Annotated in this window: 53 protein-coding genes (1 of these 53 running past the window's edge); 20 read left to right on the top strand and 33 right to left on the bottom strand. The window is 68.1% G+C overall.

Annotated features, from left to right (window positions below; translation table 11 throughout):
* Together NA4_RS05895 and NA4_RS05890 are read right to left on the bottom strand one after the other, a co-directional pair.
* Positions 1–731 carry the 5' portion of an alpha/beta fold hydrolase gene (locus NA4_RS05895; protein WP_067465059.1) on the bottom strand. It extends 109 nt beyond the left edge of the window, so only the first 731 of its 840 coding nucleotides appear in the window; the start codon lies at positions 729–731; its stop codon lies beyond the left edge, outside the window.
* Complete coding sequence (locus NA4_RS05890; RefSeq protein ID WP_307188573.1) at positions 728–1,315, bottom strand: TetR/AcrR family transcriptional regulator; 588 nt, start codon at positions 1,313–1,315, stop codon at positions 728–730. Before NA4_RS05890 ends, NA4_RS05895 begins: the two co-directional genes overlap by 4 nt.
* Positions 1,316–1,593: 278 nt before the next feature.
* Here NA4_RS05890 and NA4_RS05885 point away from each other — a divergent pair, with 278 nt between their 5' ends.
* Positions 1,594–2,424 carry an alpha/beta fold hydrolase gene (locus NA4_RS05885; RefSeq protein ID WP_067465056.1) on the top strand — a complete coding sequence of 277 codons (831 nt, stop codon included), beginning with the start codon at positions 1,594–1,596 and terminating at the stop codon, positions 2,422–2,424.
* Between the two features lie 58 nt (positions 2,425–2,482).
* Here the strand turns inward: NA4_RS05885 and NA4_RS05880 are convergent, their stop codons facing one another.
* On the bottom strand, positions 2,483–2,725 hold the full coding sequence (locus tag NA4_RS05880; RefSeq protein WP_067465053.1) for a MarR family transcriptional regulator: 243 nt from the start codon (positions 2,723–2,725) through the stop codon (positions 2,483–2,485).
* Between the two features lie 198 nt (positions 2,726–2,923).
* Between NA4_RS05880 and NA4_RS05875 the strand changes: the two genes are divergently transcribed.
* Genes NA4_RS05875 through NA4_RS05865 form a run of 3 tightly spaced genes read left to right on the top strand, consistent with a single transcriptional unit; the run spans position 2,924 to position 4,589 of the window.
* Positions 2,924–3,208: a hypothetical protein gene (locus NA4_RS05875; RefSeq protein ID WP_157128832.1), complete on the top strand. Its 285-nt coding sequence runs from the start codon at positions 2,924–2,926 to the stop codon at positions 3,206–3,208.
* Positions 3,208–3,756: a DUF6879 family protein gene (locus NA4_RS05870; protein WP_067465049.1), complete on the top strand. Its 549-nt coding sequence runs from the start codon at positions 3,208–3,210 to the stop codon at positions 3,754–3,756. Before NA4_RS05875 ends, NA4_RS05870 begins: the two co-directional genes overlap by 1 nt.
* On the top strand, positions 3,753–4,589 hold the full coding sequence (locus NA4_RS05865) for a helix-turn-helix domain-containing protein (RefSeq protein WP_067465045.1): 837 nt from the start codon (positions 3,753–3,755) through the stop codon (positions 4,587–4,589). Before NA4_RS05870 ends, NA4_RS05865 begins: the two co-directional genes overlap by 4 nt.
* A gap of 53 nt (positions 4,590–4,642) precedes the next feature.
* On the opposite strand, the gene nuoN is transcribed toward NA4_RS05865, so the two are convergent.
* The 14 genes from nuoN to NA4_RS05795 form a co-directional block, all read right to left on the bottom strand.
* The gene (gene nuoN / locus NA4_RS05860; protein ID WP_067465041.1) at positions 4,643–6,277 is read right to left on the bottom strand and encodes an NADH-quinone oxidoreductase subunit NuoN; all 1,635 of its coding nucleotides are present in this window, start codon (positions 6,275–6,277) and stop codon (positions 4,643–4,645) included.
* A complete protein-coding gene (locus NA4_RS05855) occupies positions 6,274–7,899 on the bottom strand; it encodes an NADH-quinone oxidoreductase subunit M (protein ID WP_157128831.1) in 1,626 nt (541 codons plus the stop codon). Before NA4_RS05855 ends, nuoN begins: the two co-directional genes overlap by 4 nt.
* A complete protein-coding gene (gene nuoL, locus NA4_RS05850; protein WP_067465034.1) occupies positions 7,896–9,782 on the bottom strand; it encodes an NADH-quinone oxidoreductase subunit L in 1,887 nt (628 codons plus the stop codon). Before nuoL ends, NA4_RS05855 begins: the two co-directional genes overlap by 4 nt.
* Position 9,783: 1 nt before the next feature.
* Positions 9,784–10,083, bottom strand: a complete 300-nt coding sequence (gene nuoK / locus NA4_RS05845; protein ID WP_040778694.1) for an NADH-quinone oxidoreductase subunit NuoK — start codon at positions 10,081–10,083, stop codon at positions 9,784–9,786.
* Positions 10,080–10,910 (bottom strand): NADH-quinone oxidoreductase subunit J, encoded by an 831-nt coding sequence (locus NA4_RS05840; RefSeq protein ID WP_067465031.1) that lies wholly within the window; start codon positions 10,908–10,910, stop codon positions 10,080–10,082. The genes nuoK and NA4_RS05840 overlap by 4 nt, the downstream gene beginning before the upstream one ends.
* Complete coding sequence (nuoH, locus tag NA4_RS05835; RefSeq protein ID WP_084496844.1) at positions 10,907–12,805, bottom strand: NADH-quinone oxidoreductase subunit NuoH; 1,899 nt, start codon at positions 12,803–12,805, stop codon at positions 10,907–10,909. The genes NA4_RS05840 and nuoH overlap by 4 nt, the downstream gene beginning before the upstream one ends.
* Positions 12,798–15,299: an NADH-quinone oxidoreductase subunit G gene (locus NA4_RS05830; RefSeq protein ID WP_084496843.1), complete on the bottom strand. Its 2,502-nt coding sequence runs from the start codon at positions 15,297–15,299 to the stop codon at positions 12,798–12,800. The genes nuoH and NA4_RS05830 overlap by 8 nt, the downstream gene beginning before the upstream one ends.
* A gap of 23 nt (positions 15,300–15,322) precedes the next feature.
* Positions 15,323–16,645, bottom strand: a complete 1,323-nt coding sequence (gene nuoF, locus NA4_RS05825; RefSeq protein WP_067465028.1) for an NADH-quinone oxidoreductase subunit NuoF — start codon at positions 16,643–16,645, stop codon at positions 15,323–15,325.
* Positions 16,642–17,364 carry an NADH-quinone oxidoreductase subunit NuoE gene (gene nuoE / locus NA4_RS05820; protein WP_067465024.1) on the bottom strand — a complete coding sequence of 241 codons (723 nt, stop codon included), beginning with the start codon at positions 17,362–17,364 and terminating at the stop codon, positions 16,642–16,644. Before nuoE ends, nuoF begins: the two co-directional genes overlap by 4 nt.
* Before the next feature lie 95 nt (positions 17,365–17,459).
* A complete protein-coding gene (locus NA4_RS05815; protein ID WP_245671127.1) occupies positions 17,460–18,836 on the bottom strand; it encodes an NADH-quinone oxidoreductase subunit D in 1,377 nt (458 codons plus the stop codon).
* On the bottom strand, positions 18,836–19,612 hold the full coding sequence (locus tag NA4_RS05810; protein WP_174552909.1) for an NADH-quinone oxidoreductase subunit C: 777 nt from the start codon (positions 19,610–19,612) through the stop codon (positions 18,836–18,838). The genes NA4_RS05815 and NA4_RS05810 overlap by 1 nt, the downstream gene beginning before the upstream one ends.
* Entirely contained in the window at positions 19,609–20,163 is a 555-nt protein-coding gene (locus NA4_RS05805; protein ID WP_067465114.1) for a NuoB/complex I 20 kDa subunit family protein, read from the bottom strand. The genes NA4_RS05810 and NA4_RS05805 overlap by 4 nt, the downstream gene beginning before the upstream one ends.
* Before the next feature lie 51 nt (positions 20,164–20,214).
* Positions 20,215–20,595 carry an NADH-quinone oxidoreductase subunit A gene (locus NA4_RS05800; protein WP_067465020.1) on the bottom strand — a complete coding sequence of 127 codons (381 nt, stop codon included), beginning with the start codon at positions 20,593–20,595 and terminating at the stop codon, positions 20,215–20,217.
* A gap of 468 nt (positions 20,596–21,063) precedes the next feature.
* Positions 21,064–21,483 (bottom strand): Rv3143 family two-component system response regulator, encoded by a 420-nt coding sequence (locus tag NA4_RS05795; RefSeq protein WP_067465017.1) that lies wholly within the window; start codon positions 21,481–21,483, stop codon positions 21,064–21,066.
* Positions 21,484–21,632: 149 nt separating this feature from the next.
* Between NA4_RS05795 and NA4_RS05790 the strand changes: the two genes are divergently transcribed.
* The 3 genes from NA4_RS05790 to NA4_RS05780 are packed head-to-tail and all read left to right on the top strand — an operon-like array spanning position 21,633 to position 25,348.
* Complete coding sequence (locus NA4_RS05790; RefSeq protein ID WP_067465014.1) at positions 21,633–23,174, top strand: hypothetical protein; 1,542 nt, start codon at positions 21,633–21,635, stop codon at positions 23,172–23,174.
* Positions 23,175–23,177: 3 nt separating this feature from the next.
* A complete protein-coding gene (locus NA4_RS05785) occupies positions 23,178–23,621 on the top strand; it encodes a hypothetical protein (protein ID WP_067465010.1) in 444 nt (147 codons plus the stop codon).
* Complete coding sequence (locus NA4_RS05780) at positions 23,618–25,348, top strand: FHA domain-containing protein (RefSeq protein ID WP_067465007.1); 1,731 nt, start codon at positions 23,618–23,620, stop codon at positions 25,346–25,348. The genes NA4_RS05785 and NA4_RS05780 overlap by 4 nt, the downstream gene beginning before the upstream one ends.
* Positions 25,349–25,455: 107 nt before the next feature.
* On the opposite strand, the gene NA4_RS05775 is transcribed toward NA4_RS05780, so the two are convergent.
* On the bottom strand, positions 25,456–26,325 hold the full coding sequence (locus tag NA4_RS05775) for a LysR family transcriptional regulator (RefSeq protein ID WP_245671126.1): 870 nt from the start codon (positions 26,323–26,325) through the stop codon (positions 25,456–25,458).
* Positions 26,326–26,500: 175 nt separating this feature from the next.
* On the opposite strand from NA4_RS05775, the gene NA4_RS05770 reads away from it, so the two are divergent.
* From NA4_RS05770 to NA4_RS05750, 5 genes are read left to right on the top strand one after another with little or no spacing between them, the layout of a single operon-like run.
* Complete coding sequence (locus NA4_RS05770; protein WP_067465001.1) at positions 26,501–27,943, top strand: form I ribulose bisphosphate carboxylase large subunit; 1,443 nt, start codon at positions 26,501–26,503, stop codon at positions 27,941–27,943.
* A gap of 19 nt (positions 27,944–27,962) precedes the next feature.
* A complete protein-coding gene (locus NA4_RS05765) occupies positions 27,963–28,385 on the top strand; it encodes a ribulose bisphosphate carboxylase small subunit (protein WP_067464998.1) in 423 nt (140 codons plus the stop codon).
* On the top strand, positions 28,375–29,391 hold the full coding sequence (locus NA4_RS05760; RefSeq protein WP_067464995.1) for an AAA family ATPase: 1,017 nt from the start codon (positions 28,375–28,377) through the stop codon (positions 29,389–29,391). The genes NA4_RS05765 and NA4_RS05760 overlap by 11 nt, the downstream gene beginning before the upstream one ends.
* A gap of 15 nt (positions 29,392–29,406) precedes the next feature.
* Positions 29,407–30,528, top strand: coding sequence for a class 1 fructose-bisphosphatase (locus NA4_RS05755; protein WP_067464992.1), 1,122 nt, complete (start codon positions 29,407–29,409; stop codon positions 30,526–30,528).
* 13 nt (positions 30,529–30,541) lie between these two features.
* Complete coding sequence (locus NA4_RS05750; RefSeq protein ID WP_067464989.1) at positions 30,542–31,420, top strand: phosphoribulokinase; 879 nt, start codon at positions 30,542–30,544, stop codon at positions 31,418–31,420.
* 337 nt (positions 31,421–31,757) lie between these two features.
* On the opposite strand, the gene NA4_RS05745 is transcribed toward NA4_RS05750, so the two are convergent.
* Complete coding sequence (locus tag NA4_RS05745) at positions 31,758–31,937, bottom strand: hypothetical protein (RefSeq protein ID WP_067464986.1); 180 nt, start codon at positions 31,935–31,937, stop codon at positions 31,758–31,760.
* Positions 31,938–31,962: 25 nt separating this feature from the next.
* Here NA4_RS05745 and NA4_RS05740 point away from each other — a divergent pair, with 25 nt between their 5' ends.
* From NA4_RS05740 to NA4_RS05730, 3 genes are all read left to right on the top strand, one after another.
* Positions 31,963–32,463, top strand: coding sequence for a CGNR zinc finger domain-containing protein (locus NA4_RS05740; protein WP_067464982.1), 501 nt, complete (start codon positions 31,963–31,965; stop codon positions 32,461–32,463).
* A 257-nt stretch (positions 32,464–32,720) separates the two neighbouring features.
* Positions 32,721–33,344 (top strand): membrane protein YczE, encoded by a 624-nt coding sequence (gene yczE, locus NA4_RS05735; protein ID WP_067465111.1) that lies wholly within the window; start codon positions 32,721–32,723, stop codon positions 33,342–33,344.
* A 65-nt stretch (positions 33,345–33,409) separates the two neighbouring features.
* Positions 33,410–35,623, top strand: coding sequence for a molybdopterin oxidoreductase family protein (locus NA4_RS05730; RefSeq protein WP_067464979.1), 2,214 nt, complete (start codon positions 33,410–33,412; stop codon positions 35,621–35,623).
* 35 nt (positions 35,624–35,658) lie between these two features.
* On the opposite strand, the gene NA4_RS05725 is transcribed toward NA4_RS05730, so the two are convergent.
* The 6 genes from NA4_RS05725 to NA4_RS05700 all read right to left on the bottom strand — a co-directional run bounded on the left by NA4_RS05725 (position 35,659) and on the right by NA4_RS05700 (position 43,149).
* A complete protein-coding gene (locus NA4_RS05725; protein WP_067464976.1) occupies positions 35,659–36,045 on the bottom strand; it encodes a hypothetical protein in 387 nt (128 codons plus the stop codon).
* A gap of 240 nt (positions 36,046–36,285) precedes the next feature.
* The gene (locus tag NA4_RS05720; RefSeq protein ID WP_067464974.1) at positions 36,286–37,809 is read right to left on the bottom strand and encodes an FAD-dependent monooxygenase; all 1,524 of its coding nucleotides are present in this window, start codon (positions 37,807–37,809) and stop codon (positions 36,286–36,288) included.
* A 363-nt stretch (positions 37,810–38,172) separates the two neighbouring features.
* On the bottom strand, positions 38,173–40,422 hold the full coding sequence (locus tag NA4_RS05715) for a molybdopterin-dependent oxidoreductase (RefSeq protein WP_067464971.1): 2,250 nt from the start codon (positions 40,420–40,422) through the stop codon (positions 38,173–38,175).
* Positions 40,419–41,390, bottom strand: coding sequence for an enoyl-CoA hydratase/isomerase family protein (locus tag NA4_RS43205; RefSeq protein ID WP_067464968.1), 972 nt, complete (start codon positions 41,388–41,390; stop codon positions 40,419–40,421). The genes NA4_RS05715 and NA4_RS43205 overlap by 4 nt, the downstream gene beginning before the upstream one ends.
* Before the next feature lie 178 nt (positions 41,391–41,568).
* Positions 41,569–42,180 carry a TetR/AcrR family transcriptional regulator gene (locus tag NA4_RS05705; protein ID WP_245671124.1) on the bottom strand — a complete coding sequence of 204 codons (612 nt, stop codon included), beginning with the start codon at positions 42,178–42,180 and terminating at the stop codon, positions 41,569–41,571.
* 66 nt (positions 42,181–42,246) lie between these two features.
* The gene (locus tag NA4_RS05700; protein WP_067464962.1) at positions 42,247–43,149 is read right to left on the bottom strand and encodes an alpha/beta fold hydrolase; all 903 of its coding nucleotides are present in this window, start codon (positions 43,147–43,149) and stop codon (positions 42,247–42,249) included.
* 129 nt (positions 43,150–43,278) lie between these two features.
* On the opposite strand from NA4_RS05700, the gene NA4_RS05695 reads away from it, so the two are divergent.
* Positions 43,279–45,135 (top strand): Na+/H+ antiporter, encoded by a 1,857-nt coding sequence (locus NA4_RS05695; protein ID WP_067465108.1) that lies wholly within the window; start codon positions 43,279–43,281, stop codon positions 45,133–45,135.
* Between the two features lie 10 nt (positions 45,136–45,145).
* Here the strand turns inward: NA4_RS05695 and NA4_RS05690 are convergent, their stop codons facing one another.
* The gene (locus NA4_RS05690; RefSeq protein ID WP_067464960.1) at positions 45,146–45,694 is read right to left on the bottom strand and encodes a TetR/AcrR family transcriptional regulator; all 549 of its coding nucleotides are present in this window, start codon (positions 45,692–45,694) and stop codon (positions 45,146–45,148) included.
* 216 nt (positions 45,695–45,910) lie between these two features.
* On the opposite strand from NA4_RS05690, the gene NA4_RS05685 reads away from it, so the two are divergent.
* From NA4_RS05685 to fadD11, 3 genes are all read left to right on the top strand, one after another.
* Complete coding sequence (locus tag NA4_RS05685) at positions 45,911–46,510, top strand: TetR family transcriptional regulator (protein ID WP_067464957.1); 600 nt, start codon at positions 45,911–45,913, stop codon at positions 46,508–46,510.
* Positions 46,511–46,556: 46 nt separating this feature from the next.
* On the top strand, positions 46,557–47,207 hold the full coding sequence (locus NA4_RS05680; RefSeq protein WP_067464954.1) for an enoyl-CoA hydratase-related protein: 651 nt from the start codon (positions 46,557–46,559) through the stop codon (positions 47,205–47,207).
* Between the two features lie 164 nt (positions 47,208–47,371).
* Positions 47,372–49,183 carry a fatty acid--CoA ligase FadD11 gene (gene fadD11, locus NA4_RS05675; protein WP_067464951.1) on the top strand — a complete coding sequence of 604 codons (1,812 nt, stop codon included), beginning with the start codon at positions 47,372–47,374 and terminating at the stop codon, positions 49,181–49,183.
* A gap of 34 nt (positions 49,184–49,217) precedes the next feature.
* On the opposite strand, the gene NA4_RS05670 is transcribed toward fadD11, so the two are convergent.
* The 7 genes from NA4_RS05670 to NA4_RS05640 form a co-directional block, all read right to left on the bottom strand.
* A complete protein-coding gene (locus NA4_RS05670) occupies positions 49,218–50,297 on the bottom strand; it encodes an MBL fold metallo-hydrolase (protein WP_157128830.1) in 1,080 nt (359 codons plus the stop codon).
* Between the two features lie 71 nt (positions 50,298–50,368).
* Positions 50,369–51,607 carry a cysteine--1-D-myo-inosityl 2-amino-2-deoxy-alpha-D-glucopyranoside ligase gene (gene mshC, locus NA4_RS05665; RefSeq protein WP_067464948.1) on the bottom strand — a complete coding sequence of 413 codons (1,239 nt, stop codon included), beginning with the start codon at positions 51,605–51,607 and terminating at the stop codon, positions 50,369–50,371.
* A 137-nt stretch (positions 51,608–51,744) separates the two neighbouring features.
* Entirely contained in the window at positions 51,745–52,164 is a 420-nt protein-coding gene (locus NA4_RS05660; protein WP_157128829.1) for a hypothetical protein, read from the bottom strand.
* A gap of 96 nt (positions 52,165–52,260) precedes the next feature.
* Positions 52,261–53,061, bottom strand: a complete 801-nt coding sequence (locus tag NA4_RS05655; RefSeq protein ID WP_067464942.1) for an SCO1664 family protein — start codon at positions 53,059–53,061, stop codon at positions 52,261–52,263.
* Between the two features lie 4 nt (positions 53,062–53,065).
* The gene (locus tag NA4_RS05650) at positions 53,066–53,650 is read right to left on the bottom strand and encodes a DUF3090 domain-containing protein (RefSeq protein WP_067465102.1); all 585 of its coding nucleotides are present in this window, start codon (positions 53,648–53,650) and stop codon (positions 53,066–53,068) included.
* An 85-nt stretch (positions 53,651–53,735) separates the two neighbouring features.
* Entirely contained in the window at positions 53,736–54,482 is a 747-nt protein-coding gene (locus NA4_RS05645) for a histidine phosphatase family protein (protein ID WP_067464940.1), read from the bottom strand.
* A 16-nt stretch (positions 54,483–54,498) separates the two neighbouring features.
* Complete coding sequence (locus tag NA4_RS05640; protein WP_067464937.1) at positions 54,499–55,428, bottom strand: undecaprenyl-diphosphate phosphatase; 930 nt, start codon at positions 55,426–55,428, stop codon at positions 54,499–54,501.
* Between the two features lie 269 nt (positions 55,429–55,697).
* Here NA4_RS05640 and NA4_RS05635 point away from each other — a divergent pair, with 269 nt between their 5' ends.
* Positions 55,698–56,672: an aldo/keto reductase gene (locus NA4_RS05635; protein ID WP_067464934.1), complete on the top strand. Its 975-nt coding sequence runs from the start codon at positions 55,698–55,700 to the stop codon at positions 56,670–56,672.
* Positions 56,673–56,723 lie beyond the last annotated feature (51 nt).

Genomic DNA, 56,723 nt, shown 5'->3' with positions numbered 1-56,723 from the left:
AGGTGCGCCGCGAGTGTCTCGGCCGGACGGTAGGGGAGCTTGCCCCTGCTCTCGCGGCCCGCGCCGAGCACCAGCCGGTCGGAGACCGCGGACAGGGCCGCCACATCAGGGCGGTGCGAGGTGACAACGCGCAATTCGTGCGCCATCATGCGCGGCGCGTTGGCGTGTATGCGTTCGATCATCGCGGCCGCGCGGGGCGGGAGTTCGGCCGGATCGGGCATGGCCTTCATTCCGCCGCCGATGCCGTCGAGGAAACGCGCGCCCGCGGCGGCGAGGCCTTCGGTCACGAAAAGGTTGTACACCTCGTCGACGAACGCCTTGTGCACGGCCGCGTCGGGGAGCACCGCGAAGCACGGCGGTTCGTGTGCGACCACCAGCCGCAGGCGTTGCGGTTGCCGGGCAAGCAACTCCAGCGCCACCACCGCGCCGCCGCTGCCACCGAAGACGTAGGCGTCTTCGCCTGCGGGCGTGAGGTGTTCGAGCAGCCGATGGGCGTCGTCGCTCTGTACTTCGACCGCCACGCCGTCGGCAGCGCCGGGGTCGAGCAGGCTGCGTGAATAGCCGCGAGGATCGGGGGTGACCAGGGTGAAGTGCTCCGCGAGGGGCTCGGCGATGATGTCGAAGACGGCCCCGTCGCCGCCGCTGCCGCACAGCAGCAGCAGTACCGGTCCGGCGCCGCGCACCTCGTAATGCAACGTGGCTCCGGGCACTTTCAGGGTGTCGGATTTCACGACTTCTCCTCGTGACGGGACGGCCACTGCTCGAGTGCGACGTGCAGGGCGTCGATGATGCGTTCCCAGGACTCTGCGGTGGAGCGCGCGTGCCCGAAACCGCCGGTGGCCTCCAAAACGCTGTATCCGTGAAAGGTGCTGCGCAGCAATCGAACCGCGTCGGTGCGGTCGGGTTCTGCCAAGCCGTAGCCGCGCAGCATGCCGTAAGTCAGCTCGACGGCGCGCAGCGCGCCGGTTGCGGTCTTCGCCACGTCCGGGTTCATCGGCAGCTGGGTGGCCGCGTATCGCCCGGGATAGCGCAGCGCGTAATCGCGCCAGGCGTGGGCGTATGCGGCGAGCGCGTCGCGTCCGGCGCGTCCGGCGATCGCGGCGGCGATCAGGTCGGTCTTCTCGGTGGCCGCCATGACGGCGACTCGCGTTCGCAGGTCCTGAAGGTTCTTGACGTGGGAATACAGGCTGGCGTCCTGGACGCCGAACTTCCGGGCCACGGCCGACATGGTGACGTTGTCGAGCCCGATCTCGTCGGCGAGATCGGCCGCGACCACGGTGATCCGCTCCGCGGTCAGCCTCGCTCGCGCCATCATCTGCCACCTCCTCGAAAACTAGGGCAATATGGTTTTATCCTAACCATCCTAGGTTTGGCAATTCTGGCTGCCGGGCGATGAATTCCGTTCGCACGGAGCGTCCCTATAGGCGAACACGTAGGCGTACCTCCGCCTTCGCTCCGGCCGTGCGCGTTGTGCGTCCTCCGCTTTCGCCCGGCCGTGCGCGTTGTGCGTACTGCGCCTTTGCTCCGGCCGTGTTCGGGCTGAGGACGGACTACGTCCGACAGCACCAACTAGGACACCCACGAGGAGAACTCATGACCCAGACGCCGTCCGCGGTCACAGCGCGAACTCTCGACGTTCCCGGCGCGCATCTCTACTACGAACTGCGCGGTGCGGGACCGCTGGTCGTACTGGTCGGTGCGCCGATGGACGCCGCCGCGTTCGCGCCGCTGGCCGACCTGCTCGCCGCCGACCACACGGTGCTCACCACCGACCCGCGCGGACACCAGAACAGCACGCTGGACGATCCCGGCCAGGACTCCACCCCGGAACTGCGCGCCGACGACCTCGCCCGGTTGATCACCCACGTCGATGCCGGACCCGCCGTGGTCTTCGGCTCCAGTGGCGGTGCGGTGACCGCTCTGGCGCTGGCGCAGGCTCGCCCCGACCTCGTCACGACGGTGATCGCGCACGAGCCACCGATCAATGCGCTGATCGCCGACCGCGACGCCCACCGTGCGGCCACCGAGGAGATGGTTGCGGCCTACGCCGAGGGCGATGTGCTCGGTGCGTGGCGAAAGTTCTTCGCGGTCGCGAACATCCCGATGCCGGAGCCGATGCTGGCGCAGATATTCGGGCCCGAGCGCGACCCGCGGCAGATCGCCAGCGAACAGTACTGGTTCGCGCACGAGATCCGCGGCACCACCACCTGGGAGCCCGACATCGTCGCGCTGCTCGACACGCGCGCCCGGCTCGTCGTCGGCATCGGCGCCGACTCCGCCGGGCAGTTCTGCGACCGCACCGCACGCGCGCTCGCCTCGGCTCTGGACCTCGCGCCGACGCTGTTCCCCGGCGGGCACATCGGTTTCGCCGACGATCCCGCCACGTTCGTGGTCCGGCTGCGGGAAGTCCTGACCACACCGTGATTCGGAGTGGGATCCGCCGCAGCGGATCGAGCACCATGATGGGGGCGAGGTGATCGGGTCATAGCGTGAACCGGCGTCCCTTCGCGGCCCACTCGCCGCGGCCGCGGGGCGTGATCGCCCAGCGGCCGCGGTTGTTGGCGTCCATGATCAAGCCGCGCGACTGCAGGCGCAACAACGCACCGCGCACCGACCACGCGGTCAGTCGCGCCTGCTGAGCCAGCTGCTCGACGGTGAGTAATCCGCCTGGCGCCAGCACACCCAGCACCGCGAAATCGGCGGCAGTCCTGGGTCGTCTCATCATGTCGGAGCCCTTTCCTCTGGGAAGGGCAACTCGGGATCGAACTCGCCGCGGTGGTACCCGAGGTGCCCAATCGAAGGTAAGAGCGAACCTGTTCCGCCGCCACGGCTTTGCGCGACTTTGCGAAGTACGTTGACCCGCAAGGCTTCCGGTGGGGACGATTGCACGACATCGCCCTTCCGCTCTCGCAAAGGATCAGCTATGAACCTGCGACTCCTCGGATCCGGATCCGATCATGGAGCTTGCCCCGCCGTGTACGCGACCGACACCGGCGTGCTGGTGGTGCAGGGCGATGCCACCGAGCGCACGGGCACGGTCCTGGTGCCACACCAGTTGCTGGACTGGCTGGAGCCGGGTATGCGGCTACCGGTGGAGGCGACCGGAACCTGCGGTTCGGTGCTGGTGGCCGGTGAACCGGTCACCGACCCCGAGTTGCTCGCGCAGTTGACCCTCGCGTGCCACGAAACCGCCGTGGTGGTGCGCTGATGCTGCACGTCGGTGGTGACCGCTGTTTCGAGCCGCTGTTCCGGGCGGCTCGATTCCGCGCCTTCCACCTGGAGGTGAGGGACTTCTACGTGCTGGAGGACGAGCAAGAAGCATTGCGCCGCTTCGACGCCGGAGTAGCGTACGAGCCGGAGGAACAGCCGGAGTCGTGGAAAGCCTGGGACGCTCTGATGGTCGAGTCAGCCGGTCGCGGAGTCACACTGGAACGGCTCCGTGTCGTGACGGTCCCGCACTCCGGCTACACCCGGTGGTTGTTGTCGGCGACCGACGACAACATCGCCACCGGCGAGACCGTGCGCTGGCTGCCGCGGCACCTGGCCGACCCCGCGGACGTGCCGCGCGACGACTACTGGTTGTTCGACGCGGACACGGTCGCGTTCAACACTTTCGCCGCCGACGGGCGGTTCACGGGTCTGTCGATCACCACCGATCCGGCCCTGGTCGCCCGCTGCCTGCAGGTTCGCGAACGGCTGTGGCCCAAGGGTATTGATCATCACCGGTATTACGAGAGCGAGCACGTGGGCGAGTGAACGATGTGTCGGACGCACGCGCGGCGCTGGGTGCGCGCCTGCGCGAACTGCGGCGCGCCGCCCACCTGACCGGCCTGGAGCTGGCGGCCAGATGTGGCTGGCATTCGAGCAAGGTCTCCCGGATCGAGGGCGGTAAACAGACGCCGTCGGAAGCCGATCTCGCCGCCTGGTGCGAGGCGTGTGACAACACCGCCGTGCTGGACGACCTGGTTGCCAACGCGCGCAATCTGCAGTCGATGTATCTGGAATGGCAACGTACCGTCGCCTCCGGTCATGCGCGCCGGCAGCGGCAGTCGATCGATCTGGAGGCGCAGACCACCCAGATCCGATGGTATGCGCCCGATACGTTGCCGGGACTTCTGCAAACTGAGGGCTACGCGCGCGCAATCCTCACCGCGTGCATCGCGGTCACCGGCGGACGCGACGACCTCGAGGACGCGGTTTCCGCGCGGATGGCGCGCAAGCAGGTGCTCCACCGGGCCAAGCACCGGTTCCATTTCCTGATCAACGAGGCCGCGCTCTGGCGCATGGTCGGCGACGCGGCCACCATGGCCGAGCAGCTGGCCTACCTGCTCACGGTGATGTCCAATCCGAGGGTCCGGCTCGGCATCATCCCGGCCTGCGCCGACTATCGCGCTCCCGCAACGAACTTCGTCATCTACGACCGCTCGCAGGTGCTGACCGAGACGGTCTCGGCCGAGCTGACCATCACCCGTCCCTCCGAGATCGCCTTGCACGAGAAGACCTTCGCCATCCTGGCCGACCAGGCAGAATACGGCGAACGTGCACGTTTGCTGATCACCAACGTGCTGGACCGCAGGCGCGGTGCCTAGCAGTCGATTCGGGTGATGCCGCCGCCGGAGGTGGCCGCATCACCCGAGGCCGCTCAGCGGACGAATGCCGCCGCCTGGCCGGCCAGGTCGAGCAGCGGCTGCGGGAAGACGCCGAGTACGAACGTGACCGCCGCGGTGACCGCCACGATGGTGGTGGTCAGTGGCGGGGCGACCAGCACGGGTGCGTCGGCGGGCGGGTCGGTGAAGAACATCAGCACGATGACCCGCAGGTAGAAGAACGCCGCGATGGCACTGCAGAGCACACCGACGATCACCAGCGCTGTCGCCCCGCCCGCGGCCGCGGCCTCGAAAACGGCGAACTTGCTGACGAAGCCGCTGGTGAGCGGCAAACCGGCGAACGAAAGCAGAAACAGCGCGAAAACCGTTGCCAGCCAGGGCGAGCGGCGGCCGAGGCCGGCCCATCGGGGCAGGCCGGTGGCCTCGTCACCGCCTGGTTCGCGGACCAGGCTGACCACGGCGAAGGCACCGAGCGTACCGATGCCGTAAGCCGCCAGGTAGAACAGCACCGCGGCGACGCCACGGTCGTCGGCCGCCACCGGGCCGGTCAGCAGGAAACCGGCATGCGCCACCGAGGAATACGCGAGCATGCGCTTCACGTCGGTCTGCGTGATCGCCATGACCGCCCCGACCGCCATGGTGGCGATCGCGACGGCACCGAGGATCGGACGCCAGTCGTCGCGCAGGCCGGGCACCGCGACCTGCAGCACGCGCACCAACGCGCCGACCGCGGCGATCTTGGTGGCCGCCGCCATGAAACCGGTGATCGCGGTGGGGGCGCCCTGGTACACGTCCGGCACCCAGGACTGGAACGGTACCGCGCCGATCTTGAACAGCAGCCCGACCGCCAGCATCGCGATGCCGAGCAACGCCAGCGTCGTGTCCTGCGGATGCCGGGCGATGGCGTCCGCGATACCGCCGAGGCGCACCGTGCCCGCCTGCCCGTACAGCAGCGCGACACCGTAGAGGAAGAACGCCGAGGAGAACGCGCCGAGCAGGAAGTACTTCAACGCCGCCTCCTGGGAGAGCAGCCGCTTGCGCCGCGCCAGCCCACACAGCAGGTACAGCGGCAGCGACAGCACCTCGAGCGCGACGAACATGGTGAGCAGGTCGTTGGACGCCGGGAACAGCAGCAGGCCACCGACCGCCAGCAACGTCAGCGGGAACACCTCGGTGGTCGCGACGCCCGCGCGAACCGCGGCGGTTTCGGCCGCGCTGCCAGGCACCGCCGAAGCCTGCGGCGTGAACGCGTCCACGCCGCGGCCGAGGGTCGCGGCGGCCAGACTCCAGGTTCCCGGGCCCGAGCGCGGCTGCTCGCGCGGCTCGGCGCCGCGCTCGGCGATGAACAAGACCCCGAGGATCGACACCACCAGGATCGTTCCTTGCCCGAACAGCGTGACGCCGTCGATCGCGACGGCTCCGGCGACAGCGGTGGACTCGGTGCCTGCCAGCGCCACCACGGCGACCAGCGCCGCGGCCAACCCGGCCAGGCTCAGCACCAGGTGCGTCGCATAGCGGAAGCGGCGGGCGACGAATGCCTCGGCGAGCACACCGATGACCGCGGCGCCGAACACGATGAGCATGGGGGAGAGATAGCCGTATTCGATACTCGGCGCGGGGACGCTCGCGGCGAGTGTTGCGGCGTGCTGGCCCGCGGTAGCCGTGCTCATTTGTGGGCACCTCCGGTGTGTCGGGCCGATCCCGCCTCGGGCGGCGGGGGTGACGACGGTGCTGGGTCGCTGCGGCCGATGGTGGTGAGGGTGTGACTCACCGCGGGATTGATGAAATCGGTGAGGACCTTCGGGTAGACACCGAGGAACAGCAACGCGAGGATCAACGGGACCACCACGGTGAGTTCGCGCGGCGCCAGGTCGTAGATCCGTTCGTTGCCTTCCTTCACCGGACCGGTCATCATCCGCTGGTAGACCCACAGCACGTAGAGCGCGGCCAGCACCAGCGCGCCGGCGGCGACCACGGCCGCGAACTGGTAGCGGCTGAAGGTGCCGACCAACACGAGGAATTCACTCACGAACGGGGCGAGCCCGGGTAGCGACAGCGTCGCCAGACCAGCGATGAGGAAGGTACCGGCCAGCACGGGCGCGACCTTCTGCACGCCACCGAATTCCGCGATCAGGCGGGTACCCCGCCGTGATACCAGGAACCCGGCCACCAGGAACAGCGCGGCGGTGGAGATGCCGTGGTTGACCATGTACAGCGTCGCGCCGGTCTGGCCCTGGCTGGTCATGGCGAAGACGCCGAGGATGATGAAGCCGAAATGGGAGATCGACGTGTAGGCGATCAGGCGCATCAGGTCGGTCTGCCCGATGGCCAGCAGGGCGCCGTAGACGATGCCGATCACCGCGAGCGTGATCACCAGCGGCGCATAGGTATCCGACGCGCCGGGGAACAGTGGCAGGCAGTAGCGCAGCATGCCGAAGGTGCCCACCTTGTCCACCACGGCCATCATCAGCACCGCGCTGGAGGGGGTCGCCGCGACGGCGGCGTCGGGCAGCCAGGTGTGCAGCGGCCACAGCGGCGCTTTCACCGCGAAGGCGAACATGAACCCGAGGAACAAGGCGTTGAGCACCGCGGGACCGGCGCCGAGCTGGCCCGCGTTCGCCGCCGCGACCACGGTGCGGAAATCGAACGTCCCCGACGATCCTTCGCCCAGCCCTTCGCGGGCGGTGAGCACGTACAACCCGATGACCGCGGCCAGCATGATCAGCCCGCCGAACAGGTTGTACAGCAGGAACTTCACCGCCGCACGGGAGCGCTGCGCGCGCAGCCGCATGTCCGCGGTGCGTGGCCCGAATCCGCCGATGAGGAAGTACATCGGGATGAGCATCGCCTCGAAGAACACGTAGAACAGCAGGATGTCCAGGGAGAGGAAGGAGATCAGCACCATCGCCTCGACGAGCAGGGTCAGCGCGACGTAGGTGTGCGCCACCCGCTTACCGCTGCCCACTTCGCGTTCGTCGTGCCAGCCCGCCAGGATCAGCAGCGGCACCAGGACCGCGGTCAGCAGCACCAGCACCAGCGCGATGCCGTCCAGGCCGAGGGTGTATCCGGCGCCGAACGCCGGAATCCATTGGTGGGATTCGACGAACTGGTATTGCTCCCCGCCGGGGTCGAAGCGCACGGCGAGCACGATGCCGGTGGCCAGCACGAGCAGCGAGATGCTCAGGGCCACAACGCGTGCGAGGGTGCGCCGGGTGGCCGGTAGTGCCAGCACGATCGCCGCACCGACGACCGGAGCCAGCCACAGCGTCGTCAACCAGGGGAACTCGCTCACCACAACCTCACCGCCAGCAGGGCGGCGGCCACCAGGGCCGCGCCGGTGAACATGGACAGGGCATACGAACGCACGAACCCGGACTGCACCCGCCGGGCCCGCGCGGACAAACCGCCGATCAGCGCCGCGGTGCCGTTGACGACGCCATCGATGCCGCGGTTGTCGAGGAAGACCAGCGCCCGGGTCAGATGCCGTCCGGGACGCATGAACGCCGCTTCGTTGACCGCGTCGCCGTAGAGATCCTTGCGGGCCGCGACGGTCAGCGCGGACACGGGCGCGGGTGCGGTCTCGGGGATGTCGCGCCGCGCGTACTGGGAGTAGGCCAGGCCGACGCCGATGGCTACCACGCCGAGCGCGAGCACCGTGACCAGTGCCGCGGGGACGGCTTCGGTGCCGTGGTGGGCGCCGACCACCGGTTCGAGCCAGTTCTGCAGCGAGGAGCCGAAGACGAACACCGCCCCCGCCCCCGCCGAGCCCACCGCGAGCAGGATCATCGGACCGGTCATCACCGCGGGTGATTCGTGCGGATGGGTGTCCGGGTTCCAGCGGCGTTCACCGAAGAACGTCATCAGCATGACCCGCGTCATGTAGAACGCGGTCAGGCCGGCGCCGAGCAGTGCGGCCAGACCCAGCGCGATGCCACCGAAACCGCCCTGGTTGAACGCCGCTTCGATGATCCGGTCCTTGGAGAAGAATCCGGCGAACGGCGGGACCCCGATGATGGCGAGGTAGCCGAGCCCGAAGGTGACGTAGGTGATCGGCAGCAAGGTGCGCAGGCCGCCGTAGCGGCGCATGTCGGTCTCGTCGTTCATCGCGTGCATCACCGAACCGGCGCCGAGGAACAGGCCTGCCTTGAAGAATCCGTGGGTGAGCAGGTGCATGATGGCGACGGCGTAGCCGGCCGGGCCGAGACCGGCGGCCAGCACCATGTAGCCGATCTGGCTCATCGTGGAGGCGGCCAGCGCCTTCTTGATGTCGTCCTTGGCGCAGCCGACGATCGCGCCGAACAGTAGTGTGACCGCGCCGACGAGCACCACCCCGAGCCGAGCGTTCGGCGCGAGATCGTAGATCGGGCCCGACCGCGCGATCAGGTAGACGCCCGCGGTGACCATGGTCGCGGCGTGGATGAGCGCCGAGACGGGGGTGGGGCCTTCCATCGCGTCGCCGAGCCAGGATTGCAGCGGCACCTGCGCGGACTTGCCGCATGCGGCCAGCAGCAGCAACAGGCCGATCGCGGTGAGCGTGCCCTCGCCCGCGGCGGGCGCGGCGCCGAACACGGCGTCGAAGTCGACCGAGCCGAAGGTCGCGAACATCACCATCATGGCGATCGCCAAGCCCATGTCGCCGACCCGGTTGACCACGAACGCCTTCTTGGCCGCCGTTGCCGCCGAAGGCTTGTGGTACCAGAACCCGATCAGCAGGTAGGACGCCAGGCCGACGCCTTCCCAGCCGAGGTAGAGCACCAGGTAGTTGTTCGCCAGCACCAGCAGCAGCATGGCCGCGAGGAACAGGTTGAGGTAGCCGAAGAATCGCCGCCGTCCCGGGTCGTGGCTCATGTAGCCGATCGAGTAGATGTGGATGAGCGAGCCGACGCCGGTGATCAGCAGCGCGAAACACATCGACAGCTGGTCCAATTGGAGCGCGAAGTCGACCTGGAGTCCGGCGACCGGGACCCAGCTGAACAGATCCTCGTGGATCGGCCGTTCGGCGGTGTCGCGCCCGAGCATCGCGACGAACGCGTTCGCGGCGACCCCGAAGGAGGCCAGCGCCATCACGGTACCGAGCAGGTGACCCCACTTGTCGCCGTAGCGTCCGGCCAGCAGCAGGACGATCGCACCCGCCAGCGGGAGGGCGGGCAGCAGCCAGAGCGTTGCGGTGTCCACGTCAGAACTTCAGCAGGTTGGCGTCGTCGACCGAGGTCGAGCGGCGGGCGCGGAAGATGGTCATGATGATGGCCAAGCCGACGACCACCTCGGCCGCGGCGACCACCATCGTGAAGAACGCGAACACCTGTCCGTCCAGGTTGTCGTGCATCCTGGCGAAGGTGACGAACGCGAGGTTCACCGCGTTGAGCATGAGCTCGATGCACATGAACACCACGATGGCGTTGCGCCGCAGCAGCACGCCGGCCGCGCCGATCGTGAACAGCAGGGCGGACAGGAACAGGTAGTTCTCGGGATTCACCGGTTGCCTTCCTCGTCGCTGGTGGTGTCGGTCGCGTCCGGTGCGGGGGCGGTGCCGACCGAGATGACGGCCGCTTCGGTGAGCGCCCTGGTGCGGCGGTGCCGCAGGATGGTGCTGACCGACAGTTCTTCGAAGGAGCCGTCGGGCAGCCTTGCGGGGATGTCCACCGCGTTGTGCCTGGCGTAGACGCCGGGAGTGGGCAGCGGCGTCGCACGGTGTCCGGTCTCGCGGAACCGGCGGCGGGACAGTTCGCGCTGGCCGGTGAGAGGCCCGAACCGCTCGCGGTGGGCCAGCACCATCGCGCCGATGGTGGCGGTGATCAGCAGGGCGCCGGTGAGTTCGAAGGCCCACACGTAACGCAGGAAGATCAGCTCGGCCAGCTCGGCGATCACGTCGCGTCCCGCGAAACCGGAAGTGGGGAAGGCGATGCCGGATTCGCGTACACCGCGGGCGATGCCGCTGCTGAGCAGCAGGCCGAAGCCGATGCCGACGCCGGCGGCGGCGAGGCGCTGACCGCGGATCGTTTCTTTCAGCGATTCGGCGGAATCGACGCCGACGAGCATCAGCACGAACAGGAACAGCATCATGACCGCGCCGGTGTAGACCACGATCTGCACGACGCCGAGGAACAGCGCGTCCTGGGCGATGTAGAAGGTGGCCAGCGCGATCATCGTCGCGGCAAGGCAGATCGCGGAATGCACTGCCTTGGGGACGAAGACCATGCCGAGCGCGCCGAGCACCGCCAGCGGGGCGAGGATCCAGAACAGGACGGCTTCGCCGGTGGAGGTGCGGGTCAGCGGCTCCGCGGCCAGGATCAGATCGGTCATCGTGCTACTCCTTCCGCACCCGCGGCGGCCGGTCGCTCGGGCGGCTCGGCCGGGCCGGTGGCCGTGGCGGCGTCCTGCGGGCTGCCGGGGACCTTGCCGAGGTAGTAGTCGGCCTCGTCGGTGCCGGGGTGCATCGCGTGCGGCGGTGCGGTCATGCCGGGCTGCAGCGGGGCGAGCAACCGGTCCTTTTCGTAGATGAGGTCGGCTCGGTTGTCGTCGGCCATCTCGTAGTCGTTGGTCATGGTCAGCGCCCGGGTGGGGCAGGCCTCGATGCACAACCCGCAGCCGATGCAGCGCAGGTAGTTGATCTGGTAGACGCGGCCGTAGCGTTCGCCGGGCGAATAGCGTTCGGTGTCGGTGTTGTCCGCGCCTTCGACGTAGATCGCGTCGGCGGGACAGGCCCAGGCGCACAGCTCGCAGCCGATGCATTTCTCCAAGCCGTCGGGATGACGGTTGAGCTGGTGCCTGCCGTGATAGCGCGGCGCGGTCGGCGTTTTCTGCTCGGGGTAGAACTCGGTGTTCGGCTTCTTGAACATGGTCGCCGCGGTGACCGCGAATCCGGACAGCGGTTCCAGCAGACCGGCTTTGCCGCGGGTGGCGTCGCGGGTCTGGGCGTCGGCAGGCAGCGGTGGCACCGGGAAGCCGAGGAAGACACTGGAATCGGCGGCGGGTTCCTCGGCCGGTGGCGGTGCCGCCTTGGCCACGCCCGCGCGCAGGAACTGCAGCACCAGCAAGCCGGTGACCACCAAGCCACCGATCACCAGGACCGGGGTCTGCACGGGGTAGCCCTCGGCCTGCAACACCCGGGCTGTTGCCACCACCATGACCCAGCCCAACGAGGCCGGGATCAGCAGTTTCCACCCGAGACTCATGAACTGGTCGTAGCGCAGCCGCGGCAGCGTGCCGCGCAGCCAGATGAACACGAACAGGAACGTCCACACCTTGGCGGTGAACCACAGCACCGGCCACCAGCCGGAATTCGCGCCGTCCCACATGTTCAGCGGCCACGGCGCACGCCAGCCGCCCAGGAACAGCGTGGTGGCCAGCGCGGAAACCGTGGCCATGTTCACGTATTCGGCCAGCATGAACATGGCGAACTTGAGCGATGAGTACTCGGTGTGGAAGCCGCCGACCAGCTCGCCCTCGGCCTCCGGCAGGTCGAACGGCGCCCGGTTGGTCTCGCCGACCATCGAGACGCAGTAGATCAGGAACGACGGCAGCAGCAGGAAGACGTACCAGGTGCCTTCCTGCGCGGACACGATGCCCGAGGTCGCCATGGTGCCGCCGAGCAGGAACACCGCGGCGAAGCACAGCGCCATCGCGATCTCGTAGGAGATGACTTGCGCGGTCGAGCGCAGGCCGCCCAGCAGCGGATACGTCGAGCCCGACGACCAACCGGCCAGCACGATGCCGTACACGCCGATGGAGGTGATCGCCAGGATGTACAGCACCGCCACCGGCAGGTCGGTGAGCTGCAGGGCGGTGGTGACGCCGAAGATCGACACCTGCGGCCCGAGCGGGATGACCGCGAACGCCATGAAGGCGGGCACCACCGAGATGATCGGCGCCAGAATGTAGATCGGCTTGTCCACGATCGCCGGGACGATGTCCTCTTTGAGGGCCATCTTCACGCCGTCGGCGATGCTCTGCAGCGACCCGAACGGCCCGGTCCGGTTGGGGCCGATCCGCATCTGCATGCGCGCCACGATCTTTCGTTCCGCTAGCACCGCGACCAGCGGGATCAGCATCAGGTAGACGAAGATGGCGAGTGCTTTCGCGATCACGAGCCACAGTGGGTCGTGTCCGAAGCCGACGGGCGCGTACGGCTCCGCGGCGGTGTGCGTGACCACGGAAGACACCGCGGTCGACGCGATGAACAGAGCCGGATCACTCATGACGGTGCTCCTTCATCCTCTCGTCGGCGCGCCGCACCAAGACGATGGCGCCGGGCTGGACGGCGAGTTGCTCGGCGATGCAGCAGCCGGGCGAGTGCTGCGGCAGCCAGACCACGCGATCGGGCAGGTCGCTGATCATCAGCGGCAGTGTGACGGCGCCGTGGCCGGTGGCGACGGTGACCGGATCGTCCTCGGCCACACCGATCTCCGCGGCGGTGGCCGCCGACAGCCGCACCACCGGGGGCCGGGCGATGCCCGCCAGGTTCGGTTCGCCGTCCTGCATGCGCCCCTCGTCGAGCAGCATTCGCCAGCTGGCGAGAACCGCGGTACCCGGTTGCGGTTGAGGCAGCTCACGCGGCGGATGTGTCGGCGCGGCGACCGGTGCGCCGTCCCAGGCGCCGAGTTCGGCGAGTTCGGCGCGTGCGGACTCGGTGTCGGGCAAGCCGAGCCGCACCGACATCTCGGCGGCGACGGCGTGCAGCACCCGCTGATCCGACAGCGGTGCGCTCTGGCGGCGCACCATGTCGTCGCCGAGCGCGGCGGCGAACGGACGCGGCCTGCCCTCCCAGGTGCGGAAGGTGCCGGACTTCTCCATCGCCGAGGCCACCGGGAAGACCACGTCGGCGCGTTCGGTGACCGCGCTGTGCCGCAGCTCCAGGCTGACCACGAACCGGGCCGCGTCGATGGCGGCCAGCGCCGCGGCGGGGTTGGGCAGGTCGGTGACGTCGACGCCGCCGATCACCAGCGCGCCGAGACCGGGTGCGGCCTCCAGGATGGCCGTGGTGTCGCGGCCGGCGCCGACCGGGAGATCGGCCGCGTTCCATACCGCCCGAACTTGTTGCCTGGCACGGGGGTCCGCGACCGGGCGGCCTCCGGGCAGCAGGCCGGGAAGCGCGCCCGCTTCGACCGCGCCGCGTTCACCGGCCCGGCGCGGAACCCAGGCGAGGGCGGCTCCGGTCTCCTCGGTGAGCCGGACGAGCGCCGACAGCCCGCCAGGGACACCGCCAATCCGCTCGCCGGCCATGATCACCGCGCCGGGTTCGCGCAGCAGCCGCGCCAGCTCGGCCAGCCGGGCCGGATCCGCACCGGGCGTGGTGATCTCACCGGTGCCGATAGCATCGAGCAGCTGCGGTTCGGCGCCCGGGACCGTGCGCAGCAGGCGACCGGACATGCGGTCCAGGCCGCGGGAGGTGTAGGGCGCCAGCGAGTAGATCGGCAGGCCGCGTTTGCGGGCGGCTTTGCGCAGGCGCAGGTAGACGATCGGCGACTCCTCCTCCGGTTCGAACCCGACCAGCAGGACGACCGGCGCGGCTTCCATGCTCTCGTAGGTCACCGCGGTGGGCTGGCCCGCGACCCGGGCGGCGAGGAAGTCGGCCTCCTCGGCGGAGTGCGTGCGGGAGCGGAAGTCGATGTCGTTGGTGCCGAGGGCGATCCGCGCGAACTTGGCGTAGGCGTAGGCATCCTCTTCGGTGACCCGGCCGCCGACGAGTACGCCCGCGTTGCCGAAGGACGCGGCAAGACCCGACGCCGCCGCGGCGAGGGCTTTCGACCAGGAGGCGGGGGCGAGGGTGCCGTCCCAGCCGCGCACCAGCGGGGTGGTGATCCGGTCGGGTTCGGTGGCGTAGGCGAAGGCCCAGCGTCCCTTGTCGCAGTTCCATTCCTCGTTGACCTGCGGGTCGTCACCGGCCAGCCGGCGCAACACCTTGCCGCGCCGGTGGTCGGTACGCTGCGCGCAGCCGGAGGCACAGTGCTCGCACACGTTCGGGCTGGACACCAGGTCGAAGGGGCGTGCGCGGAACCGGTAGGTGGTGCCGGTGAGCGCGCCGACCGGGCAGATCTGCACGGTGTTGCCGGAGAAGTAGGAGTCCAGCGGCTCGGCCTGGGCGGTGCCGACCTGTTGCAGCGCTCCGCGATCCATCATCTCGATGAACGGGTCGCCGGCGATCTGCTGGGAGAAGCGTGTGCAGCGGGCGCAGAGCACACAGCGTTCCCGGTCCAGCAGCACCGCCGTGGACAGCGGAATCGGTTTGGGGTAGGTGCGTTTGTTCCCGTCGAACCGGGATTCGGCGCGGCCGGTGGACATCGCCTGGTTCTGCAGCGGGCACTCGCCGCCCTTGTCGCACACCGGGCAGTCGAGTGGATGGTTGATCAGCAGCAGCTCCATCACACCCTCCTGCGCTTTGTCGGCGACCGTCGAGGTGAGCTGGGTGCGGGCCACCATGCCGTCGGTGACGGCCATGGTGCAGGAGGCGACGGGTTTGCGCTGGCCCTCGACCTCGACCAGGCACTGGCGGCAGGCGCCGACCGGGTCGAGCAGCGGATGGTCGCAGAAGCGGGGGATCTGGATGCCGATCAGCTCTGCGGCCCGGATCAGCAGAGTGCCCGGCGGCACGCTGATGGTGGTGTCGTCGATGGTCACGGTCACCAGGTCGGCGGGGGCCGGTCCGCTGGTGCTGCCGCTGACGATGGCGGGAGCACCAGCGGCGCCCCGCATCGAATCGCTACGCGGTACTGGATTCATCGGACCCCTTCTCCTGACTCGGCCCATGCGGTGCAGCGCGCCGGGTCGAATGGGCATCCGCCGAGCCGCAGATGGTCGGCGTACTCCTCGCGGAAGTACTTCAGCGAGGAGATGATCGGGCTGGCCGCGCCGTCGCCGAGGGCGCAGAACGACTTGCCGTTGATGGTGTCGCTGATGTCGAGCAGTTTGTCCAGGTCGGATTCGTCGCCGTCGCCGGACTCGATGCGTCGCAGCAGCTGAACGAGCCAGTAGGTGCCCTCCCGGCAGGGGGTGCACTTGCCGCAGGACTCGTGCGCGTAGAACTCGGTCCAGCGCAGCACCGCCCGCACCACGCAGGTGGTGTCGTCGAAGATCTGCAGCGCCTTGGTGCCGAGCATGGATCCGGCGGCGGCGACGGCCTCGTAGTCGAGGGGCACGTCGAGGTGTTCGTCGGTGAACAGCGGCGTGGACGAGCCGCCCGGCGTCCAGAACTTCACTCGGTGCCCGGCGCGCACGCCGCCGGCGTAGCCGAGCAGTTCCCGCAGCGTGACACCCAGTGGCGCCTCGTACTGTCCGGGCCGGGCGACGTGACCCGACAGCGAGTAGAGGGTGAAGCCAGGTGACTTCTCGCTGCCCATCGAGCGGAACCAGGCGATGCCGTTGCGGATGATGGATGGCACGCTGGCGATGGACTCCACGTTGTTCACCACCGTCGGGCAGGCGTAGAGGCCGGCGACGGCCGGGAACGGTGGACGCAGGCGAGGCTGGCCGCGGCGGCCTTCCAGCGAATCCAGCAGCGCGGTCTCCTCACCGCAGATGTAGGCGCCCGCCCCCGCGTGCACGATCAGCTCGAGGTCATAGCCGGAGCCGAGGATGTCGTGGCCGAGGAAGCCCGCTTCGTAGGCTTGCGTCACCGCGGCTTGCAGCCGTCGCAGCACCGGAACCACTTCGCCGCGAACGTAGATGAACGCCTGCGCCGCGCGGATGGCGTAGGAGGCGATGATGACGCCTTCGATCAGCGTGTGCGGCGTGGCCAGCATGAGCGGAATGTCCTTGCAGGTGCCCGGTTCCGACTCGTCGGCGTTCACCACCAGGTAGTGCGGTTTGGTGACGCCGTCGGGGCCGGGACCCTGCGGGATGAAACTCCACTTCATGCCGGTGGGGAAGCCCGCGCCGCCGCGGCCGCGCAGCCCCGCGTCCTTGACGGTCTGGATGACCTGGTCGGGGTCCATGCGCAGCGCGGTGCGCAGCGCCTGGTAGCCGTCGTGGCGCAGGTAGGTGTCCATGGTCCAGGACTGCGGATCGTCCCAGTACTCGGTCAGTACCGGTGTGAGGGTCATCGGAGGCCCTCCGAATCGTCTTGTGGCGCAGGGGCTTGCATGCCCTGCTCGCGGGCGATCCGCAGGCCGGCGAGCGTCGCCTCGCCGGCAGGGCCGTCGAGGACGCCCTCGCGTTCGTCCGGGAACCCGGCCAGGATGCGCGCGGTCTGCTTGAACGTGCACAGCGGTGCGCCGCGGGTCGGCGTGACCTGTTGTCCGGCCCGCAGTGCGTCCACCAGGGCACGCGCCGATTCGGGGGTCTGGTTGTCGAAGAACTCCCAGTTGACCATGAGCACCGGGGCGAAGTCGCAGGCAGCGTTGCATTCGATGTGTTCGAGCGTGATCGCTCCGTCCGCGGTGGTCTCGCCGTGTCCGATGCCGAGGTGGCGTCCGAGCGCGGCGAGGATGGCGTCGCCGCCCATGACCGCGCACAGCGTATTGGTGCACACCCCGACGTGGTAGTCGCCGGTCGGGGTGCGCCGGAACATCGAGTAGAACGTGGCGACCGCGGTGACTTCGGCGCCGGTGAGGTCGAGCTGCTCGGCGCAGAATTCGATGCCGGTGCCGGTGACGTAGCCCTCCTCGGACTGCACCAGGTGCAGCAGGGGAAGCAGCGCCGACCGCGGGTGCGGGTAGCGCGCGATGATCTCCTTGGCGTCGGTTTCCAGCCGCTCGCGCACGAACGGTTGGTACGGCTCGGGCCGGGTGCCGAGCTTCAAAAGGACTTCTTGCCCGCTCATCACCCGGCCACCACCACTGGTGGAACCGCTCGGCGCTGTTGTGTGCGCACCTGTCACCTGGCCGCCGCTCCTGGAATCGCTCTGTGCTGGTGTGTTCACCGGTCCACTCCGCCCATGACCGGGTCGATGCTGGCGACCGAGGCGATGACGTCGGCGACCATGCCGCCTTCGCACATCGCCGCGACCGCTTGCAGATTGGTGAACGAGGGGTCGCGATAGTGCACCCGGTAGGGCCTGGTGCCGCCGTCGCTGACCATGTGCACGCCCAGTTCGCCGCGCGGCGATTCCACCGCCACGTACACCTGGCCGGCGGGGACCCGGATGCCCTCGGTGACCAGTTTGAAGTGGTGGATGAGCCCCTCCATGGATCTGCCCATGATCTTGCCGATGTGCTGCGGAGAGTTGCCGAGTCCGTCCGCGCCGACCTGCAGGTCGGCGGGCCAGGCGATCTTCTTGTCTTCCACCATGACCGGGCCGGGCCGCAGCCGGTCCAGGCATTGCTCCACGATCTTCAGCGACTCCTTCATCTCCTCCACCCGGATGACGTAGCGGCCGTAGCAGTCGCATCCGGTGGTGGTCGGGACGTCGAATTCGTAGTTCTCGTAGCCGCAGTAGGGCTGTGCTTTGCGCAAGTCGTGCGGCAGGCCGGTGGCGCGCAGCACCGGGCCGGTGATGCCGAGGGCCATGCACCCCTGCAGGTCGAGATAGCCGATGTCCTGGGTGCGGGCCTTCCAGATCGGGTTCGCGGTGAGCAGATGTTCCATGTCGCGCAGCCGCTTGGGCAGCAGCGCGAGCAGTTCGCGCACCTTGCTCACCCCGTTGTCGGGCAGGTCCTGGACCAGACCGCCGGGCCGGATGTACGCGTGGTTCATCCGCAGCCCGGTGATCGTCTCGAACACGTCGAGGATCAGCTCGCGCTCACGGAATCCGAACAGCATCGGCGTCAGCGCGCCCAGTTCCATGCCGCCGGTGGCCAGGGCGACCAGGTGCGAGGAGATGCGGTTGAGCTCCATGAGCAGCACCCGGATGATCGTGGCGCGCTCGGGGATCTGCTCGGTGATGTCGAGCAGTTGCTCCACGCCCAGGCAGTACGCCGTCTCGTTGAAGAACGGCGACAGGTAATCCATGCGGGTGACGAAGGTGACGCCTTGGGTCCAGTTGCGGAACTCGAGGTTCTTCTCGATGCCGGTGTGCAGGTAGCCGATGCCGCAGCGGGCCTCGGTGACGGTCTCGCCTTCGATCTCCAGGATCAGCCGCAGCACGCCGTGCGTGGACGGATGCTGCGGGCCCATGTTGACGACGATGCGTTCCTCACCAGCGCCGGCCAGCGTCTCGGCCACCTGGTCCCAGTCCTGGCCTGCGACGGTGACCGTGGCAGGCTCCGGTCCGGTGAGATCGGACCTGGTGTCGGTGTCGTTGAGCCCACCCGTCGCCACACCGCCCCGCACGGAATCGCTTCGCGATGCTTCCATCAGCTGTATGCCCTCCGCTCGTCGGGCGGCGGGATGCGCGCGCCCTTGTATTCGACCGGGATCCCGCCGAGCGGGTAGTCCTTGCGCTGGGGGTGGCCTCGCCAGTCGTCCGGCATGGTGATGCGGGTGAGCGAGGGGTGACCGTCGAACCGGATGCCGAAGAAGTCGTAGGTCTCGCGTTCGTGCCAGTCGGTGGTCGGGTACACCGCGTACAGCGAAGGGATGTGCGGGTCCGCGTCGGGTGCGGACACCTCCACGCGCAGGCGGCGGTTGTGTGTGATCGACATGAGGTGGTAGGCGGCGTGCAGTTCGCGGCCGGAATCCTCTGGGTAGTGCACGCCGTTGACGCCGAGGCAGAGCTCGAAACGCAGTGCCGGATCGTCGCGCAACGCCTGCGCGACGGCGAGCAGGTGTTCGCGGCGCACGTGCAGGGTGAGCTCGCCACGGAAGACGATCACCTTCTCCAGCGCCGTGTCCAAGCGGATGCCACCGGTCGTGAGCGCGGCGCGTAGCGCGTCGACCACCTCGTCGAAGTAACCGCCGAAGGGGGGTGGCGTGCTGCCGGGCAAGGCGACCGGGCGGACCAGGCCGCCGTACCCGGAGGTGTCGCCGGTGCCCGCGACGCCGAACATGCCGCGCCGCACGGCGATCACGTCGGCGGCGGGCTGCGCGGAATCCTCTTCGGGCAGTGTGCCTTCGGGTCCAGCGGTGGCCGCGGCGTCGATCGGGTCGTGCGCGGGCCTGCTGTCGGTGTCGTCGGGGGTATCGAAGGTCATCGCAGCAGACCCTCCATCCGGATGGTCGGCGTCGAGGCGAGCGCGGCCTCTTCGGCGGCGCGGATGGCCTCCTCGCGGTTGACGCCGAGCGGCATCTGTTGAATCTTCGCGTGTAGCGCGAGGATCGCGTTGAGCAGCATCTCCGGGCGGGGCGGGCAGCCGGGCAGGTAGATGTCGACCGGGACCACATGGTCGACGCCCTGCACGATGGCGTAGTTGTTGAACATCCCGCCGGAGGAGGCGCACACGCCCATGGCCAGCACCCACTTCGGTTCGGTCATCTGGTCGTAGACCTGGCGCAGCACCGGGGCCATCTTCTGGCTGACCCGGCCGGCCACGATCATCAGGTCGGCCTGCCGCGGCGAGGCGCGGAAGGCCTCCATGCCGAATCGGGCGATGTCGAAACGCCCCCCGCCGGTGGCCATCATCTCGATGGCGCAGCAGGCCAGGCCGAAGGTGGCCGGCCACAGCGAGCCCTTGCGCAGGTATCCGGCGAAATCCTCGACCGTGCTCAGCAGGAAGCCGCTGGGCAGTTTTTCCTCGAGACCCATGTTCTTCTGACTCGCTTCCACTCGTCGGCTACGAATTCGGTTGCGCGGCGTTCAATCCCAGCTGAGCCCGCCGCGCCGCCATTCGTAGGCGTAGGCCACGGAGACGTTGACGATGAACAACGCCATCGCGGCGAGGCCGAAGAGACCGAGCGCATCGAAGTGGACTGCCCACGGATAGAGGAACACGATCTCGATGTCGAAGATGATGAACAGCATGGCGGTGAGGTAGTACTTCACCGGAAAGCGTTGTCCGGTAACGTTTCCCGGCCCGCCCGCGACGGCGTGCGGCGTGGGTTCGATACCGCATTCGTAGGCTTCCAGTTTGGCCCGGTTGTAGCGCTTCGGGCCGACCAGGGCTGCCATGACGATGGAGAACACCGCGAACGCGGCCGCGATCGCGCCGAGGACAAGAATCGGTACTTCGATATTCACGACTGCACTTCCCCTCCTTGCGAGCTGCAGCTGGATGACAACAGCGTCCGAGGCGGGCTGACGTCGTTGTCCGCCTCGGCCAGACTCGCCCCTCGGCTTCACCGGGGTGGGTCATTAGCGGGACCGTTCCCGTGTGAGATAGGGCACAGCCTACAACTGAACGGTCCGGCCGCCGCGAGATTCGCGACGTAGTTTGATCGAATTCAGTACAACAATTTATGACTGAAACGGGGGTAATCCGAGTCGGCGTCACGTGACGTTTGCCGGTAGCTCGGGTGGCGATCCGAAGTGTCGGTTCTCGCGACGTGAAATGTGGTTCCGAGCAGGTTCGGAGTCGGCATCCGCGACAGGCGGAGGTGCTGATCGACTGCCCGAACCGGGTCGGTACTGCGCGAGTAGACGAAGCGACAGACTAATGCATGATCGCTATGAATAGCGCCTCGGGGTCCGCTGGAGGGGCGGTCGCGATCAGGCCGCGGAGCGGTTGCGCATCAGGCCGACGACGGTCTCGGTGAGACGGATCGGATCGATGGGATGCGCGACCGCGGCCTCCGCGCGCGACCAACTGGCCAGCCAGGTGTCGTCCGCGCGGCCGGTGAGCACCAGAATCGGTGGGCAGGCGCTGATTTCATCCTTCAACTGCTTGGCGATGCCCAGCCCGCCCGCCGGGCTGGCCTCGCCGTCGAGAATGGCTAGATCGATGCCGCCGGCATCCATCTGGGCGATCACCACGGGAGCGGTGGCCACCTCGAGATACTCGAACGCCGGGAGTTCCGGGTGCGGCTGCTTGCCCAAGGCCATGATCACCTGGCGCCGGGTGTCGGCGTCGTTGCTGTATACGAGAACCCGCAGTGGGGTGGAACGAACGGAATCGGCCACGAACGGCATGGTACGTCCGCGGGGGCCGACCGCGTGGCAGGTTGGCGCAGATCGGCTGCGCGCGTCGGACGGCGGCTCACCGCGCGTCACCGGCGGTGTCATTTCACCGAAAGCCGATGACAAGCTGCCGCTGAGCATCGACCGGTAGAGTCCGGCGAATGCGGGGAGATATCACGCAGGCCCTCGTCGATACCGGCGTGTGGACCGACGCGATGCTGGACAGCGCCGGGATTCCGGTGATCGACGTACCGTTCGTGACGATCGGCAGTGGGATCGGATCCTTCGTCACCTATGACACGCTGCGCATCTTCGGTGTGCCCGCGCACGCGATGGCGGTGCTCGGGCCGCAGGAGCACCCATGGGCGTCCTATGAATACCTGACCAGGGTGTCGCAGATTCCCCGCTCGGAACGACTGCGTAGCGACTCGGCCTCCACGCCGGACAACATCTGGGGCTTCCCGTCCTACGCGGTGCGTGAGGCCATCGCGGACAAGTCGCTCGAGCCGCTGTGGAATGTCTTCGTCGAACCGATCTTCTCGAACTACTACACCCCGCGGGCGGGTCAGGCGTTCGTGGCGATGGAGCGGGAATTCCACCGCATCGGCTACGCGAGCTCGCTGCACCGCGGCCACGTTCGCATGGTGCGCAAACGCCACGGCGGCGGCTACTTCACCATCCTCACCCCGCCCGCGGGCTCGACACCGACCAAGCGCGTCGCGTTCCGGAGCACGTATGTCCATGTGGCGGTGGGTTATCCGGGCTTGAAGCTGTTGCCGGATCTGCAGGAATACCGCGAGACCCATCGCGATCCCACCCGCGTGGTGAACGCCTACGAGCCGCACGAGCACGTCTACCAGGCGCTGCGGCGGCGACCCGGTACGGTGATGATCCGCGGCAGCGGCATCGTGGCCAGTCGTGTGCTGCAACGGCTCATCGACGACCGGGACGCCCACGGTCTCAACACCCAGATCCTGCACCTGTTCCGCACGTATGTCGCGGGCCCGCACGGCAAGAACCTCTTCAACCGGCGCAAGGGCGGTGACGGCTGGGCCTACCAAGGCTTCAACTATCCGAAATCGGTGTGGGGCGGTCAGCTGAAGCAGAAGGTGCGCACGCTGCAAGGCGAGGAACGCGCGCAGGCGTACCGGGAGTTCGCGGGCACCAACACCCCGATCAGGGACAATTGGCAGGAACAGCTGCGCCGCGGCCGCACGCAGGGCTGGTATCAGGTGATGGCGGGCACGATGCGGGCGCCGCGCCCGGCCGAGGGACGCCAAGGCGTGGTCGCGACGATTCTTCCGGACACCACTGCGCCGCTGCCGTTTCCACCGCCGACGCAGCCGTTCGATACGACCGTCGACTACATCATCGACTGCACCGGGCTGGAAGCCGACATCCGTGAGCACCGGCTGCTGGCCGACCTGCTCGACCACACCGGCGCCGGGCGCAATCCGATGGGACGGCTCGACGTGGACACCACGTTCGAGTTGATCGGCACCCGCAGCGGCACGGGGCGGATCTACGCGTCCGGCAGCGCGACGCTCGGCGGGCCGTTCGTCGGCGTGGACACCTTCCTCGGTTTGCAGATCGCCGCCCAGGAGATCGCCGACGATTTGGCCGCGCTGGGTTTCTGCCGCAGGATGGGGCCGGTGCGCTCGACGCGGCAATGGTGGCTGTGGGTTACGAACAAGAAGATCTGAACAATGCTTCCTACCTTGAACGGGCGAATCCAGACCCGTGTTCTCGCGCTGAGCGTGATCGGATTCTTCGTCGCGCTGATCATCACCCCATTGCTGCCGACCGGATCGCTGAGTATCGGACAGGCGTATCGGGTGACGTTGACGGTGCTGCTCGCGACCGTTCTGGTCGGCGTGCTATGGGAATTGCTCTACCACTTTCTGCAGCAATTCCGCTGGGAAAAGGATTGGCCGACATTGTTCGGTTTCCTCACTATTCTCAATGAGGGCGCGCTGATCTGGGTCCTCGTGCGCTACACCACGGTGGTGCTGCCCGAGCATCTGCGTCCGTCCCCGGCGGCGTTTCTGCTGCAATTCGTCAGCACGTGGATTCTCTTCTGGCTCATCGTGAACGGGCCGATGCGGGTCGTCTTCCATCGGTGGCGGTTCCAAGGAGGCAGGTTCCTATGAGCGGGCAGATCGAGGTCGTGCCCGGCGCCCATCTGGTGGCGAGCGTGGGCGGCGCGGTCGTGGTGATCGCGCATCGGGGCCAGGGCGCCGTCGCGGCGGACACGATGGCCGCCAGGACGATGGCGGCCCTGCTCGGCATCGTGCGTGAGGCTATCGCGCACGACCGGCACCGCAGCGGGCGCGCGGTGGCACGGCTGGCGACGTCCTGGCTGATGAACCTGTCGAACGGGGAAGAGGACGAGGCCGAATTCGGCGTGATCACCCCGGTGGAGGATGGCGTCGCGGTGTTCCTGCACGGCGGGGTGACCGCGATTCTGGCCGGACCCGATCGCACCGAAGTGCTCCGCGGCAGGGACGCTGGATTCACCGTCGACCGGGTGGTGACGCCCGCGCCCGGCATCGGCGCGGGGTTGTTCGTGGACGAGGCGGGCCACAATGCGGGTTCCCTGCCGGGACGGGGGATCTTCGCGCTCGAAGCGGGGACGGCGCCCGGGTCCGGCGCTGTGCTGTGGGCCGGTCCAGACCCGGCCGTGGTGTCTCACGAGACCTCCGCACCGCAGTCTGACCACGAACAGGACGAGGTTCCCGAACCCGGCCCGATCACCGGACACCAACCGGGGGCCACAGCGCACCCGGTCACCGAACAGGAACAGGTGCACGCACAGGGGCCGATCGCCGGACACCAACGGGTGGAGCAGCATGAGGTGTCCGTAGCGGATGCGAGCGCTGGATACCAACGGGCATCCGCCGCGCACCAGGTATCCGAACAGAAAGCGGTGCCGACACCAGGCCCGGCCCCCGAGCACCGGTCGCTGCCCACTCCGCGCTCGGCCTCAGCGGGCCAATCGGTGTCCGCGCCGCATCCCTCCGCAGAGCAGGAAGCGGCACCCACACCGCACCGTGCGGAGCCAGTCTCCGATGCACCACCGTCCCGGCCCGAGCCGCGGCCGGGTCACGAGCAGACACCCGCGCCGCCGCGACAGATGAGCCTGCGGAAGAGCGATTCCGGCGATGCCGCAACGGACGTCGACCTCCAGGCGCGAGCGTCCGGTGCGGGCGTGACACCACCGGTGGCGCGCCCGGTGCCGCCGCCCATCCCTCCGCAGGCAGAACGCGGCGGGACGCGTCCGGACCGCGGCAGCGACAGGGACTACGCGATCGCCAACGACAGCAATCTCGCCGAGACGGTGGTGCCTTCAGCGGAGGCAATCGCCGACGCGCTCGGATCCGCCGGTGCCGGCACACTGGGTCACCGGGTGCTCGTGCAGGGCTTCCAATGCGCGCGGCAGCATCACAACGACCCGCGGGTGTCGTTCTGCGCGGTCTGCGGCATCCGGATGGACCAGCTGACCTGCGTGCTGACCGAGGGTGTCCGCCCACCGCTCGGGGTGCTGCTGCTGGACGACGGCACCTCGTTCGTCCTGGACAACGACTGCGTCCTGGGGCGCGAACCGGAATACGCGGAAGCGGTCGCGCGCGGCGCTCGCCCGGTGCGGCTGGACGACAGCTCCGGGGGAATGTCCCGGGCGCACGCGGAAATCCGCCTCATCGACTGGGATGTGACGGTGGTCGACGGCGGCTCCACCAACGGCACCCACATCCGCCAGCCCGGCCGTCCGGACTGGATCCGGGCCAATCCCGGCCATCCGGTCACCGTGCTGCCCGGTGCGCAAATCCAACTCGGCGGACGCGTTCTCACCTTCGACTCGCCCCACGGCCAGCTGTAGGCGCGAACCCCGCGGCCCTGGGCGGGCGATGTAGTGGCCGTGTACGCCTGCCAGCCGGTGGCCAGCGGATCAGCGCGTCCGGGCGCGCCGGTGCACGGATAGGCAGATCAGTGCGGATGGAAGGCGTCGGGTCCGACCTCGGCCGGGTCGAGCAGGTGAGTGAGGAACAGGCGCGTGGTGGGGGTCGGCGTGCGGGTGGTGATCGCATGCCACGGGCGATCGAGCGGAGTGCCCTCGACCGGAAGCACACGCAAGATGCCGTTCTCGAGGTCCTGGGAGATCGCGTCGCTGTGAATCAGCGTGACACCGAGTCCTTCTCGCGCGGCGGCCAATACCGCGCCGTGCGATCCGAGGGTCAGGGTGGGTGGTTCGATCCGCAGTTGGTCGAGCAGGCTGAGGGTGGCCTCGCGGGTGCCGGAACCGCGGCCGCGCAGCAGCCAGGTGGTGTGCAGCGGGTCGAGTTCGGGGAGGCCGACCACGACCAGACCGCTCGGCCGCCGGGCCCGCACCACCAGTCCGGTGTCCCGCGGTGGGCGCCCGGCGATGACGAGATCCGTTTCATGGTGCTGTAATTCGAGGAACAGCACGTCGCGCGGATGCACCGACAGGCTCAGCTCGATGTCGGGAAACCGGCGGCGGAACGACGCGAGCGGGCGCAGCAAGACGTACTCGCCTGCGGTGGCGACCACGCCGATACGCAACCGTCCGGTCTCCGCGCGGCGGACCGCCGCCTGCGCCTCCTGCATCAGTCCGAGGATGCCGCGGCAGTACTCGGCGTAGATGCGGCCGGCCTCGGTGAGCGCGATGCCGCGCCCGGACTTAGCGATGAGCTTGGCGCCCAGCTGTTTCTCGATGTGCGCGACGGCCGCGGAGGCGGCCGCCTCGGTGACATGGAGTTGCGCCGCGGCCCGGCGAATGCTGCCCTGGCGGGCCACGGCCAGGAATGTTTCCATCCGGCCCGCGCTCACCATACCCATCGAATAACGGTAACAAACTCAATGAATACGTTGAGTATGGCCAGGAACAATCAAATTGTTTGTCGGTATCCGGCCCGTCATCCTGGAAATCCCAAGGCACGCCCGTTCGCCCGGGTGCGGGTGTCCCTCAGTGGCCCCGGGTGCGGGTGTCCCCGCAGTGGCAGCAGGAGGAACGATGGCCGAAGAAACCGAACGCGACCGCTGGGATCCGGGTGTCCAATCCTATGCGTCGATGGGCTATTACGCGCCCGACTACCAGCCCTCGGAGACCGACGTGCTCGCCGTGTTCCGGGTGACCCCGCAGCCTGGCGTCGACCCGATCGAAGCGGCGGCGGCGGTGGCCGGTGAATCATCCACGGCCACCTGGACGGTCGTGTGGACCGACCGGCTGACCGCACATTCGCGATATCAAGCAAAGTGCTACCGCATCGACGAGGTGCCCGGACGGCCGGGGGAGTACTTCGCCTATGTCGCCTACGATCTCGACTTGTTCGAGGAAGGATCGATCACCAATCTCACCTCGTCGGTCATCGGCAATGTGTTCGGCTTCAAGCCGCTGCTGGCGCTGCGGCTGGAGGACATGCGGATTCCGGTGGCGTACGTCAAGACGTTCCAAGGTCCGCCGCACGGCACAGTGATGGAGCGCGAATATCTCAACAAGTACGGCAGGCCGCTGCTGGGTGCGACGGTGAAACCGAAACTCGGACTGTCCGCCCGCAACTACGGCCGGGTGGTCTACGAGGCGTGCAAGGGCGGGCTTGATTTCACCAAGGACGACGAGAACATCAACTCGCAGCCGTTCATGCGCTGGCGCGACCGCTACCTGTTCGCGATGGAGGGCGTGAACCGGGCCATGGCCGAGACCGGCGAGATCAAAGGCCATTACCTCAATGTGACCGCCGCGTCGATGGAGGAGATGTACGAGCGGGCCGAGTTCGCCAAAGAACTGGGCAGCGTCATCATCATGATGGACCTCACGGTGGGATATACCGCGATGCAGTCGATGTCGCACTGGGCGCGGCGCAACGGCCTGCTGCTGCACCTGCACCGTGCCGGCCATGCCACCTACACCCGGCAGAAAACGCACGGCGTGAGCTTCCGTGTACTGGCCAAGTGGTGCAGGCTGATCGGCGTCGACCATCTGCACGCAGGCACCGTGGTCGGCAAGCTGGAAGGCGATCCCGCGACCACCAAAGGGTTCTACGACACGTTGCGGGAGAACCACATTCGCACCGATCCGGCCAACGGGATCTTCTTCGACCAGCACTGGGCGAGCATGCCCGGCGTGATGCCGGTGGCCTCCGGCGGCATCCACGCCGCCCAGATGCACCAGCTGCTCGATCTGTTCGGTGACGACGTGGTGCTGCAGTTCGGCGGCGGCACGATCGGGCACCCGCTCGGCATCGCCGCGGGCGCGGAGGCGAACCGGGTGGCGCTGGAGGCGGTCGTACAAGCCCGCAACGAAGGCCGTGACCTGCTGAAGGAAGGACCGGAGGTGCTGCGCAAGGCGGCCGAGATCTGCCGTCCGCTCGATGTGGCGCTCGCGACCTGGGGCGATGTCACCTTCGACTACACCTCCACCGACGCGCCGGACGCCGTGCCGACGGCCAGCCGCTGAAACCCTTGAAGGACAAGCCATGCACTTGCGTCACGGAACGTTTTCCTATCTGCCGCCGCTGACCGACGAGCAGATCGCCGCCCAGGTGCGCTACGCGCTGCTCAACGGCTGGCCGGTGTCGATCGAGTACACCGATGATCCGCATCCGCGCAACGCCTACTGGGAGATGTGGGGGCTGCCGCTGTTCGACCTGGACGAGCCGGACGGCGTGCTCGCCGAGATCAACGCCTGCCGGGCCACCTTCCCGCGGCACTATGTGCGGGTGCTGGCCTACGACGCCCGCTACACCAGGCAGACGACGGCGCTGAGCTTCCTGGTGCAGCGCCCGCCCGACGAACCCGGCTTCCTGCTGACCCGCACCGAGGGCCCGGACCGCCAGCAGACCTACGGCCTGCACTCGTATGCGACCACCGTCCGTCCGGGAGACCGGTATGGCGGCTGAGCGCAACGGCTCCGGATTCCGTCTGCACCGGCCGGGGGCCGACGTCCCCGGCGCGGTGCGGACGGCGCCCGCCGAACCGGAGGCGCCGGAGATCCTGGCCGCGGACGCGGTACTGGATCTGTCGGCCGACATCGCAGGCCACGACGTGGAGGAGACGCTGCGCAGGCTGGATGCCGAACTGATCGGGCTGGCCCCGGTGAAGCGGCGGGTGCGGGAGATCGCGGCGCTGCTGCTGATCGATCGGGCCCGGCAGCGGTTCGGGCTGACGTCCTCCCGACCGACCATGCACATGAGCTTCACCGGCGGCCCCGGCACCGGCAAAACCACGGTCGCGCTGCGCATGGCGCAGATGCTGCACGCGCTCGGCTACATCCGGAAACCGAAGGTGCACACCGTCACTCGCGACGACCTGGTCGGCCAGTTCATCGGGCACACCGCGCCGAAGACGAAGGAGGCGCTGGCCAAGGCGGCCGGTGGCGTGCTGTTCATCGACGAGGCCTACTACCTGTTCCGGCCGGAGAACGAACGCGACTACGGGCAGGAGGTGATCGAGATCCTGCTGCAGGAGATGGAGAACGAGCGCACCAGCCTGGTGGTGATCTTCGCCGGTTACCCCGACCGGATGGAGCGCTTCTTCTCCGCGAATCCCGGGCTGTCTTCGCGGGTGGCGCATCACTTGGAGTTCGCCGACTACACCCATGCCGAACTCATGGGCATCGCCGAACTCATGGTGGCCGCGGAGAATTTCCGCTTCGACAACGCCGCGCGCGTGGCGTTCAGCGAGTATCTGGAGCGGCGGATGGCCAGGCCGCGCTTCTCCAACGCCCGCAGCGTGCGCAATGCGCTGGACCGCTGCCGGTTGCGCCAAGCCAAGCGCCTGGTGGAGCTGCGCAGACCGCTCACGAAGACCGACCTGATCACGCTGACCGACCGGGATGTCTACGGCAGCAGCGTATTCACCGACCCCGAGCTACCGGACGGGCCTACCGCGCGAGCTCCCGCGTGATGAGAACGAGGCGCTATGCCAGAAGGACTGAAGACCCTCACCCGCTACACCATCGAGCAGGAGCACCGCCATCCCGGCTCCTCCGGTGAGTTCTCCGCCCTGGTGAACGTGATCGCGACCGCGACGAAGATCATCGCCAATCAGGTCACCAGGGGTGCGATCGTCGGATCGCTCGGCGCTGTGATCAATCCCGCCCTACTCCCACCCGGGATGCCGGACAACCTGCCGCCGACCGTGCACCGCAAACTCGACGCGATCACCAACGACATCATGGTCGCCGAAACCCAATGGACCGGTCATCTTTCGGGCCTGCTGTCGGAACAGATGAGCGAGATCCACCCGGTGCCGGACGTCCATCGGCGCGGAAAGTACTTGCTGGCCTTCGATCCGTTGGACGGATCGTCGAACATCGACGTGAACCTGCCGGTGGGGACGATCTTCAGCGTGCTGCGCGCACCAGCCCGGGTGCGGGGCGAGGGCTCCGCGAGCACTCCCACGGCGAACGATTTCCTCCAGCCGGGTGTCGAGCAGGTCTGCGCGGGGTTCACCCTGTACGGGCCCGCGACCATGCTGGTGCTGACCACCGGCAGCGGGGTGGACGGGTTCACCCTGGATCGGGAGATCGGCGCGTTCGTGCTGACCCACCCGCGGATGCGCATCCCCGAGGACACCTCCGGATTCGCGATCAACGCGGCCAACGAGCGGTTCTGGGAACGGCCCGTGCGCCGCTACGTGCAGGAATGCCTGGACGGCGTGGACGGTCCGCGGGGCCGGGACTTCAACATGCGCTGGGTGGCGTCACTGGTCGCCGACACCTTCCACATCCTCACCCGCGGCGGCGTCTATCTGTATCCGCGTGACACGCGGCCGCCGGCGCGCCCGGGGCGAGTCGCGTTGCTGTACGGCGCCAATCCGATCGCGTTCATCGTCGAACAGGCCGGGGGAGCGGCGACCATCGGCAGCGAGCGGGTGCTGGAGGTGGTTCCGGATCACGTTCATCAGCGGGTGCCGCTGGTCTTCGGCTCCCGCAACGAAGTAGAGCGCATCGAGCGTTACCACCGCGAACCCGATGCGGGCCCCAGCTTCGACACCTCGCTGTTCGGGTCACGGTCGCTGTTTCGCCCGGCTCGGCGCTGAAGAGGAGAATCCCATGTCGGTCAAGCATCCCGTCGTCGCGATCACCGGGTCCTCCGGTGCCGGAACGACCAGCGTGACACGGACATTCCAGGAGATATTCCGCCGCGAGGGCATCAATGCGGCCATCGTGGAGGGCGATTCGTTCCACCGCTATGACCGCAACGAGATGAAGCTGGCCATGGCCGAAGCGGAGCAGAACAATAATCTGCGGTTCTCGCATTTCGGCGAGGAGGCCAACCTGCTGAAGGAACTGGAGACGCTGTTTCGCGACTACGGCGAGACCGGAGTCGGGACGGTGCGCCGGTACCTGCACGACGAGATGGAGGCCAAGCCGTACGGGCAGCCGCCGGGGACCTTCACTCCGTGGGAGGAGTTGGCGCCCGGCAGTGACCTGCTGTACTACGAGGGCCTGCACGGCGCGGCGATCACCTCGACGGTGGATGTGGCCCGATACACCGATCTGCTGGTCGGCGTGGTGCCGATCATCAACCTGGAGTGGATTCAGAAGGTGATCCGCGACAAAACCGACCGCGGCTACTCCAGCGAGGCGGTGATCGACACCATTCTGCGTCGGATGCCGGACTACGTCACCTATATCTGCCCGCAGTTCTCCCGCACCTACGTCAACTTCCAGCGCGTCCCCACCGTGGACACCTCCAACCCGTTCATCGCACGCACCATTCCGACGGCCGACGAGAGCTTCGTGGTGATCCGGTTCGCGGACCCGAAAGTCATCGACTTTCCCTACCTGCTGTCGATGCTGCACGACTCGTTCATGTCGCGCACCAACTGCATCGTGGTCCCCGGCGGCAAGATGGAGCTGGCCATGCAACTGATCTTCACCCCACTGATCCTTCGATTGATGGACAAGCGACCGAAGCGCTCGTACTGAGCGGCAGGGCCGGAATTCCGGAGTGCGCCCGGATCACCCGAGCCGTGAGGTGGACTGGCGCCCGTCGTCCTGCGCGGACCAGTCGCACCACCAGGAGAGCGCCTCGGCGCCTCAACTTGACATAATGTCGATTATCGGCGGTAATTCGGCGCGGCCTGTGAGCCGCGTTTCCGTGTGTGCTGCGGTCATTGCACGGTTGGTCCCTGCCGCTCGGACCGGCTGATGGGTGCCGCCGCGTTTCGGACATGTTGTCGAGTTTGTGGTCGCACATTTGTGGCAGGATCTTTGCGGTAATGGAAACCGTTTGCGGATGCGAATTTTGCGAATGTTCGGTTATTCAGGCCGCGCCGGACGGCATTGTTTCGTCGCCGAGTGTGCTGTGTCCCGCGGTGGCGACGACTGTGCCGTATTCGCTGATCAGCCATTGGCCGCAGACGCAGCGCAGGTAGCGCACGGGGCCGTGTGCGGAGATCGGGACGGGTGCGGGCCAGGCGCAGGCGGGGCAGGTAGCGATCATGGTTCCAGCCTGATGTAATGGCTTTGTGCATTTCAACCCTTACGGCGGAGCGGCGGCCGAGTTGGCGGCCCGGCTGGTGAACGCGGAGCCGGAGCAGGATTTGATCCGGCTGTTGGACGAATCCGGGTACAAGCCGCTCGGGTCGTTGAATGCCCGCCGGCTCGCCGGACTGCGCCGGTGGATAGCCAGACTCGACGAGGTCTTCACTAGCCCCAGTGTGGAATTGCTCAACGCGCTGCTGGCGGAGACCACCAGTCAGCCGTATATCTCCACGCACGACGGACGAAAGCCGCACCTGCACTACGCGCGTGAGGATGCGCCGATGGATGAACGGGTGAAGGCGTACACCGCGGCGGGGCTGGCGGAGCTGTTCTGCGAGGATCCGAACCGTATCGGACGCTGCGCCCGTGCCGGCTGCGGACTGGTGTTCATCGACACCTCCCGCAACGGGCGGCGCCGGTTCTGCTCGACGCGCTGCTCGAATCGGGTGCATGTCGCCGAGCATCGAACGCGCCGCTCGGCGTGAGACGAGTCGACGGGCGTCACCTTGGATCAGTTGCTGGCAGTTGGCGATTCTCGACGGTCTTGGGAACGTGGCTGAGTATTGTGAATTCGCTAGACACCTCTCCCCTGGCCCTCCAACTGGTCGCATGGAAAACGTCACAGTGATGAAATGGGTGGTGCTGCTCACTGTGGTGGCGATGTTCGGTGGATTCTGTTTTACAGTCCAGTGATTGGTGAGTGGCTCTGGTTGCCGGGTCCAGTTGCGGGCAGGCTTGGGCGGTGCTGGTTCGTCGGTTGGTCGCGTTGTACGTCGGGTTGTGGTTGTACGGGTTCTCGATGGCGGTGATGGTGCGGGCGGGGCTGGGGCTGGATCCGTGGGATGTGTTCCATCAGGGAGTCGCCGGTCATGTGCCGATCAGTTTCGGTGCGGTGACGGCGATTACGGGCGTGGTGGTGCTGCTGGCGTGGATTCCGTTGCGGCAGTTGCCCGGTCTCGGCACGGTGAGCAATGTGGTGGTGATCGCGGTGTCGGTGGATGCGGGGCTGGCGTGGTTACCGTCGTGGGATTCGCTCGTGGTCCGGGTGGGTGCGATGGGTATCGCGGTGGTGCTGAACGCGGTGGCGAGTGTGTTGTATATCGGGGCCGGTATGGGTCCTGGACCGCGCGATGGGCTGATGACCGGACTGGTTCGGCGGACCGGTGAATCGGTGTGGGTGGTGCGTACGGCGATCGAGGTGACGGTGTTGGCGATCGGGTGGGTGCTCGGCGGCAGCGTCGGTATCGGAACCGTGGTGTACGCGTTCGGGATCGGCCCGCTGATTCAGCTGATGATTCCCACGGCGAATCGGTTCTTACCCGGATTCGCACCGCCGAAGGTGGAGGCAGTCGCCCACGCAACATAGAGCCCTGTACGGAGCGGCGGCCCCCGGTTAGCCTGGGGGCAGCGATCCGGCAGAAGGTGGAATCCATGAGTGCTAGCACCATTGCCCGGCAATGCACCCTATGTGAGGCGCACTGCGGAATCCTGGTCACGGTCGAGGGTGACCAGGTGACGCGGATCGAGGGGAATCCGGAGGACGTGCTGTCGAAGGGATACATCTGCCCCAAGGCGACGGCGATGGGCGGGTTGCATCACGACCCGGATCGGTTGCGTACTCCGATGCGGCGGGTGGGTTCGTCGTTCGAGCCGATCGGTTGGGACGAGGCGTTCCAGGAGATCGGGCGGCGGCTGCGCGAGGTGCGCCGGGCGTACGGGAACAGTGCGATCGGTATGTATCTGGGCAACCCGGCGGCGCACAGTTCGTCGGTGCTGTATGCGGTGATGTTGCGTGCGGCGTTGTTGACGAGGAACTTCTTTTCGGCGTCGTCGATCGATCAGTTCCCGCAGGAGTTCGTGGCTTGGCGGATGTTCGGTTCGAATGTGCTGATGCCGGTGACCGATATCGATCGGACCGATCGGCTGGTGATCCTGGGGGCGAATCCGGCGGTGTCCAATGGGTCGATCACCACGATGCCGAATGCGAAGCAGCGGATTCGGGAGGTGCGCCGGCGCGGTGGGAAGGTGGTGGTGATCGACCCGCGGCGCACGGAGACGGCGCGGTTGGCCGATCAGCATGTCGCGGTGTGCCCGGGTGGTGACGTGTATCTGCTGCTGGCGATGCTGCATGTGCTGGTCGTCGAGGAGCTATGCGACGAGAAGGCTGTTCGCGCGGCGAGCAACGGGTGGGAGCAGTTGCGTGCGCTGGTGGTCGAGGCGGAGCCGGAGCGGATGGCGCCGCACGCGGGTGTGGATGCGGAGACGATTCGTGAGCTGGCCCGGGAGCACGCGGCGGCGGCGTCGGCGGTGCTGTACGCGCGGATCGGGGTGTGTCAGCAGGTGACGGGGACCCTGACGCATTGGTTGGTGAACACGATCAACGCGGTGACAGGGAATCTGGATCGGCCGGGCGGGCAGATGTTCGGGACGCCGCCGGTCGACGCGGCGCGATATGCGAAGTATCTGCCGATGGGGTACGGGGCGTGGACGGATAGCTCCGGGACCTACAAGTCGTTCCGTTCGGAGTTGCCGGTGGCGGCGTTGGCGCCCGAGATCCTGACCGAGGGCCCGGGGCGGATCCGGGCGATGATCACGTATGCGGGCAATCCGGTGTTGTCGACGCCGCAGCGCGGCCGGTTGGGTGCGGCGCTGGATTCGCTGGATTTCTATGTGGCGGTGGACATGTACGTCACCGAGACGACGCGGCACGCCGACATCATTTTGCCGCCGATTTCGCCGTTGGAGCGGGAGGACGTCAGCCTCCTGTTCCCGTTGTTCAGTGTGCGCAACAACCTTCGTTTCGACGCGCGGGTGTTCGAGCCGCCCGCGGACGGGTTGGACGATTGGCAGATCATGGCGCGGTTGATCACCGAAGTGGTGCCGTTGCCCGCGCGCCGGTTCACCGGGCGGGTGCTGAATGGGTTGTTCGATCGGATCAGTCCGGTGCGGGTGGCCGCGGCGGGGGTGGCGATGGGCCCGTATGGGGTGTTGCGGCGTGGTCGCAAGGGGCTGACAGTGGGTAAGGCGCGTGCGGCGGCTGGGGGGATCGATCTGGGGCCGCTGCGGCCTCGGTTGCGGTCGCTGATCGGCACGAAGGATCGGAAGGTGTGTTTGGCGCCGGAGGATTTCGTGGCTGCCGCGCGTACGGTGCTGGCGGATGCGCGGGCGGGGAAGGCGTTGACCACGCCGGCGGAGGGCTTCGATTTGAAGTTGATCGGCCGCCGTCATCTGCGCAGCAACAATTCGTGGCTGCACAATGTGCCTGCGATGGTGAAGGGGCGGGATCGCTGTACGGCGCTGATGCATCCGCAGGACGCGGCCGCGCGCGGGTTGAGTGATGGCGAGCGGGTGACGGTGCGTTCGCGGACCGGCTCGATCGTGGTGTCGTTGGAGGTCAGTGACGATATTCGCGTCGGCACGGTGGCGATTCCGCATGGATGGGGGCATCAGGAGCCGGGTGTCGGCTGGACGGTGGCGGCGGCGCTGCCGGGGGCGAATGTGAACCTGTTGCATGATCCGGCATTGACGGACATGTTCTCGGGGGCCGCGGCGGTGAACAACACGTGGGTGGTGGTGACGCGTGCGTCCGTCGCGTCGGATGGGCGCGACCAGGTGAGCGGGCGGGAGCCCGCGCCGACTGCCTGACGTGTCCTGGCGCGGTCGTGCTGGCGGTGCCGGTTTCAGCGCGTCTGGACCGTGACCCGGTAGCCGATGCGCAGTTCCCTGCCGATATGGGCTGCTCCGCCGATATGCAGCCAGCGGTGTGTACCGTCGCGTGGGTCGGGCAGGTAGCCGGCTTCGACGTGTGCCAACCCGAACGGGAAGGTGCCCGAGGTCGATGTGGCGACCGCGGTCATCAGGAATGCTTCGGCCCAGATCTGTGGTTCGGGCGTGTCGTCGGGGAGGGCGGCGGCGTCGGGGAGGAAGAAGCCGAATGGTTCTGGTGGTGCGCCGGAGGTCTGGACGAGCATGCCGGTGACGAACAGTCGCGCGGTTCCGGTGTGCACCAGGCACTCCGGGGTCAACCGCAACGGTGGGGCGGGTTGCAGTTCGAGCTGGAATGCCATGCGATGACTGTAGAGCCGGTCGCGGTGGTGCGGGACAGCAAATGCTCACCACCTCTGTGCACACGCATTCTGACTTCCTCGGCGCGAACGTCCTGCGTTGCCGATTACAAGGCGTCGCAGATGTCTTGTAATCGGCAACTCGGCAGGATCTAGCGGGTCGAAATTGCAGCCGACGCGAGGAGTGCCTGGCGATGTTCGGTCGGCCGATCAGAAGGCCGATCGATTATTGGCACTGTCGTTTCAGGGTGCGCCGAACCAGGACGAGAGCGCTTCGCGCAGCGCGAGCGAGGCGGCATCGGCGGGTTCGTCGATCCTTGCGGCCCAGGCGATGTGGGCGTCCGGGCGGATCAGTAGGGCGTCGGCTGGTCGGTTATCGGTCTTGGCGGTGCGGATGTCTATCCGGTGCTGCCAGTCTCGGGCGATCTCGCGGAGGCCGGGGCGGTCGGCGAGGTCGAGCAGGACGGGCCGTGCGGTCTGCATGAGTTCGGCGACACTGGTGATGCCCTGGTCGGTGTGCAAGGTGAGGTCGGGTGCGAAGGTGCCGGCCAAGGCGTGGTGGTCGGAGCCCGGCATCCGATAGCGAATGTCGGTGTGGCCGACCAGGGCTCCCATGCGGCGCAATGCCGGCTCGTCGACGACCAGTTCCTGGAAGACCTGCCGAAGCGCTTCGGCGGCTGGGTCGTGTCCGCGCCGCAGTGCCACTTGTGCTCGGGTCTGTAGCTGCGCTCGTGCACCGGCAAGGTGGCGTTCGCCGTGATACGTGTCCAGCAGGCCGGTCGGCGCCCAGCCGTGGATGTCGGCGCCGAGCTTCCAGGCAAGGTTGACCGTGTCGAGCATGCCGACATTGAGCGCGGTACCTGTGGCGGGGAACAGGTGGGCCGCATCGCCGGCCAGCAGGATTCGCCCGTCGCGATATTGTTCGGCCTGCCGATCCTTGAAGGTGTAGCGGGTCAGCCGAGTCGGTTCTCCCAAGGGGAGATTCGCCCCGAGCACGCGGCGAGCACTGTCTCCGAGCTCGGTCAGGGTCAGCGGCTCGTCATCGTCATAGTCGGTGGACTCGTCTTCGGTGGTTTGGAGGGACATAACCCCGGAGCTGACCGCGAACGCGAAGACACCGCGGTCTGTCCGCGTGAAACCCGCATGGATCCTGCCCAGCCCGGGGACGTCGATGTCGCCGTTGTCGAGCACGGTGACCGAATCGTGCACGGTGACCTGGCCAAACCTGTTGACCTCTGGATGTGTGGTGCCGGGGAACGCTATACCGGCCATATCGCGGACCCGGCTGCGTCCGCCGTCGCAGCCCACCAGGTATCGGGCGGTCACCCGGTACGGCCCGTCCGGCCCGCGCACGTCCGCGGTCACCGTGGCGTCGTCCTGGCTCACCCTGACCACCTCATGTCCGCGACGGATCTCGGCGCCGAGTTCGCGGGCGCGTTCGTCGAGCAGTCGCTCGATTTCCCGTTGCGGGAGCGGCAACGCCCGCATCGGGGGATCTGCCAGGTGCGTGAAGTCCAAATACATATTGCCGAACGGAAATCGGGGAGCCAGGTTCGGGTCGCTGCTGGCTGCCTCGAATCGGTCCAGAATGCCTCGATAGCGCAGCAAGTGCAGGATCCGCCCGCCGAGCCCGCTGGCCTTCGGGGTGTCTCGCGGTTGCGGCTGCCGTTCCAGTACCAGCGGGCGCACTCCGGCCAGGCGCAGTTCACCGGCCAGCATCAGGCCGGTGGGGCCCGCGCCCACGATGATCACGTCGATGTCCGTCACTCGTTACTCCCATTTCCGCACGTTCTAGCTTCGGCCGACGAGTATGCGGCACAACCCGGTTCTTGCCGCAAGCCCCCCGGTGCGCTATAAGTTGAGAGCGGAAAGGAGAACATACTCCTTTTCACCTCTTCGGCAAGGTCGGCTCGGGCGTCGCCGCATCGAGCGCGGGGCAGCTGTCTCGCTGACCATTCGCTAAGGTCCGAAACGGTCATTCGAGTGCCGCCGTCGGCCACGCCATGGCTCTTCCGGAAGCCGGCAGTTCGCACACGACACTTGTTGGGACACAACCCGTGTGCGATATCTACGAAACAGAACCCGGCATGTCGGCTGTTTGGTGGGACGGTTCGGGCTATGGGCACGGGGTCAGGCAGGTTCGATGCGTGCGGGGACGTGTTTGTGCCAGGGGGTGCCCGCGATGGCGTCTCGCCAGGTGAGGTCGGTGAGTTCGTTGGCGGCGACGCCGACGCGCTGGGTGCGGTCGCCGGCGGGTAGGTCGAGGCCGAGTCCGTTGGGCAGGGAGGCGTGGCCGGGTTGCATGCGGTCGGTGATTTCGACGGCGGCGACGGCGTTGCCGCGGCGGGTGGTGATGCGGGCGCGGTCGCCGGTGGTGAGGCCGAGGCGGGTGGCGTCGTCGGGGTTGAGGCGCAGTGCGCCTTCGGGGTCGCGGCGGCGCCAGGTGTTGTCGCGGAAGATGGTGTTGGCGGTGAAGGAACGGCGCTCCCCCGCGGAGAGAACGAACGGGAATTCCGCGCTGGTGTGGGTGGCGGGTGTGGCGGTGAGTTCGCGCAGGGCGTGCAGGAGTTCGGGGATGGCCAGGGGGATGCGTTTGTCGGGGTGTGGCAGGTAGTCCCAGGCGTCGGTGTAGTCGTCGATGGTGAAGGTGACTCCGGATCGGCTGGTGAGGATGGCGTCGAACAAGGCGTCGGCGTCGCGGTGCCCGGCGCGGCGCATCGCCGCCGGATAGACCTTGGCGACGCGTTGGGTCAGCGCCCACAGCACGGCGGCGGAGCGGGCGTCATCGGGCAGGGTCGGGCCGAGGGTTTCGTACAGCACGTAGGGGGCCAGGCCGCCGAGGGATTTGTCGATGGCCAGCAGTGCCGCGAAGGCCAAGGCGTAGGGGCGTCGTCCGAGTTTCGCCGCGGCGCGCAGCAGGCCGAGTTTGCCGCGGCCGACGGCGCCGAGTTCGCGCAGCAGCCGGGCGTAGATCTCCGGTTCGGGCAGGGTGCCCGGCAGCGGGTCCAGGACCGGGGCGCGCAGGTGGAAGGTGTTGTGCGGGAATTCGAGGTTGAAGAAGGTGGCTTCCCATTTCTCGAATTGGCTGGCCGCGGGCAGCACGTAGTCGGCGTGGCGGGCGGTTTCGGTGAGTGCGACGTCGATGACGACGACCAGGTCGAGTGCGTCCAGTGCGTCGCGGAAGGCGGCCGAGTCGGCCAGCGAATGCGCTGGGTTGGCGGACTCGATGATCATGGCGCGGAACCGGTCGGGGTGGTCGGTGCGGATCTCTTCGGCGATGCTGTTGCACGGCAGCATGCCGCCGAAAAGTGGTGCGCCGGTGACCGGGCTGCGTTTGACCTGGCGGCTGTAACCGGCCAGTGGCGCCATCCACGAATGGGGTTGCATGCCGCCGGGTTTGGCGAAGTTGCCGGTGAGCAGCCACAGCAGTTTGTTCAGGTAGGAGATGAGGGTGCTGTTGGGGCTCTGCTGGACGCCGAGGTCTTCGTAGGTGGCGACGCTGGTGGCGGTGCCGATGCGGTGGGCGGTGCTGCGCAGCAGGTGCTCGGGGATGCCGCAGATGTCCGCGTAGGCGGCGACGTCGATGTGGGTGAGGTCGGCGAGGACGGTGCCGGATCCGGTGGTGTGCTCGGTGAGGAAGGTGTGGTCGGCGAGGTCGTCTTGGACGAGGACGGCGAGCAGGGCGGCCAGGCACCAGGCGTCGGTGCCGGGGCGCACCTGGAGGTGGATGTCGGCGAGGTCGGCGGTTTCGGTGCGCACCGGGTCGAGGACGATCATGGTGCGGGCGGGATCTTTGGCGATCTGTTGCAGGACGGTGCGTGCGCGTGGGACGCCGTGTGACTGCCAGGGGTTTTTGCCTATGAAGATCGAGACTTCGGCGTGTTCGAAGTCGCCGGTGGTGTGTCCGCCGGTGAGGTGGGCGTCGACCCAGCCTTCGCCGGTCTTCTCTTGGGCCAGGGCGCTGGAGCGGTAGCGGCTGCCGAGGGCGCGGCGCAGGGCGGTGCTGTAGGCGCCGCCGAGGTGGTTGCCCTGTCCCCCGCCGCCGTAGTAGAAGATCTTGTCGCCGCCGTAGCTGTCCTTGATTTCGGTCAGCCGTGCGGCGACTTCGGAAATCGCGGTGTTCCAGTCGATTTCGGTGAAGCTGCCGTCGGGTTCGCGGCGCAGCGGGGCGGTGAGTCTGGTTCCGCCGTTCTGGTAGTGGTCGAGGCGCAGTGCTTTGTTGCAGGTGTAGCCGGCGGAGGCGACGTGGTCTTTGTCGCCGCGGATCTTGGCGAAGCGGCGGTCGTCGAGCTGGATGAGCAGTCCGCAGTTGTTCTCGCAGAGGATGCAGGCGGTCTTGTGCCATGCTCCGGTGGCCGCTGGTGTGGTGGATGTGGTCATTTGCTCACCTGGTCTACGCGGGTGCCGTCCAGCCATGGTTTCGGGTCGGCGAGGAATGGGGTGTCGGCGAGGCGGTCGAGGTCCTCGAAGAAGGCTTTGGTGGTGCGGGCGGCCGCGGTGGTGGTGCCGACGGAGACGAATCCGGCTTGTTCGGTGTCCAGTCCGCGGGACAGGGACTTGTCGGTGCCGAAGTAGACGGCGCGTTTGAGTTCGGCGACGACGACGGGGTTGCGGGCGGCCAGACGGGCCGCGGTCGCCTGGGTTTCGGCGAGGAGTTCACCGGCGGCGACCACGCGGTGGAGCAGCCCCAGTTGCAGGGCTTGCTGCGCGGTGAGGGGTGCGCCTTCGAGGGTGATCTCGATGGCTTTGGCGGCGCCGAGCAGGCGGGTCAGGCGTTGGGTCGCTCCGCCGCCGGGGATGAGGTTGGCCAGTGTCTCGATCTGGCCGAGGCGGATGTGGTCGGCGTCGGCGGCGTAGCGCAGGTCGCAGGCCAGGGCGATCTCGTGGCCGCCGCCGAGCGCGGGTCCGTTGATGGCGGCGAGGTAGGCGACGCCGGAGCGGTTCATCCGTAAGGTGGTGCGTTTCCAGCGGTAGCCCCAGACCAGTCCCGCGCCGAGTCCTCCGCCGCGGCGTTCGACCAGTGCCGCCGCGCCGGGCAGGCGCAGCGCTGCTGCGCCGGCGCGCAGGAACGGTGCCGCGGCGCGGGCGGGGATGAACGGGTGCGGCAGCTCGATCATGCCGGTGAGGGCGGCGGGGTCGGCGTGGGTGAGGAAGCGGCCAGGGAGCCCGCCGGTGAGCACGACCGCGCCGACGCTGTCGTCGGTGTCGACCGCGGCGGTGAGGGTGTCGAGATCGCGGACGACCGCCGGGGTGACGAAGTTCCACGGTGGCGCCACGATTCGCGCGGTGAGTACGCGCCCGTCTTGTGCGAGTTCGATGGTCTCCAGGTGCAGGTCGGCGGCGGACATCGGCGGCTCCTTCGGTGCGCGCGTCAGCGGTCGGAACGCGAGAGTGTGCCCGGGCGAAGGTGATTCGAGGGGTGGTTCGGCCCGCTACCGACTATGGCATACACCATAATGGGTGTGTCAAGAGGCGGGCGGCGTGGGTCGTGGGATCGCGGGTGAGAGACCTCGCGGTGCGCGCCGGTCAGCGGATGGTGGATACCAGGTCGCGCAGTTCGCGGAGCGCGTCGTCGAGGGGGGTGATGTCGCGGTGGACGCGGCACAGCGCGATAGCGCCCTCGAACGCGGCGACGGTGAGGGTGGCCAGGCGACGCGCGCGGTCGGGGGGCACGTCGTTGCGCTGGAGCATCTCGGTGAGCGCGTGGTGCCAGCGGTGGAAGACCTCTCCGGCGAGGCGGGCGAACTGCGGTGCGTCGTCGTTGGTTTCGACGGCGACGGCGACGATGGGGCAGCCGGCGCGGAAGTCGCTGTCGAGCAGGGTGCGCCGCCACATCGCCGCGAACCGGTCCAGGGCGGTGGCGGGGTCGTTGTCGCGGGTGAGGCGCTCGATGAACGCCGACATCAGCTCCCCCGCGGTGCCGACCGCCTCGGTGATCAGCTCGGTGCGTCCGCCGGGAAAGTGGTGGTACACCGAGCCGCGTGGCGCGCCGGTGGCCGTCAGGACCCGGTCCACGCTGGTGGCGCTGGCGCCGTGCACGCGCAGTGAGTCGATCGCGCCGTCGATCATCCGCTGCCGCGCGTCCCCGAGTCGGGGGCGTGGGGAACTGTCGCTGCGGGCTCGGCGTGTCGCTGCCATGCCGCCATTATGGCGTCTGCCATAAAGGTCGTCGCGGCCCGGTCCGCGACGACCTTTCCCCCGTGCTCAGGAGGTGGGCTTGTCCACCCGGTTTCCGTGGAATTCCAGCAGGGCCGCGAGGGTCTGCTCGGGTGCTTCCAGTTGGGGGTAGTGGCCGATGCCCGGCAGTTCCACCACGTCGGGGTCGGTGATCAGCTGGCGGTAGCGGCGCACCATGTGGCCGCCGGAGACCGGGTCGGCCGGTCCGTTGACGAGCCGGATCGGTACCTGGGCCTGCTGCAGGGCCGCTACCCAGCGCTGCCGGTGCTTGCGGCGTTCGGCCATGTAGCGGATCAGCTTGTGGCCGTTGCGTTTACCGTGCTTGCTGCACCACAGCAGCCAGAACTGGTGCAGTTCGGCGTCGGTGGGTTTGGTGTCGGGCCCGAACACCGCCGACAGGCTGCGGTGGAAGGTGCGCTCACTGCCCAGCACCCCGACCAGCGGTCCCAGCGGACTGGCCAGCAGCCGCTGGACCAGCCGCGCGCGGTGGGTCTCCGGGAACAGGCCGCCGTTGAGCAGGCACACCGATTCCAGCACCAGCGACTCGTCACCGGCCGCGCGGCGTTCGGCGTGCCGGGCGAGCAGTTCCTGGGCGACGGTGTCGCCGTAGTCGTGGGCGAGCACGTGGAATCGCTGGATGCCCTGGTCGCGCAGCAGGTTCTCGTGGATGTCGGCTTGGTCGGCGATACGGTAGTCGTAGTGGCGTGGTTTCGCCGACCATCCGAAGCCGATCATGTCCGGGGCGATGACCCGCGCGAAGCGTTCGCACAGGCTCGGCCAGATGCGGTGCCAGTCCCAGGACGCGGTGGGGAATCCGTGGATGCACACCAGCGTCCCCTCTGTGCCGCCGCCGCCGTCGCGCCAGAAGATCTGGTGGCCGCGATGTGTGAGACGTCGTCCGTTCGCCCGCCAGGCTGCGAATTCCTCCATGTCCTACCTCCTCGTCGCCGACAAGCATGGCGCGTGCGAGCGCCCTGGCACAGTAATTCGGTCGGTCGCGCACATGTCATGTACCGCGCTGGCCGTTTGCCGATCGGGCCCTGGTGCGAGAATTCCACCGTGGACGTCGCGATCGGCTTGGTTGTTCTCGTTGCGTCGGCGGCCGCGTTGGCGGCGCTGGCGCGTCGGTTCGGGATATCCGAGCCGTTGGTTCTGACGCTGGCCGGGGTGGCGGCCTCCTATCTGCCGTTCGTGCCGGAGATCCACCTGGAGCCGGAGATCATTCTGCTCGGTTTGCTGCCTCCTTTGCTGTATACCGCCGCGATTCGCACGTCGCTGGTGGATTTCCGGGCCAACGCGCGCACGATCGCGTTGCTGTCGGTGGGGCTGGTGTTGTTCACGACGTTCGTCGTGGCGGTGGTGGTGTGGTGGCTGCTGCCGGTGCCGTTCGCGGTCGCGGTCGCGCTGGGTGCGGTGGTGGCGCCGCCGGACGCGGTGGCCGCGACGGCGGTGGCGCGCCGGATCGGGATGCCGCGGCGGATCGTCACGATCCTGGAAGACGAGTCGCTGTTCAACGACGCCACCGCGCTGGTGGCGTTGCGGACCGCGTTGGCGGCGATGGCGGGGATGGTGTCGATCTGGGCGGCGGGTGCGGATTTCGCGCTCGCGGCCGGTGGCGGCGCGGCGGTCGGGATCGTCGTGGCCTACCTGCTGGCGATGCTGCGGCGGCGCATCACCGATCCGGTGCTGGATACGACGTTGTCGTTTCTCGCGCCGTTCGTGGCGTATCTGCCTGCCGAGGGCATTCATGCTTCGGGGGTGATCGCGGTGGTCACCTGCGGCATGATTCTCGGGCACAACGCGCCGGTGTGGCAGAGCGCGGCGTCGCGGATCGCCGAGCGCACCAATTGGCGGACCATCCAGTTCATTCTGGAGAGCGCGGTGTTCGTCCTGATCGGGCTGCAGGTGCGCGGGATCCTGGAGGGGGCGTGGCGCAGCGGGCTCGATCATCGCACCCTGGTGTTCGCGGCGCTGGCGGTGCTGGCGGCGACGGTGCTGGCACGGCCGGTGTGGGTGTTCGGTTCGTCGCTGCTGTCACGCAGTCTCGGGATGGGTGGCGCGGTGCCTGCGAGTCATTTGGTGGTGGTGTCGTGGGCGGGCATGCGCGGCGTGGTGACGCTGGCTGCGGTGTTGCTGTTGCCGGAGGACACTCCGCAGTTGCCGGTGCTGAAGTTGCTGGCGCTGGTGGTGGTGGCGGGAACGCTGCTGCTGCAAGGCACGTCGCTGCCGTGGCTGGTGCGGTGGCTGCGGTTGCGTGGGCCCAGCCGCGCGGAAGACGCGTTGCAGAAAGCCAATCTGATGCAGCAGGCGACTGCGGCGGGTTTGGCCGTACTGGAGGCGCGAGTCACGCCCGATACGCCGCCCGGTGTGGTGGAGACATTGCGCAGTCGCGTCACGTGGAAGACCAACGCCGCCTGGGAGCGGCTGGGGCGGGCGGAATCGGAACTGGTCACGCCCACCGCCGAGTACCGGCGGTTGCGGTTGGAGATGTTGCGGGCCGAACGCGAAACTGTCTTGCGGGTGCGGGATTCGGGCACGGTGGATCACGAGATCCTGCAGTACGTGCTGGCCCGATTGGACCTGGAGGAGTCCATGATCGACCGCTTCGACGAGACCGAGGAAGAGCGGGTCGAACCATTGGCGGCGCCGCCGAGCGAGGACACCTGCGCGCATTTGCGTTCTGCGCCTCTGGTGCGTATGCACGACGGTCCCGACGAATGCGCCGAGTGTGTCGCGGAAGGGATGAACTGGGTGCATCTGCGCATGTGCCTGTCATGCGGGCAGGTCGCCTGCTGCGATTCCTCGCCGGGCAACCACGCGACCAAGCACTACGCCGACAGCGGGCACCCGGTGATGCGCAGCGTGGAGCCGGGTGAGGCGTGGCGGTGGTGTTATGTCGACGAACTGCTCGGGTAGTCCACGGGGTTCAGCCGCGGGCGTGCGTGTAGATCAGGCGCGCGTATTCGGCCAGCAGCTCGTCCAGTGAGACGTCCTCGCCGCCCGCGGCGATCTGCTGGTAGCCGATGAGCATCGCCATGCCCAGTGAGGTGACCACGGCGGTGGTGTCCTCGTCACCGACGACGCCTTTGATCGCTTTGTGCACGGTGCGCCTGCGGGATTCGTCGACGCGTTTGAGGGCGAGGTTGACCGATTCGTCGTTGGCGGCCCAAGCGCGGATCGCGGCTTCGGCGGCGTGGTGCAGTCCGGCGGCGAGGTCGGACATGGCGCGGATGTCGTCGTCGGGGTTGCCCTGGTTGAACGGCATCGTCCCGAGGATGCGGACCTGGCGGTTCTCCCAGTGGTCGAGTAACGCGTCGACGAATCCCTGCCAGCTGCCGAAATGGTGGTAGAACGACCCGCTGGTGACGCCGAGGCGGCGGCAGAGCACGCCGATGTTCAGACCCTTGAAGCCGAATTCGGCGAGCACCTCCAAGCCGGTGTCGAAGTACTGCTCCTTGGTGACCACACGTGACATTCGCGGCGCCGTTCTCTTCGTTCGGGCAGGGCGGGTGAGGGACCGAACAGTACCCCATCGTAGCGTCGGTCGGACCGCGCCGGGCGAAGTACCGCGGCGTACCCCTAGATACCCGTTGGTACCTGTTACCAGCTGAAATACCTAGCGCCGCTGGGTCATCTGGCCCACGGGGGCGACCGGACTATAACAGAGCGAATGCTCTGTTATAGTGGCGTCATGCCCCGACCCCGGACGCACGACCCCGGCACCGTGCTGGACGCCGCGGAATCACTGGCCGTTCGCTGCGGCCCCGCCGCGGTCACCACGCGCGCGGTCGCGGCCGCCACCGGCATGTCCAACGGCGCGATCTACCACACCTTCGGATCGCGCGCGGAACTGCTCGGCCGCACCTGGTTGCGCGCCGCGCGCCGCTTCCTCGACCTGCAAACCGCGCTGGTCGACACGGCACTGGGCAGCAGTGACCGGGTCGAGGCCGTGGTCGCGGCCGCCGAAGCGCCCGCGGTGTTCGCCGAGCGGCATCCGGACTCGTCGCGGCTGTTGCTCGCCGTGCGGCGTGAGGAGTTGCTGGGCGAACTGCCCGAGGCCGTCGCCACCGAACTCGCCACGACCGACCGGATGCTGGCCGAGCTGATGATCCGGCTGTCGCAACACCTGTGGCAGCGCGGTGACCGCCGCGCCGTCGACGTGATCACCCTGTGCCTGGTCGACCTGCCCACCGCGGTGCTGCTGCGCCGCGAGCGGCTCGCCGATCCCCGTGCGCGGGAATACCTCCGCGGCGCCGTGCGCGCTGTCCTCGCGGTCGGCCCGCCACCCTGACGATCCCTCTCCTGTCCCCTATCCCCCACCCAAGGATGCACACACCATGCCTACACTCGACTACCACGACAAGATCGCCGTCCTGGATCTGGGCGGCGACGAAAACCGTTTCTCCCCCATGTTTCTGGAACAAGTGGGCGCCCACCTGGACACCGCGCTCGCCGACGGCGCCGACGGGCTGGTCACCACCGCCGGCGGCAAGTTCTACTCCAACGGGCTGGACCTGGACTGGCTCAGCGCGAACGCCGATCGCGCCGAGTGGTACGTCGGGCAGGTGCAGGCACTGTTCGCGCGGATCCTCACTCTGCCGATGCCCACCGCGGCGGCGCTGCCCGGCCACGCGTTCGGCGCGGGCGCCATGCTCGCCATCGCCCACGACTACCGCGTGATGCGCGCCGACCGCGGCTATTTCTGTTTCCCCGAGGCCGACATCCGCATCCCCTTCACACCCGGCATGGCCGCACTCATCCAAGCCAAGCTCACACCGAAGGCCGCGGTGGCCTCGATGACGACCGCGCGCCGCTTCGGTGGCATCGACGCCGCGGCCGCCGACATCGTCGACGCCACCGCCGCCGAAGGTGCCGTCACCGACACCGCGCTGGCGCTGCTGGCCCCGCTGGGCGGGAAGGACCCCGGCACGCTGGGCGCGATCAAGAACACCATGTACGCCAAAGCTGTCGCGGCATTGACCGTCTAGCCAGCCGGAGTTCGGCCAGCGCCTCTCGCGAATACCTTGCGGGAGAGTAGGTTCGGTGGATATGCGCGGAAAGTCCGCTGCACCCGAAACGATCGAAACGCTGCACTCGTCGCGGCCGGGCACCTACTGTCCGGGAACTCGAGTGTCACTGAACGAGGTATGCGATGACCGAACCGAATACGACCTGTGCCGCATTCCAACACAGCGCGGCGATCGATCCGGACGCGGTGGCCGTCCGCTCCATCGGCGGCGATCAGGCGCTGACCTGGCGGGAGTATGCCGAGCAGGTCCGCGCGGTCGCGGGCGGTCTGGCCGCCCTCGGGATCGGCCGCGGCGACACCGTGGCGTTGATGATGGGCAATCGGACGGAGTTCTACCCGATCGAAGTCGGCGCACAGCACGCCGGCGCGACGTCGTTCTCGGTGTACAACACCTTGTCGCCGGAGCAGCTGAACTATGTCTTCGACAATGCGGGCAACCGGGTGGTGTTCTGTGAGCAGCAGTATGTCGAGCGCATCCGGCGCTGCGGCGTGCAGATCGAGACGATCGTCTGCATCGATGGGAACCCCGAAGGAACTGTGGGGCTGGCGGAGCTGAAGACGCTCGGCCGCCCCGACTTCGACTTCGAAGCCACCTGGCAAGCCGTGCGGCCGCAGGACGTTCTCACTCTCGTCTACACCTCCGGAACCACAGGTAACCCGAAGGGTGTGGAGATCACCCACGCCAATCTGCTTGCCGAAGCGCGCGCGTTCCACGCGGTGCTGCCGGTCGAGTTCGGCGACCGGCAGACCTCCTACCTGCCCTCGGCGCACATTGCCGACCGTTTCTGTTCGCTGTACTTGCAGCAGATGTACGGCACGCAGATCACCGTGGTGCCCGACCGGTCGCTGCTGCCTGCCGCACTGGCCGACGTGCACCCCACCATCTGGGGTGCGGTGCCGCGGGTGTGGGAGAAGCTGAAGGCGGCCATCGAGTTCTCCGTGGCCGCCGAAGCCGACGACGCGACCCGCGGTGCGCTGGCGTGGGCGCTGGAGGTGGCGGCGCGCAAGGCCGACGCGCAGCTGCGCGGGGAACCGATCGACGAGCGACTGGCCGCCGAATGGGCGAAGGCCGACCAGCGGGTGCTGTCCGGATTGCGCGCGAAAATCGGTCTGGACCAGCTGAAATGGGCGATGTCGGGTGCGGCGCCGATTCCGCCGCAGACGCTCGGGTTCTTCTTCGGGATCGGCGTCCCGATCTCGGAGATCTGGGGCATGTCCGAGCTCACCTGCGTGGCCAGTGCCTGTTCACCGCAGGAGGCGCGGTTGGGGTCGGTCGGCCGGATGCTGCCCGGAATGCAGTGGCGCATCGCCGAAGACGGTGAATTCCTGGTGCGTGGGCCGCTGGTGATGAAGGGGTATCGGAAGGAACCGGAGAAGACCGCCGAGGCACTGGACCCCGACGGCTGGCTGCACACCGGCGACATCCTGTCCGTCGACGACGACGGCTACCTGCGGGTTGTGGACCGCAAGAAGGAGCTGATCATCAACTCGGCCGGAAAGAACATGTCCCCGGCCAACATCGAGAACGCGATCAAAGCCGCGACACCATTGGTCGGCGCCATCGCCGTGATCGGTGAGGCCCGGCCGTACAACACGGCGCTGGTCGTCATCGATGCCGAAACCGCTGCGCTGTATGCCGCCAAGCATGGGCTGCCGGACGCGTCCGCCGCGGCGCTGGCGGCTGATGCGGGTGTGGTCGCCGAGATCGCGCGCGGTGTGGCCGCGGGCAACGCGACGCTGTCGCGGGTCGAGCAGATCAAACGGTTCACCGTGCTGCCGACGTTCTGGGAACCCGGCGGTGACGAGGTGACCTTGACGATGAAATTGCGCCGCAAGCCGATCGCGGACAAGTACGCCGAGCAGATCGCGTTGCTCTACGCCGAGGAGCCGGGCGAGACGGTGCGTGAACCGGAGGGCCGGCAGGCGCGGTTGTAGCGAATCCGCGTGAATGGCAACGCGTGCGCCGGGCTCACAGCGCGAAAGTGAGCCGCTGGGGCCGTACGTAGTCGGACGGGTCGTGCAGGGTGCGCAAGTCCGGTCGTTGCGCGGCGGGTATCCGGTCCAGCTCGGCGCGCAACGGTGCGTCATAGGTCGCGGCGCTCGCGGTGAGGCCGGGCAGCCAGTTGTCGTGATGGCTCGGCACGAACAGCGCCGGGGTGAGTGCCTGGATGTAGGTGCGTGGATCACGCAGGCCGTTGCTGATCTGGTTGTAGCCCTGCACCGCGCCGATCTGCACGTCGGTGGCCGGCAGCGCGGCGAGGATGTCGAACACGTGCGGGGCGCGCTCGGTGAGCGGACCCGTGGAGTCGTGCCAGGTCAGCGTGAAGCCCGGGACCCGGAACTGATACAGCAGCACTCCGCCCTCCGGGTCACGCAGACGCGGAACACCCTGCAGCAGGCCGTGCAGCGTCGGCGGATGGGCGAGCACGATCCCGGGTTGCGGGCGGGGAAAAAAGCGCGGTGACCCGTTGATCGGGTCGGGCGGGGTGCGTGCGGAGTGCAGGTGCCGGACGACGGTCACCTCGACCGCGCCGACGGTGAAGTCGTCGCGGGTGCCGATCGGTGTGCCGGCGTCGCCGTGCGCGGCGGTCGCGAACGCCGGATCGGTGACCTGCGCGGCGATGGTCGCGCAGTGTTCGGCGGTGCCGTGCACGGTGGCGCCGCTGGCCTGCGCGATGCGGGCGGCGTCACCGGCGTGGTCGAAGTGCCCATGGCCGATGAAGATCGCCGCCGGCGCCAGGTCCACCAGGTCCTGCGGGGTCGCCGGGACGTATCCGGTGCTGGTCAGCCGCGGCACCCAGGCGTCGAGCAGGAACACCGAACCCCCGATGGCCACGGCGTAGGTGGTGCATCCGATCCAGGACAGCACCACCCGGTCCGGGCGCGGCGCGGCGGATTCGCTGTCGATGCTGTCGGCGCCGAAGAAACGGATGCGTGCGGCGATCGTGCGCGCATCGGTGGGCTCGGCCGCCGGCCGCAACGTTCCGGCCGCGAGCGTGGCCAGTTTGCCGCCGTGCCCGAACAGTCCCAGGCCAGGAATCCTGCACACACCGGTACCCCATCACGGACTCCCGAGTGCGGGCAAGTGGCCGGCCGGGAAATCTGCGCGGCGAAGGCGTTTTACAGGCGGATGCCCAATAGTGCGTCGACCGCGGTCGCGATGAGGCCGGGTGCTTCGCTGTCCTGGCCGCCGTAGTCGATGGCCTGACGGGCCCAGTTGTCCACCGCGTCGAGCGCTGTGGGGGTGTCCAGGTCGTCGGCCAGATGCTGGCGCAGCCGCGCGAGAGTGTCGGTGGCCGAGGGACCCGCGGTGAGCGCGGTGGCTTCGCGCCACAGCCGCAGGCGGTGCTGCGCGTGCTCGAGCAGCGCGCCGGTCCACATCCGGTCCTGGCGGTAGTGGCCGGCCAGCAGCGCGAGGCGGATGGCGGCCGGGTCGACGCCGTCGCGGCGCAGCACCGACACCAGTACCAGGTTGCCCCGGGACTTCGACATCTTCTCCCCGTCCAGCCCGATCAGGCCGGCGTGTACGTAGTGGCGGGCGAAACGACGGCCCGCGATCAGCGACTCGGCGTGCGCGGCGGAGTACTCGTGGTGCGGGTAGATCAGGTCGCTGCCGCCGCCCTGGATGTCGAATTCCGGGCCGAGGCGGTTGCCCGCGATCGCCGAACACTCGATGTGCCAGCCGGGCCTGCCCGCGCCGAAGGGGGCGGGCCAGGACGGCTCGCCGGGGCGGGCCGCGCGCCACAGCAGCGCGTCGATGGTGTCGCGTTTGCCCGCACGGTCGGGGTCGCCGCCGCGCTCGGCGAACAGCCGCTCCATCGTGGGCCGGTCGTAGCCGGATTCGTATCCGAACTGTTCGGTGGCGTCGGCCCGGAAGTAGATGTCCGGGAATTCGGGGTCTTCGACGACGTAGGCGGCGCCGGACGCCAGCAGTTTCTGCACGAATTCGACGACCTCGTCGACGGATTCGATGGCGCCGACGTACTCGCGCGGCGGCACGATCCGCAGCGCGGACATGTCCTCGCGGAACAGGTCGATTTCCGAGGAGCCGAGCTCGCGCCAGTCCAGGCCGTCGCGTTCGGCGCGTTCGAACAGCGGGTCGTCGACGTCGGTGACGTTCTGCACGTAGTGCACGTCGTGGCCTGCGTCGCGCCACAGCCGGTTGACCAGGTCGAAGGTCAGGTAGGTTGCGGCGTGCCCAAGGTGGGTGGCGTCGTAGGGGGTGATCCCGCAGACGTACATGGTGGCGGTGGCGCCGGGCGTGACCGGCCGTACCTGTCGGTCGGCGGTGTCGTACAACCGCAGCGGCGGTCCTGCTCCAGGGACGGCGGGGATGGCGGTGTCGGACCAGGACTGCATGCTTATGAGGGTAAAGGTGTGGTACAGATCATCCGTCCCCGCCCTGGGGCCACCCGCGGCCCGGCTGTTCCGCAGGCACGTCGCGACCTGCGTCTTCGGGCGAATCGTGGGATGTCAATAGTTCGGCTCCGGCTGATTCACCTGTCGCGCCGGGTGGGATCGGTGATCGTGTTGCGGGTGATCGCGAACGTCCCGTCCAGGTCGGGGATATCGGGATCGGTGTCGGCGAGGGCGATCTGGGTGAATTCGCCGCGCGCCACGTCGAACTCGAGTTCGTGATAGGCGACGGTATTTCCCCAGTCCGGCGAAGGCAACGAGATGAAGCGCATGGTGAACCGCCCGGAGTCCACCGAGCCCTCGGTGAGGACGTAGACGCCGAAGTGGTCTTCCCCCGCCGAGCGCAGCCAGTAGACGCCGTTGCCGTACAGGTGCAGATCGGTGTCGGGGTAGGGCTTCTTGTCGTAGAGATGCACGTAGTGCAGCGCGAGGGTGTAGGTCGGCGCCCCGATGCTGATCTGTACGGTCGGTGCCGCACGGTCTCCGGCGGAGTGGGTCATCGGGGTCCTCCTCGTCATCGCGCCGAGCGTTCGAGCTTCAACTGTGCCAGGAATCCGTCCGGCACGGCATCGACCGCGGCAGCTCGAGCGTCGGGTTCAGAAGGCGGGCCACGGGATGGGGCGTGCGGTGCGCGGAAGCGGCATCACCGGGTTGTCGAGCACTTGGTGGGCGCGTTCGGCGAGCGCCTCGATCTCGCTGTCGGTGATGTGCTCGCTCAGCGCGTCGGCGAACGCACCCGGCAATTGTTTGGCGAATGCGGTGATGTCTGCGATGAGGTCGTCGGCGATGGGTTGGCCTGCCCAGCCCCACAGCACGGTGCGCAGCTTGTGCTCGGTGTGCAGGCAGATGCCGTGGTCGACGCCGTACACCTGACCGTCCAGGCCTTCCAGCGCGTGCCCGCCCTTGCGGTCGGCGTTGTTGAGCAGCACGTCCAGCACCGCCACGCGCTGCAACCGGGGATCGTCGGCGTGGATCAGCGACACCTCGTTGCCGTCGTTGTCCAGTGCGCGCAGCACCTCACGGAATCCGTCGGGGACCGCGCCCGCCGGGCACAGGTCGATCAGGTCCAGCCGGTTGCCGCGGTCGGTGTGGTTGTCCACGCCGTCGACCCAGCGTTGCACCATGCCGGGCCCGAAAGGGCCTTCGCGCAGGATGGTTTCGGGGATCACGCGCCAGCCGATCGTCTCGGAGATCAGATACGACGCCACCTCGCGTCCGGCCAGGGTGCCGTCGGGGAAGTCCCACAGCGGCCGTTCGCCGCGGATCGGTTTGTAGACCACCCGCACCGGCTGGTCGCCGTCGAGCACATCGCAGACCAGGGTCACGTTGCTGGCGGTGTTCACCCGCCCGATGACCGTCAGCTCGCCGCTGTGGAACCCGTCCCCGGCCTCGGCCACCGAATCACTCCTCTAGTTCGGCCGTGCCGAAGATGTCGCCGCGCTTGTAGCCGTTGGTTCGCACGCACATGTGCCCGCGCGCCGACAGCGGCTCGCCGCACAGCGGGCACGGCGGTCGGCCCGCCGCGATCACCCGGGTGGAGCGTAACGCGAATTCGCGGGCCTGGATCGGGGTGAGGAACACCCGCACCGCGTCGGGTCCTTCCTCGGTGTCGTCGAGCACCACCGACTCGTCGACCTCGGTCTCGGTGATCGCCAGCAGCTCCACCACCACCGCGCCCGCGTCGGCGTCCCAGCCCAGGCCCATGGTGCCGACCCGGAACTCGGCGTCGATCGGGGTGACCAGCGGCGCGTTGTCGGTGACGTCCTCGGCCTGCGGCGGCACCTCCGCGCCGAAGCGGCGGGCGACCTCGTCCAGGAGTAGGCCCATCCGGTCGGCGAGCACCTTCACCTGCTGCTTCTCCAGCAGCACGCTGACCACGCGCGGTTCCTGCACGGCCTGCAGATAGAACGCGCGATCGCCCGGCTCACCGACGGTCCCGGCGACGAAACGATCGGGGGTGCGGAATACATGGATTGCGCGTGACACATGCACCTCCTGATACGTGACCCTGATCGACTACCCGCGGCGCGGGGATTCCATACAACGACCGCTCGGTCGTCTACAAGGAATCTCAGCGCTCCGCATTCCCATTATCCGCACTTCCGCCGCTACCGAGCTCGCCACCGGGGACGGGACCGGTGGTCGCGGTATCCGGTGCCGCCGAGGCGGCGCCTGCAGGTTGCCCGCCGGTGGCTGCGAGGGCGGACAGGTCGGCGCCGGTGTCGTTCATCCGCCACACGTACGGTGCGGTCGGGGTGTAGCGGATGACGCTGATCGAGGCGGGTTCGACCAGGATCCGCTGGAAGCCGTCGAGGTGGATGCCGAGGGCGTCGGCGAGCACCGCCTTGATCACGTCGCCGTGGGTGCACGCCACCCACAGCGCGTCACGGCCGTGTTGCTCGGCCAGTGCGCGGTCGTGGTCGCGGATGGCGGCCACCGCGCGGGACTGGACGTGAGCCAGGCCCTCGCCGCCGGGGAACACCGCACCGGAGGCGTGTCGCTGTACGACTTTCCACAGCGGTTCGGTGAGCAGTTCGGCGATCGGGCGGCCGGTCCACTCGCCGTAATCGACTTCGATGAGCCGGTCGTCGAATACCGGCTCCAGACCGAACTTTTCCGCCAGCGGCGCCACCGTGAGCTGGCAGCGCAGCAGCGGGGAGTGCACGATGCGTTCGATCGGCAGCCCGGCCAGTCGTTCGGCCACGGCCCTGGCCTGCTCGTCGCCGCGTTCGGTGAGCCCGACGCCGGTGCTGCGGCCGGCGAGTGTGCGGGCGGTGTTCGACGTCGACACACCGTGCCGCAACAGGATCACCGTCATGCGGCCAGCCTAGCGATCATGTCGCCGAGACCGTCCCTCCCGCCAGCAGACCCATGATGACCAGGCCGAGCACGATGCGGTAGCCGACGAACCAGTAGAACGAATGCCGCGCCACGAAACGCAGCAGCCACGCCACCGACGCGTAGCCGACGACGAATGCCAGCACTGTGGCCACCAGCAGTTGCGGCCCGCTGGCATTGAGTCCCTCACCGGCGGGTTCGAACGCGTCCGGCAGGCTGAACAGGCCCGAAGCGGTCACGGCGGGAATGGCGAGCAGGAACGAAAACCGCACGGCTGCTTCCCGTTCCAATCCCAGGAACAGACCGGCGGTTGATGTCGCGCCCGAGCGCGAGACGCCGGGGATCAACGCGAGGCACTGGGCGAAACCCATGGCCAGACCGTCGCGCGTGGTCAGCTGCTCGATCGGGCGTTGTTTGCGTCCGAAGTGTTCACCGGCGGCGATGATCAAGCCGAAGAAGATCAGCATGAACGCCACCAGCCACAGATTGCGTGCCCCGGTGCGGATTTGATCTTTGAAGACGAACCCCAGCACCCCGATCGGGATGGTGGCGATGATCACATACCAGCCGATGCGGTAGTCGAGGTCGCGCTGGGTCTGTTCGTCGAGAACACGCGTGCGGTCGGCGGTGAGAACCGGAAGCTTGGTGGTGGGCTGATCGTGCAGTGGGAGTTCCTGGGGGCCGCGCGCGGTCATCCGGTCGCGCAGACCCGCGAACCAGGCCAGCACGATCCGCCAGATGTCCTTGGCGAAGAACACCAGCACCGCGGCTTCGGTGCCCAGCTGGGTGACCGCGGTGAACGAGGCGCCCGCGTCGTCGCCGAAGAAGACCGACGACACGATGCGCAGATGCGCCGAGGAGGAGACCGGCAGAAACTCCGTGAGTCCCTGCACCAGACCCAGTACCAAGGCCTGCACCCAGGTCATCGACTCACCAACCACGAACCAGCCTCCACTTCCGCCCGGAATATCTGTTCCCACCTGGGCAAGGGTCCGGCGGTCGGTCGCGCCACTGTGACCACCGCCGCAATCACGCAGCGACAGTACAGTGTCGAGGTCGCGGCGGCATTCCCGGCTGTTCCCGCTGTGGCCGTCGCAACGGGTGGGGCGGTTTCCGCGACCCACTGTGCTGGTGGGCGTCGAGTCGGGTGTCCACACTCTAGGCTTGGCGCCGTGACGATTGCGCGGACACGGTGATGGAACAGCGGACGGTCGGCCGCAGCGGCCTGCGGGTGTCCCGGATAGGACTGGCGACCCACACCTGGGGTGCGCATACCGACACCGACGAGGCGGCACGACAGTTGGTGGCGTTCGCCGAGGCAGGCGGCACGCTGGTCGACACCTCCCCCGCTTATGCAGGCGGTGCGGCGCAACGGATCCTGGCCGAACTGCTCGGCGATCTGGTCTCGCGCGACGATCTGGTGCTCAGCGGCTGCGCGGGTGTCGCGCCGGTGGCCACGCCCGCACCGGTGGGAGCGTCGGTGCCCGCACCGGAACCGGTGGGCCCGGCCGTGGACACCTCGCGCCGCGCGCTGCTGCGCCAGCTCGATCGGACACTGCTCGAACTGGGCACCGACTACCTCGATATCTGGCATGTCGCCGCCTGGGATCCGGCGACGCCGCTCGAGGAGGTCGCCGCGACCCTCGAATTCGCGGTCCGCTCCGGGCGCGTCCGCTACGCCGGGGTCCGTGGTTTCAACGCCTGGCAGGTCGCGAGCATCGCGGCGGTCGCGCCCGTCACCGTCGCGCAGACCACGTACTCGCTGCTGGCCCGGGACACCGAAACCGATTTCCTTCCCGCCGCCCAGCATCATGGCGTCGGGCTGATCGCTACCGCGCCGCTGGCCGGGGGCATCCTCACCGGCAAGTATCGCGACGGGGTGCCCGCCGATTCGCGGGGCGCGGACGAGGCGACCGCCGCCGAGATCCGCCACCGGCTCGACGACCGCGCGACCAGGGTGGTCGAGGCGCTGGTGACCGCCGCCGACGGACTGGCCACCTCGCCGCTGGCGGTCGCGCTGGCCTGGATCCGGGAACGTCCCGGTATCGCCAGCATGATCGTCGGCGCACGCGACATCGGGCAGCTCACCGGCGTGCTGGCGGCGGAAACCCTGGAACTGCCGCGTGCGATCGCGGCCGCCCTGGACGACGTCAGTGCACGCGCGGAGTGACAGAGATTAGCCTTGCCTGCATGAGCGAGCGTAGCGAGCGGACAATCGACA

It is taken from the genome of Nocardia amamiensis NBRC 102102 (assembly GCF_001612745.1).
GTDB lineage: Bacteria > Actinomycetota > Actinomycetes > Mycobacteriales > Mycobacteriaceae > Nocardia > Nocardia amamiensis.
This window is presented reverse-complemented; position numbering and strand designations above follow the sequence as displayed.

Excerpts from the sequence above, each read along its gene's own strand:
- NA4_RS05890 (WP_307188573.1), bottom strand. The coding sequence starts at position 1,315 with ATGATGGCGCGAGCGAGGCTGACCGCGGAGCGGATCACCGTGGTCGCG.
- NA4_RS05885 (WP_067465056.1), top strand. The coding sequence starts at position 1,594 with ATGACCCAGACGCCGTCCGCGGTCACAGCGCGAACTCTCGACGTTCCC.
- NA4_RS05880 (WP_067465053.1), bottom strand. The coding sequence starts at position 2,725 with ATGATGAGACGACCCAGGACTGCCGCCGATTTCGCGGTGCTGGGTGTG.
- NA4_RS05875 (WP_157128832.1), top strand. The coding sequence starts at position 2,924 with ATGAACCTGCGACTCCTCGGATCCGGATCCGATCATGGAGCTTGCCCC.
- NA4_RS05870 (WP_067465049.1), top strand. The coding sequence starts at position 3,208 with ATGCTGCACGTCGGTGGTGACCGCTGTTTCGAGCCGCTGTTCCGGGCG.
- nuoN (WP_067465041.1), bottom strand. The coding sequence starts at position 6,277 with ATGAGCACGGCTACCGCGGGCCAGCACGCCGCAACACTCGCCGCGAGC.
- NA4_RS05840 (WP_067465031.1), bottom strand. The coding sequence starts at position 10,910 with ATGACCGATCTGATCCTGGCCGCGGAGCCGCTGACCCGCACCTCCACC.
- nuoH (WP_084496844.1), bottom strand. The coding sequence starts at position 12,805 with ATGAGTGATCCGGCTCTGTTCATCGCGTCGACCGCGGTGTCTTCCGTG.
- NA4_RS05830 (WP_084496843.1), bottom strand. The coding sequence starts at position 15,299 with ATGCGGGGCGCCGCTGGTGCTCCCGCCATCGTCAGCGGCAGCACCAGC.
- nuoF (WP_067465028.1), bottom strand. The coding sequence starts at position 16,645 with ATGACCCTCACACCGGTACTGACCGAGTACTGGGACGATCCGCAGTCC.
- nuoE (WP_067465024.1), bottom strand. The coding sequence starts at position 17,364 with ATGAGCGGGCAAGAAGTCCTTTTGAAGCTCGGCACCCGGCCCGAGCCG.
- NA4_RS05815 (WP_245671127.1), bottom strand. The coding sequence starts at position 18,836 with ATGGAAGCATCGCGAAGCGATTCCGTGCGGGGCGGTGTGGCGACGGGT.
- NA4_RS05810 (WP_174552909.1), bottom strand. The coding sequence starts at position 19,612 with ATGACCTTCGATACCCCCGACGACACCGACAGCAGGCCCGCGCACGAC.
- NA4_RS05805 (WP_067465114.1), bottom strand. The coding sequence starts at position 20,163 with ATGGGTCTCGAGGAAAAACTGCCCAGCGGCTTCCTGCTGAGCACGGTC.
- NA4_RS05795 (WP_067465017.1), bottom strand. The coding sequence starts at position 21,483 with ATGCCGTTCGTGGCCGATTCCGTTCGTTCCACCCCACTGCGGGTTCTC.
- NA4_RS05790 (WP_067465014.1), top strand. The coding sequence starts at position 21,633 with ATGCGGGGAGATATCACGCAGGCCCTCGTCGATACCGGCGTGTGGACC.
- NA4_RS05785 (WP_067465010.1), top strand. The coding sequence starts at position 23,178 with ATGCTTCCTACCTTGAACGGGCGAATCCAGACCCGTGTTCTCGCGCTG.
- NA4_RS05780 (WP_067465007.1), top strand. The coding sequence starts at position 23,618 with ATGAGCGGGCAGATCGAGGTCGTGCCCGGCGCCCATCTGGTGGCGAGC.
- NA4_RS05775 (WP_245671126.1), bottom strand. The coding sequence starts at position 26,325 with ATGGGTATGGTGAGCGCGGGCCGGATGGAAACATTCCTGGCCGTGGCC.
- NA4_RS05770 (WP_067465001.1), top strand. The coding sequence starts at position 26,501 with ATGGCCGAAGAAACCGAACGCGACCGCTGGGATCCGGGTGTCCAATCC.
- NA4_RS05765 (WP_067464998.1), top strand. The coding sequence starts at position 27,963 with ATGCACTTGCGTCACGGAACGTTTTCCTATCTGCCGCCGCTGACCGAC.
- NA4_RS05760 (WP_067464995.1), top strand. The coding sequence starts at position 28,375 with ATGGCGGCTGAGCGCAACGGCTCCGGATTCCGTCTGCACCGGCCGGGG.
- NA4_RS05755 (WP_067464992.1), top strand. The coding sequence starts at position 29,407 with ATGCCAGAAGGACTGAAGACCCTCACCCGCTACACCATCGAGCAGGAG.
- NA4_RS05750 (WP_067464989.1), top strand. The coding sequence starts at position 30,542 with ATGTCGGTCAAGCATCCCGTCGTCGCGATCACCGGGTCCTCCGGTGCC.
- NA4_RS05745 (WP_067464986.1), bottom strand. The coding sequence starts at position 31,937 with ATGATCGCTACCTGCCCCGCCTGCGCCTGGCCCGCACCCGTCCCGATC.
- NA4_RS05730 (WP_067464979.1), top strand. The coding sequence starts at position 33,410 with ATGAGTGCTAGCACCATTGCCCGGCAATGCACCCTATGTGAGGCGCAC.
- NA4_RS05725 (WP_067464976.1), bottom strand. The coding sequence starts at position 36,045 with ATGGCATTCCAGCTCGAACTGCAACCCGCCCCACCGTTGCGGTTGACC.
- NA4_RS05715 (WP_067464971.1), bottom strand. The coding sequence starts at position 40,422 with ATGACCACATCCACCACACCAGCGGCCACCGGAGCATGGCACAAGACC.
- NA4_RS43205 (WP_067464968.1), bottom strand. The coding sequence starts at position 41,390 with ATGTCCGCCGCCGACCTGCACCTGGAGACCATCGAACTCGCACAAGAC.
- NA4_RS05705 (WP_245671124.1), bottom strand. The coding sequence starts at position 42,180 with ATGGCAGCGACACGCCGAGCCCGCAGCGACAGTTCCCCACGCCCCCGA.
- NA4_RS05700 (WP_067464962.1), bottom strand. The coding sequence starts at position 43,149 with ATGGAGGAATTCGCAGCCTGGCGGGCGAACGGACGACGTCTCACACAT.
- NA4_RS05690 (WP_067464960.1), bottom strand. The coding sequence starts at position 45,694 with ATGTCACGTGTGGTCACCAAGGAGCAGTACTTCGACACCGGCTTGGAG.
- NA4_RS05685 (WP_067464957.1), top strand. The coding sequence starts at position 45,911 with ATGCCCCGACCCCGGACGCACGACCCCGGCACCGTGCTGGACGCCGCG.
- NA4_RS05680 (WP_067464954.1), top strand. The coding sequence starts at position 46,557 with ATGCCTACACTCGACTACCACGACAAGATCGCCGTCCTGGATCTGGGC.
- fadD11 (WP_067464951.1), top strand. The coding sequence starts at position 47,372 with ATGACCGAACCGAATACGACCTGTGCCGCATTCCAACACAGCGCGGCG.
- mshC (WP_067464948.1), bottom strand. The coding sequence starts at position 51,607 with ATGCAGTCCTGGTCCGACACCGCCATCCCCGCCGTCCCTGGAGCAGGA.
- NA4_RS05660 (WP_157128829.1), bottom strand. The coding sequence starts at position 52,164 with ATGACCCACTCCGCCGGAGACCGTGCGGCACCGACCGTACAGATCAGC.
- NA4_RS05645 (WP_067464940.1), bottom strand. The coding sequence starts at position 54,482 with ATGACGGTGATCCTGTTGCGGCACGGTGTGTCGACGTCGAACACCGCC.
- NA4_RS05640 (WP_067464937.1), bottom strand. The coding sequence starts at position 55,428 with ATGACCTGGGTGCAGGCCTTGGTACTGGGTCTGGTGCAGGGACTCACG.
- NA4_RS05635 (WP_067464934.1), top strand. The coding sequence starts at position 55,698 with ATGGAACAGCGGACGGTCGGCCGCAGCGGCCTGCGGGTGTCCCGGATA.